This is a genomic window from Halorubrum trapanicum (assembly GCF_017873555.1).
GTDB classification, from domain to species: Archaea; Halobacteriota; Halobacteria; order Halobacteriales; family Haloferacaceae; genus Halorubrum; species Halorubrum trapanicum.
Genome location: NZ_JAGGKE010000001.1, coordinates 333606 through 391276 on the forward strand (window position 1 = coordinate 333606; position 57671 = coordinate 391276).

General features: G+C 70.1%; 50 protein-coding genes and 2 pseudogenes (2 of these 52 cut by a window edge). 29 read left to right on the forward strand and 23 right to left on the reverse strand.

Annotated features, from left to right (window positions below; translation table 11 throughout):
- From J2744_RS01640 to J2744_RS01655, 4 genes are all read left to right on the forward strand, one after another.
- On the forward strand, positions 1-959 hold the 3' portion of the coding sequence (locus tag J2744_RS01640; protein ID WP_209543592.1) for a UbiA prenyltransferase family protein. Its footprint begins 7 nt before the window's first position; 959 of the gene's 966 nt are visible here — the last part of the coding sequence; its start codon lies beyond the left edge, outside the window; it ends in the stop codon at positions 957-959.
- A gap of 96 nt (positions 960-1055) precedes the next feature.
- Entirely contained in the window at positions 1056-2834 is a 1779-nt protein-coding gene (locus J2744_RS01645) for a histidine kinase N-terminal 7TM domain-containing protein (RefSeq protein WP_209543594.1), read from the forward strand.
- A 30-nt stretch (positions 2835-2864) separates the two neighbouring features.
- Positions 2865-3305: an EamA family transporter gene (locus tag J2744_RS01650; RefSeq protein ID WP_209543597.1), complete on the forward strand. Its 441-nt coding sequence runs from the start codon at positions 2865-2867 to the stop codon at positions 3303-3305.
- Between the two features lie 119 nt (positions 3306-3424).
- Entirely contained in the window at positions 3425-5038 is a 1614-nt protein-coding gene (locus J2744_RS01655) for an MATE family efflux transporter (protein ID WP_209543599.1), read from the forward strand.
- A 72-nt stretch (positions 5039-5110) separates the two neighbouring features.
- Here J2744_RS01655 and J2744_RS01660 read toward each other — a convergent pair whose 3' ends face one another.
- On the reverse strand, positions 5111-5752 hold the full coding sequence (locus J2744_RS01660; RefSeq protein WP_209543601.1) for a type 1 glutamine amidotransferase: 642 nt from the start codon (positions 5750-5752) through the stop codon (positions 5111-5113).
- Between the two features lie 40 nt (positions 5753-5792).
- Between J2744_RS01660 and J2744_RS01665 the strand changes: the two genes are divergently transcribed.
- Positions 5793-7403, forward strand: a complete 1611-nt coding sequence (locus J2744_RS01665) for a SufS family cysteine desulfurase (RefSeq protein WP_209543604.1) — start codon at positions 5793-5795, stop codon at positions 7401-7403.
- Between the two features lie 122 nt (positions 7404-7525).
- On the opposite strand, the gene arcS is transcribed toward J2744_RS01665, so the two are convergent.
- Positions 7526-9322, reverse strand: a complete 1797-nt coding sequence (gene arcS, locus J2744_RS01670) for an archaeosine synthase subunit alpha (protein WP_209543606.1) — start codon at positions 9320-9322, stop codon at positions 7526-7528.
- Positions 9323-9511: 189 nt separating this feature from the next.
- On the opposite strand from arcS, the gene J2744_RS01675 reads away from it, so the two are divergent.
- From J2744_RS01675 to J2744_RS01690, 4 genes are all read left to right on the forward strand, one after another.
- Entirely contained in the window at positions 9512-10687 is a 1176-nt protein-coding gene (locus J2744_RS01675) for a sensor histidine kinase (protein ID WP_209543608.1), read from the forward strand.
- An 83-nt stretch (positions 10688-10770) separates the two neighbouring features.
- A complete protein-coding gene (locus tag J2744_RS01680) occupies positions 10771-11268 on the forward strand; it encodes a pyridoxamine 5'-phosphate oxidase family protein (RefSeq protein WP_209543610.1) in 498 nt (165 codons plus the stop codon).
- 85 nt (positions 11269-11353) lie between these two features.
- The gene (locus J2744_RS01685; RefSeq protein WP_209543612.1) at positions 11354-12634 is read left to right on the forward strand and encodes an amidohydrolase; all 1281 of its coding nucleotides are present in this window, start codon (positions 11354-11356) and stop codon (positions 12632-12634) included.
- A gap of 617 nt (positions 12635-13251) precedes the next feature.
- The gene (locus tag J2744_RS01690; RefSeq protein ID WP_209543614.1) at positions 13252-13470 is read left to right on the forward strand and encodes a hypothetical protein; all 219 of its coding nucleotides are present in this window, start codon (positions 13252-13254) and stop codon (positions 13468-13470) included.
- Positions 13471-13679: 209 nt separating this feature from the next.
- Here J2744_RS01690 and J2744_RS01695 read toward each other — a convergent pair whose 3' ends face one another.
- The 7 genes from J2744_RS01695 to J2744_RS01725 all read right to left on the reverse strand — a co-directional run bounded on the left by J2744_RS01695 (position 13680) and on the right by J2744_RS01725 (position 22745).
- Positions 13680-14159 carry a Rieske (2Fe-2S) protein gene (locus tag J2744_RS01695; protein WP_209543621.1) on the reverse strand — a complete coding sequence of 160 codons (480 nt, stop codon included), beginning with the start codon at positions 14157-14159 and terminating at the stop codon, positions 13680-13682.
- Between the two features lie 4 nt (positions 14160-14163).
- Entirely contained in the window at positions 14164-15534 is a 1371-nt protein-coding gene (locus J2744_RS01700) for a geranylgeranyl reductase family protein (RefSeq protein ID WP_209543623.1), read from the reverse strand.
- A 240-nt stretch (positions 15535-15774) separates the two neighbouring features.
- The gene (locus J2744_RS01705) at positions 15775-16773 is read right to left on the reverse strand and encodes an ABC transporter permease (RefSeq protein WP_209543625.1); all 999 of its coding nucleotides are present in this window, start codon (positions 16771-16773) and stop codon (positions 15775-15777) included.
- Positions 16766-18067, reverse strand: a complete 1302-nt coding sequence (locus J2744_RS01710; RefSeq protein WP_209543626.1) for an ABC transporter permease — start codon at positions 18065-18067, stop codon at positions 16766-16768. Before J2744_RS01710 ends, J2744_RS01705 begins: the two co-directional genes overlap by 8 nt.
- On the reverse strand, positions 18064-19725 hold the full coding sequence (locus tag J2744_RS01715; protein WP_209543628.1) for an ABC transporter ATP-binding protein: 1662 nt from the start codon (positions 19723-19725) through the stop codon (positions 18064-18066). Before J2744_RS01715 ends, J2744_RS01710 begins: the two co-directional genes overlap by 4 nt.
- A gap of 170 nt (positions 19726-19895) precedes the next feature.
- A complete protein-coding gene (locus tag J2744_RS01720) occupies positions 19896-20981 on the reverse strand; it encodes a BMP family lipoprotein (RefSeq protein WP_209543630.1) in 1086 nt (361 codons plus the stop codon).
- 231 nt (positions 20982-21212) lie between these two features.
- Positions 21213-22745: a phosphohexomutase domain-containing protein gene (locus J2744_RS01725; RefSeq protein WP_209543632.1), complete on the reverse strand. Its 1533-nt coding sequence runs from the start codon at positions 22743-22745 to the stop codon at positions 21213-21215.
- 83 nt (positions 22746-22828) lie between these two features.
- On the opposite strand from J2744_RS01725, the gene J2744_RS01730 reads away from it, so the two are divergent.
- Positions 22829-23107 (forward strand): acylphosphatase, encoded by a 279-nt coding sequence (locus J2744_RS01730; protein WP_209543640.1) that lies wholly within the window; start codon positions 22829-22831, stop codon positions 23105-23107.
- 10 nt (positions 23108-23117) lie between these two features.
- On the opposite strand, the pseudogene J2744_RS01735 reads toward J2744_RS01730, so the two are convergent.
- Together J2744_RS01735 and J2744_RS01740 are read right to left on the reverse strand one after the other, a co-directional pair.
- Positions 23118-23604, reverse strand: a pseudogene (locus tag J2744_RS01735) (hypothetical protein).
- 514 nt (positions 23605-24118) lie between these two features.
- Positions 24119-24529 carry a winged helix-turn-helix transcriptional regulator gene (locus J2744_RS01740; RefSeq protein ID WP_209543642.1) on the reverse strand — a complete coding sequence of 137 codons (411 nt, stop codon included), beginning with the start codon at positions 24527-24529 and terminating at the stop codon, positions 24119-24121.
- Positions 24530-24598: 69 nt separating this feature from the next.
- On the opposite strand from J2744_RS01740, the gene J2744_RS01745 reads away from it, so the two are divergent.
- Complete coding sequence (locus tag J2744_RS01745) at positions 24599-25048, forward strand: DoxX family protein (protein ID WP_209543644.1); 450 nt, start codon at positions 24599-24601, stop codon at positions 25046-25048.
- A gap of 95 nt (positions 25049-25143) precedes the next feature.
- Positions 25144-25626, forward strand: a complete 483-nt coding sequence (locus J2744_RS01750; RefSeq protein ID WP_209543646.1) for a VOC family protein — start codon at positions 25144-25146, stop codon at positions 25624-25626.
- 58 nt (positions 25627-25684) lie between these two features.
- Here J2744_RS01750 and J2744_RS01755 read toward each other — a convergent pair.
- Positions 25685-26146 (reverse strand): annotated as a pseudogene (locus J2744_RS01755) (SRPBCC family protein).
- A gap of 427 nt (positions 26147-26573) precedes the next feature.
- Positions 26574-27572: a hypothetical protein gene (locus J2744_RS01760; RefSeq protein WP_209543648.1), complete on the reverse strand. Its 999-nt coding sequence runs from the start codon at positions 27570-27572 to the stop codon at positions 26574-26576.
- A 139-nt stretch (positions 27573-27711) separates the two neighbouring features.
- Here J2744_RS01760 and J2744_RS01765 point away from each other — a divergent pair, with 139 nt between their 5' ends.
- Genes J2744_RS01765 through J2744_RS01775 form a run of 3 tightly spaced genes read left to right on the forward strand, consistent with a single transcriptional unit; the run spans position 27712 to position 31950 of the window.
- A complete protein-coding gene (locus J2744_RS01765; protein WP_209543650.1) occupies positions 27712-28722 on the forward strand; it encodes an ABC transporter ATP-binding protein in 1011 nt (336 codons plus the stop codon).
- Positions 28719-30911, forward strand: a complete 2193-nt coding sequence (locus J2744_RS01770; protein WP_394357707.1) for an ABC transporter permease family protein — start codon at positions 28719-28721, stop codon at positions 30909-30911. The genes J2744_RS01765 and J2744_RS01770 overlap by 4 nt, the downstream gene beginning before the upstream one ends.
- Entirely contained in the window at positions 30904-31950 is a 1047-nt protein-coding gene (locus J2744_RS01775; RefSeq protein ID WP_209543652.1) for an ABC transporter permease, read from the forward strand. The genes J2744_RS01770 and J2744_RS01775 overlap by 8 nt, the downstream gene beginning before the upstream one ends.
- Before the next feature lie 4 nt (positions 31951-31954).
- Here the strand turns inward: J2744_RS01775 and J2744_RS01780 are convergent, their stop codons facing one another.
- Positions 31955-32782 carry a DUF2797 domain-containing protein gene (locus J2744_RS01780; protein ID WP_209543654.1) on the reverse strand — a complete coding sequence of 276 codons (828 nt, stop codon included), beginning with the start codon at positions 32780-32782 and terminating at the stop codon, positions 31955-31957.
- Positions 32783-32903: 121 nt separating this feature from the next.
- On the opposite strand from J2744_RS01780, the gene J2744_RS01785 reads away from it, so the two are divergent.
- Both J2744_RS01785 and J2744_RS01790 read left to right on the forward strand, forming a co-directional pair.
- On the forward strand, positions 32904-33269 hold the full coding sequence (locus J2744_RS01785) for a BsuPI-related putative proteinase inhibitor (RefSeq protein ID WP_209543656.1): 366 nt from the start codon (positions 32904-32906) through the stop codon (positions 33267-33269).
- A gap of 55 nt (positions 33270-33324) precedes the next feature.
- Positions 33325-33774 carry a hypothetical protein gene (locus tag J2744_RS01790; RefSeq protein ID WP_209543658.1) on the forward strand — a complete coding sequence of 150 codons (450 nt, stop codon included), beginning with the start codon at positions 33325-33327 and terminating at the stop codon, positions 33772-33774.
- On the opposite strand, the gene menD is transcribed toward J2744_RS01790, so the two are convergent.
- Together menD and J2744_RS01800 are read right to left on the reverse strand one after the other, a co-directional pair.
- The gene (gene menD, locus J2744_RS01795) at positions 33775-35754 is read right to left on the reverse strand and encodes a 2-succinyl-5-enolpyruvyl-6-hydroxy-3-cyclohexene-1-carboxylic-acid synthase (RefSeq protein WP_209543660.1); all 1980 of its coding nucleotides are present in this window, start codon (positions 35752-35754) and stop codon (positions 33775-33777) included.
- 51 nt (positions 35755-35805) lie between these two features.
- A complete protein-coding gene (locus J2744_RS01800) occupies positions 35806-36192 on the reverse strand; it encodes a DUF5830 family protein (RefSeq protein WP_209543661.1) in 387 nt (128 codons plus the stop codon).
- Positions 36193-36318: 126 nt separating this feature from the next.
- Between J2744_RS01800 and J2744_RS01805 the strand changes: the two genes are divergently transcribed.
- The 10 genes from J2744_RS01805 (at position 36319) to J2744_RS01850 (ending at position 46067) form a co-directional block, all read left to right on the forward strand.
- The gene (locus J2744_RS01805) at positions 36319-36684 is read left to right on the forward strand and encodes a hypothetical protein (RefSeq protein ID WP_209543663.1); all 366 of its coding nucleotides are present in this window, start codon (positions 36319-36321) and stop codon (positions 36682-36684) included.
- Positions 36685-36776: 92 nt separating this feature from the next.
- On the forward strand, positions 36777-37901 hold the full coding sequence (locus J2744_RS01810) for a VOC family protein (protein ID WP_245203117.1): 1125 nt from the start codon (positions 36777-36779) through the stop codon (positions 37899-37901).
- Positions 37865-38455, forward strand: a complete 591-nt coding sequence (locus tag J2744_RS01815; RefSeq protein WP_245203118.1) for an alpha/beta hydrolase — start codon at positions 37865-37867, stop codon at positions 38453-38455. The genes J2744_RS01810 and J2744_RS01815 overlap by 37 nt, the downstream gene beginning before the upstream one ends.
- Before the next feature lie 93 nt (positions 38456-38548).
- A complete protein-coding gene (locus tag J2744_RS01820) occupies positions 38549-39091 on the forward strand; it encodes a DUF2249 domain-containing protein (RefSeq protein WP_209543668.1) in 543 nt (180 codons plus the stop codon).
- Between the two features lie 133 nt (positions 39092-39224).
- On the forward strand, positions 39225-39803 hold the full coding sequence (locus J2744_RS01825) for a halocyanin domain-containing protein (RefSeq protein ID WP_209543670.1): 579 nt from the start codon (positions 39225-39227) through the stop codon (positions 39801-39803).
- 243 nt (positions 39804-40046) lie between these two features.
- The gene (nosZ, locus tag J2744_RS01830; RefSeq protein ID WP_209543672.1) at positions 40047-41969 is read left to right on the forward strand and encodes a TAT-dependent nitrous-oxide reductase; all 1923 of its coding nucleotides are present in this window, start codon (positions 40047-40049) and stop codon (positions 41967-41969) included.
- 4 nt (positions 41970-41973) lie between these two features.
- Positions 41974-42771, forward strand: a complete 798-nt coding sequence (locus J2744_RS01835) for a hypothetical protein (protein ID WP_209543674.1) — start codon at positions 41974-41976, stop codon at positions 42769-42771.
- Complete coding sequence (gene nosD, locus J2744_RS01840; RefSeq protein ID WP_209543675.1) at positions 42761-44266, forward strand: nitrous oxide reductase family maturation protein NosD; 1506 nt, start codon at positions 42761-42763, stop codon at positions 44264-44266. Before J2744_RS01835 ends, nosD begins: the two co-directional genes overlap by 11 nt.
- Positions 44263-45081, forward strand: coding sequence for an ABC transporter ATP-binding protein (locus J2744_RS01845; protein ID WP_209543677.1), 819 nt, complete (start codon positions 44263-44265; stop codon positions 45079-45081). Before nosD ends, J2744_RS01845 begins: the two co-directional genes overlap by 4 nt.
- Positions 45078-46067, forward strand: a complete 990-nt coding sequence (locus tag J2744_RS01850; protein WP_209543679.1) for an ABC transporter permease — start codon at positions 45078-45080, stop codon at positions 46065-46067. The genes J2744_RS01845 and J2744_RS01850 overlap by 4 nt, the downstream gene beginning before the upstream one ends.
- 73 nt (positions 46068-46140) lie before the next feature.
- On the opposite strand, the gene J2744_RS01855 is transcribed toward J2744_RS01850, so the two are convergent.
- Positions 46141-46881, reverse strand: coding sequence for a helix-turn-helix domain-containing protein (locus J2744_RS01855; protein ID WP_209543688.1), 741 nt, complete (start codon positions 46879-46881; stop codon positions 46141-46143).
- Between J2744_RS01855 and J2744_RS01860 the strand changes: the two genes are divergently transcribed.
- Positions 46880-47338, forward strand: coding sequence for a DUF2249 domain-containing protein (locus tag J2744_RS01860; RefSeq protein WP_209543690.1), 459 nt, complete (start codon positions 46880-46882; stop codon positions 47336-47338). The genes J2744_RS01855 and J2744_RS01860 overlap by 2 nt on opposite strands.
- 90 nt (positions 47339-47428) lie before the next feature.
- Positions 47429-48535, forward strand: a complete 1107-nt coding sequence (locus J2744_RS01865) for a radical SAM protein (protein WP_209543691.1) — start codon at positions 47429-47431, stop codon at positions 48533-48535.
- Between the two features lie 14 nt (positions 48536-48549).
- Here the strand turns inward: J2744_RS01865 and J2744_RS01870 are convergent, their stop codons facing one another.
- The 6 genes from J2744_RS01870 to J2744_RS01895 all read right to left on the reverse strand — a co-directional run.
- Positions 48550-49920 (reverse strand): MFS transporter, encoded by a 1371-nt coding sequence (locus J2744_RS01870; protein ID WP_209543694.1) that lies wholly within the window; start codon positions 49918-49920, stop codon positions 48550-48552.
- Positions 49921-50049: 129 nt separating this feature from the next.
- Entirely contained in the window at positions 50050-52941 is a 2892-nt protein-coding gene (locus tag J2744_RS01875) for a UvrD-helicase domain-containing protein (RefSeq protein WP_209543695.1), read from the reverse strand.
- Positions 52938-55553 (reverse strand): PD-(D/E)XK nuclease family protein, encoded by a 2616-nt coding sequence (locus tag J2744_RS01880; RefSeq protein ID WP_209543697.1) that lies wholly within the window; start codon positions 55551-55553, stop codon positions 52938-52940. The genes J2744_RS01875 and J2744_RS01880 overlap by 4 nt, the downstream gene beginning before the upstream one ends.
- A gap of 60 nt (positions 55554-55613) precedes the next feature.
- On the reverse strand, positions 55614-56144 hold the full coding sequence (locus J2744_RS01885; RefSeq protein ID WP_209543699.1) for a hypothetical protein: 531 nt from the start codon (positions 56142-56144) through the stop codon (positions 55614-55616).
- 11 nt (positions 56145-56155) lie between these two features.
- Positions 56156-56740, reverse strand: a complete 585-nt coding sequence (locus tag J2744_RS01890; RefSeq protein WP_209543701.1) for a DUF7437 domain-containing protein — start codon at positions 56738-56740, stop codon at positions 56156-56158.
- Between the two features lie 67 nt (positions 56741-56807).
- Positions 56808-57671 carry the 3' portion of a hypothetical protein gene (locus J2744_RS01895; RefSeq protein WP_209543703.1) on the reverse strand. 378 nt of this gene lie beyond the right edge of the window, so 864 of the gene's 1242 nt are visible here — the last part of the coding sequence; its start codon lies beyond the right edge, outside the window; its stop codon occupies positions 56808-56810.

The following is a 57671-nucleotide window of genomic DNA, read 5'->3' on the forward strand; positions in this document are numbered from 1 at the left end:
ACGAACCGACCAGCCCGTCGACGACAGACGGCACGGCAGAGCAGTCTCGTTCACGACTAACGATCCCCAACGCGAGCGCGCTCCGGGGGATCGCCGCGTTCGCCGCGGGGGCACCGTTCACGGCGTTCGTCGCCGCCGTCGAGGTCGCGATCGCGACGGCGGCGCTCGGCGTCCCGCGGTCGACCGCGCCGGTCGCGGTGGGACTCGTGGCGTTCGCGGTGTACGCCGCGGACCACGTCGCCGACGCCGAGGGCGACATGGGGTCGACGCCCGCGCGGGCGCGGATCGCCTTACGCTACGGCGATCAGCTGATGACGGCCGCCGCGGTGAGCTACGGGGCGGCGGTCGCGCTCGCGGTCGTCGCCGGTCCCTCCGCACTCGCGCTCGTCCTCGTCCCGGGGGCGGTGTGGATAGGGTACGCCTCCGACTGGCTCCCGACGGTCGGCGACCTGGCCGCGCCGCTCGCCGCGGTCTCCGTCCCGCGGCTGAAGGACGTGTTCCTCCTCAACTCCGCGGCGGTCGCGCTCGCGTGGGCGGTCGCCGTCGTCGCCGCCCCCCTCGCGTTCGGCGTCGTCGCCGTCGACGCCGTCGGGACGCCGACGGTCGCGCTCCTCTTCGCGTACGTCGCCCTCCGCTCGTTCGTCGACGTCGAGGTCCCGAACGTCAGAGACGTCGCCGCGGACGCCGCGCGGGGTGTTTCGACGCTCCCGGTCGCGTACGGCGTCGGCGGAACGCGCCGAGTGCTGCTCGGCGTCGACGCGCTCGCGGCCGGACTGCTGGCGGTCGTCGCCGCGACCGGCGCCGCGCCGCGACCGGTCCTCGTCGCGCTCGCCGCGGGCCTCGCCTTCTCCGTGGCCGTCACCGCGCTGGCCGACCGGCTCGGCGGCGCTGCGCTCGGCGTCGCGCCGGACTGTAGCTACCTCGTCGCGGGCGCTGTTCTCCTCGCGCTCGGTTGGTAGGGCGGCGACGTTCGCCGCCGAGGGGCCGCGCCGACGATTTTTACATGAAATTTACCGACCCGATAAGTTATAACGCCAATAACCGTAAAAAACGCCATGGCCGCGCTGAGTCCGCTATCCGTCGCGCTCCTCGTCGCCGTGACGGTCGGGTTGGCGGCGGCGATTCTCGCGTGGCGGGAGCGTCCGGAGCCGGGCGCGACGTGGCTCGCCGTCCTCCTCACGGGGCAGGTCTGGTGGGCGACGTTCCTCGTCTTCGAACTCGAGGCGGCGACGCTGCCGGCGAAGGCGCTGTGGTACGACGTCCAGTGGGTCGGCGTCGTCGCGATTCCCGTGGGGTGGCTCTTCTTCGCGCTGGAGTACACGGGCCGGGACCGCTACGTGACCCCCTTCTCGATCGCGCTGGTGTCGATCGTTCCCGTCGCCACCGTCGCGGTCGCCGCCGCCGGCGACCCCGGGAACCTCCTCGCGGTCGACCGCGTCGTGCGCGAGACCGCGGTCGGGACGTTCCTCGATGTCGCTCCCGGACCGCTGTACTACATCATCGCGGGCTACACCTACCTCCTCGGCGCGGTCGGGTCGATCCCCCTGCTTCAGCTGATCCGCGACGACGCCCGTCCGTTCCGCGGACAGAGCGCCGCCCTGCTCGTCGGGACCGCCGCGCCGTGGGGCGGCAGCGTCGCGTATCTCACCGGCGCGATCCCGATCCCCGGACTCGACCCCACGCCGCTGGTGTTCGCGGTCTCCGGGGTGGCGTACCTCTTCGCGCTCTCGCGGTTCCGGCTGTTGACGCTCGCGCCGGCCCCGCGTCGCCGCGCGCGCCAGCTCGTCTTCGAGCAGCTCCACGACCCGGTGTTCGTCGTCGGCACCGAGGGGCTCCTCGTCGACTTGAACGAGAGCGCGGCCGAGACGTTCGGCATCGACCGCCGCGACGCGATCGGTGAAGCCGCCGCGGCGGTCGTTCCGAAGTACGACTCGGTCCGCGAACTCGCCGCCGGCGAGGCCGACAAGCCGCGGGCGATCCCGATCGTCGGACGCGACGGACAGCGACCGTACGAGGCGACGGTCCGGGAGGTGGTGGACGACCACGGGCGCACCACCGCCCGGGTGATCGCCTTCCACGACGTGGGCGCGTACCTCGGCCAGCAGCAGCGCCTCAACGTGCTCAACCGAGTGTTCCGGCACGACGTTCGGACGGAGACGAACCTCATACGGGGGTACGCCGAGCAGCTGCGGGCGGACCCGACCGACGAACGCGCCCTCTCCGTCATCGAGGAGAGCGCCGGACGCATGCTCGAACTCAGCGAGCGCACCCGGACCGCCGGCGAGCTGTTCGATCCGACCGAGGAAGCGAAGTCGGCGCCGCTCCCGGAGGTCGTCGACGAGGTCGTCGCGGGCGTTCGGGGCGTCGATCCCGACGCCCGTATCGAGGTCGGCTCGGTGCCCGACGTTCGGGTGCCGGTCGTGTTGCGGGTCGTCCTGGAGAACCTCTGTTCGAACGCGGTCCGCCACAACGACGCGGAGTCGCCGTGGGTCCGGATCGACGCGGCGGTCGCGGACGGGTGGGTCGAGGTCACCGTCGCGGACGACGGCCCGGGAATCGACCCCGCCGAGTACGACGTGTTGGACCGCGGCACGGAGACGCCGCTGCGACACGGCAGCGGGATCGGCCTGTGGATCGTCAAGTGGGGCGTCGACCATCTCGGCGGGCGGATCTCGTTCGACGAGCGCGACCCGCGGGGAACGGCGGTGACGGTCTGTGTCCCGGTCGACCGGTCGGAATCGACCGGGGGCGGCCGCGGGGCATCGACACTCGGCGACGGGTCGGTCGACGACGAGTGGGGGACGCTCGGATCGCTGCCCAACGCGGGTCGATAGGCACTTGTCGCCGGGAGGCGTCCCCGGGATATGGACGCTACGGCCACGACATATCTCCCGTACGCGCTGCTCGCGATGGGCGCGTACGCGCTCGTCTCGCCGCTGATGCGCGTCGCCACGACCGGTCCGAACGCGATCCCGAGCGACGTCGCCGTCGTCGTCTCGAACACCCTGCTCGTCGCCATGGCGGTCGGCGTGATCGCGTACACCGGGCAGGGGTTCACGACGCACCTCGCGTCGCCGAAGCTGGCGCACGTGCTCGCGGCCGGGCTCTTCCTCGGGATCGGCATCCTCGCGCTGTACCGGTCGCTGTCGCTCGGTCCGGTGAGCGTCGTGACGCCCATCTTCGCGATGTTCCTCGTCTTCTCGTCGGTGATCGGCTTCCTGTTCCTCGGCGAGTCGTTCACCGCCCGCAAGGGGCTCGGAATCGTCTTCGCCGCCGCGGCCGTCTACCTGGTCTCCGGGGCCTGACCGCGGGTCGATCCGGAGACCTCGATCCCGCAATCCGGAGACCTCGACCCCGCGATCCGGAACCGTCTGCCGCGTGACGAAACCCCTTTAATCGCCAGCGGAAAAGGAGCGCATCTGCCGTGTCTCGCCTTCCGAAATCCCTCCGTGCGCTGATCTCATACGTCGCTGGCCTTCCGAACCCGTTCCGCCTGCTAATCCTCTACATCGGCTTCGCCCTCGCGAAGGCCGGGCTGATCGACCGCCACCGCGTGGTCCGGACCACCGACCTCGCGTGGCCGCGGATCGTCACGGGGATCGCCCGGATGTCGAAGAACGCGGTCGACGTCGCGATGGTCGGCGTCGCCGTCGGCACGAGCGCCGTCGCCGGCGTCGGCTTCGCGGGTCCCTACTGGGGGCTCGCGTTCGCGCTCGGCGGGGGCGTCGCCGGCGGCACCATCGCCCTGGTCTCCCAGCGCTACAGCGCCGAGGCGTTCGTCGAGCTCGGCGACGCGGTCCGGTCGAGCGTCCTCCTCGTGATCGCGATCAGCGTCCCGGTCAGCGGGGCCTTCTGGCTGTACGCGCCCGCCTTCATCGACGTCCTGAGCAGCAACGAGGCGGCGATCGCCTACGGCGCCGACTACCTCCGCGTGGTCGGTCTCGGCGTCCCGTTCGCCGCGCTCAACCTCGTCGGCAGCCGCGTGCTGGTCGGCTGCGACGACGCCTACACCGCGATGCAGGTCCGGGCGGGCGGCGCGGTCGCGAACATCGTCCTCAGCGCGCTGTTCATCTTCGGCTTCGGCTGGGGCGTCGAGGGCGCCGCGGTCGGCACCGTCCTCTCGAACGTGCTCGCGGTCGCAGGCTTCACCGTCGGTCTCGTCCGCGGGAGCGCCCCGCTCGTCGGCGAGTTCCCGGTCGCGATCGACCCGGCCGGCTCCTACCTCAACCCCGACATGCTCCGCGACCTCGTCGAGATCGGGGTGCCCGTCGGCGCGCGCAACCTCGTCTGGACGGCCGCGGAGTTCCCCATGCTCGCCATCCTCGACGTGTTCGGCCAGAACACCGTGGCCGCGTTCGTCATCGCGCGCCGCATCTGGGGGATCATGAACACCCCCGGCTGGGGGTTCGGTCTCGCCTCCTCCAGCCTCGTCGGCCAGGAGCTCGGCGTCGAGCGCCCCGACGAGGCCGAGGCGTACGCCCGCGACATCATCCGCTTCTCGGTGGCGACGTACGCCGTCTCGGCGGTGCTGATAGCGGTCTTCGCGACGGACATCGTCTCGCTGTTCGCCGAGTCGCCAACCAGCCCCGAGATCCCGATCGCGAGGGACCTCGTGTACGCGGCCTGCTGTGCGGTGATCTTCCAGGGCGTCTCCGGCGGGGCGGCCGGTCCCCTCGACGCCGCCGGCGACACCAAGATCCCCTTCGCGAGCCAGTTCCTCGGGATGTTCTGCGTGTCGATCCCGCTCGCGTACATTGGCGCACACGACGCGACGCCGGCGATAACGGTCCCCGAAATCCTCACGATCCCGGCGGTAGAGGTCCCGCTCGTCGGCTTTGCGACCCCGCTCATAGAGATCCCGTTCGTCGGGTTCACGCTCCCGCAGGTCGCGCTCCCCGCGATCGGGATCTGGGGGCTGTACCTCGCGTTCATGGCGGAGACGACGATCCCCGCCGCGATCAACTACCTCCGATTCCGCTCCGGCAAGTGGAAGAAGATAAGCGAGGCGTACCGGCCCGAGGCGACCGCGAACGACTGAGCCGTTGACTCGTCGCACCGTCGTTTTGCGAGCGAGTCATCTGCGGATGCCGCACCGAAGAAGGATTGTACACTACGGGTCGCTCCGGGACGACTCGACGAGGTCCGCGAAGTTGGCGAGCGTTCGGGTGGCGGTGGAGTCCTCGAAGGAGCTGTCGGCGGCCTCCCAGCCGTCGTACTCGTCGGCGATCCGAGGGGTGAATTCGGGGTGATACTGGACCGACCAGACCGGCCGGTCACGGTGTCGGGTGGCGAAGTACTCGTAGTAGTCCGCACGCCCGATGACCTCCATTCCGTCGCCGAGCTCCGTCACCACGTCGGAGTGAAGGACGGGCACGCTCGGTTCGACGCCCTCGAACAGCGGCTCGTCGGCGTCGAGATCGGCGTCGTGGAGCCGGAGGCGGGACGTCCCGCTGTCCACGACATCGCCGCCGAGGGCGGCGTTCAGAATCTGATGGCCGAAACAGATACCGAGCGTCGGGACGCCCTCCTCGACGAGTCGGCGCGCGAACCGCTTCTGGGCCGTGATCCACGGCTGGTCGGGCTCGTCGTACACGCCGACCTCGCTTCCGCCGATAACGACGCCGCCCACGTCTTCGAGGCTCGGGTCGCCGTCCTCGTGCGGGTAGTGGTACGCGCGGGCGTCGGGGAGGAAGCGGACGATCTCGTCGGTCATGTAGCCGCCGTCGACCGCGTTATTGAGTACCAATATCATCTGGGATTTATTTAAGCCAAACTGATCTCTTGGTAGTAACATGAGTTTCGATGCCGAAGCGATACGTGCGGATTTCCCCGTGCTCGACCGACGGGTAAACGGGCACCCACTCACCTACCTCGACAACGCCGCGACAACGCACACGCCCCGGCAAGTGTACGACGTCTTCGAGGAGTTCTACGCGGGGTACAACGCGAACGTCCACCGGGGGATCCACGAGCTCAGCCACGAGGCCTCGCTCGCCTACGAACGGGCACACGACCGCGTCGCCGACTTCCTCGGCGCGGACGGCCGCGAGGAGATCGTCTTCACCAAGAACACCACCGAGAGCATCAACCTCGTCGCGTACGGTCTCGGCCGGCACCTGGGCGAGGGCGACGATATCGTCGCGACGGAGATGGACCACCACGCCTCGCTGGTCACCTGGCAGCAGATCGCCAAGCGCACGGGCGCGACCGTCCGCCACGTCCCCGTCACGGCCGACGGCCACCTCGACATGGACGCCGCCCGCGACCTCGTCACCGACGACGCCGCGGTCGTCTGCGCACCCCACGTCTCGAACGTGCTCGGGACGGTCAACCCCGTCGCGGACCTCGTGGCCCTCGCACACGACCACGACGCGTACGCGGTCGTCGACGGCGCCCAGTCCGCCCCGACGCGGCCCGTCGACGTGGAGGCGATGGACGCTGACTTCTTCGCGTTCAGCGGCCACAAGCTCGCCGGTCCCACCGGCATCGGCGGGTTGTACGGGAAACGGGAGATCCTGAAGGAGCTCGATCCGTTCCTGTTCGGCGGAGAGATGATCCGGAACGTCACGCTTACCGACTCGACGTGGAACGAACTCCCCTGGAAGTTCGAGGCCGGCACGCCGCCCATCGCGGAGGGCATCGCGCTCGGCGCCGCCGTCGACTATCTCGCGGAGCTGGGGATGGACGCCGTCCGCGACCACGAGAACGACCTCGCGCAGTACCTGCTCCGGGAACTCGGCGACCGAGAGTTCGTCCAGACGTACGGTCCCGGCGTCGGCGAGGAGCGCACCGGCCTCGTCTCGTTCAACGTCGAGGGGGTCCACGGCCACGACCTCTCCAGCCTCCTCAACGATCGGGGTATCGCCATCCGCGCCGGCGACCACTGTACGCAGCCGCTCCACGACCGACTCGACGTCCCCGGCTCCGCTCGCGCGTCGTTCTACGTGTACAACACCCGTGCGGACGTCGATCGCCTCCTCGACGTCGTCGACACCGCCCGCGACGACATCGACGCGTATCTCGCCTCCGACCGCTACCACGACCTCATCAGCGAACACTACCACCGCCCCCGCAACTCGGGCGCCCTCACCGACCCGACGTTCGTGAAGTCCTCCGAGGAGACGACCTGCGGCGACGACGGCGAGTTCCACGTCGCCGTCGCTGACGGGCACATCGAGGAAATCGCCTTCGAGAGCCAGAGCTGCGCGGTCAGCCGCGCCGTCGCCAGCCTCCTCTCGGAGAAACTCGACGGGATGCCGGTCGAGGCGGTCGCCGACCTCGACGGGTACGTCACTCGCGAGCTCGACGGACAGTACCCCGACCTCCGACGCGAGTGCGTCGAAGGCCCCGAGGACGTCATCCGAGAGGCGGCCCGCGAGTACGTCGCGGAGAACCGCGCGTAGGACCGTCACCGCGTCGTCCGGCGTCCCTCTCGGACGAGACGGTAGACCGTCTCAAGAGGTCGATCCATCGGAGTCGGAGACTCGTTCAGACGATCGGTCGATCTCCCTCTCTCGGGGCTCGGTCACTTCTCGTCGGCGTGCCGGACCTCGACCGCGACCCCCCGCGTCGCCCCCGCCATCTCCGGGCCGGACATCGCCGCGCGGCCGACCGCGAACGCCTTCGGTCCCTCGATCACGACCTCGTCGCCCACCCGAATCTCGTCGGCGGCGTCGACGACGCCGGGCGCGAGGACGGAGCCGTGCGGGACGAACGAGTCGATCTCGACCCGCTTCGTCGGCGCGTCGCCCTCGACCCAGCGGCGCGCGCCGGCGAGGGTGAAGGATAGGGTGCCGTACTGCGGGACCATCGTCGCCAGCTGCTCGCCCGGCTCGCCCTCGCGGCCGGCGTCGGGGTCGTCGCCCCACACCTGAAGCTTGGGGTAGCGCCCGGTGGTGCGGACGTCGGACTCCCCTGGTCCGCCGAACAGGTCGTCGCCCGCGCCGTCGCCGAGCAGGTAGTCGGCGAGCGCGCGGACCGTGTTGTGCTCGCGCTCGCGCTTGCTGTAGGCGGGTTCGCCCTGTAAGGCGGCGTTCAGTTCGCCGAGCGACTCGTCGGTCGTCGGGTGGTCGACGCAGGTGTACTCGAAGGGGACGTCGACCGCGCCCTCGACGCGCTCGCAGATCTCGCGGTAGCCGTCCTCGGGGACGTGCGCGACGACGCGCGAGTAGTCGTTGCGTTCCAGGTACCGTCGAAGCACCTCCGCGACGAACTCGATCTCGTCTTCGCTCCAGTCGCCGGTGACGACCGAGTCGTAGTGCTGAGCGGGGTAGGTCGTCTCCAGCTCCTGTGGCACCACGCCGATGGGCGAGGTCATCGAGACGGTGTGGCCGCGCCACTTGATCGCGTCGTGGAACTGGCGGTGGCTCTGGGAGTCGCTGTACGGCTTCGTCGCCGAACAGGGGACCAACACGAGCGGCTGGTCGGAAAATCGGTTGCGGTAGCGGCTCGTGACGCGGTCGGCGAACCGCCGGATCTCGACGCGGTCGAGCGTCTCAGCGGAGGCCGCCGTCACCTCGGCGTCGCGCATGAGCGGGGTCCGCTCCTCCAGGTACCCCCACTGGTCGTCGAACTCGCGGAACGCGGCCGTGAGCCACCCCTCGTGGCGGGCCTGCCCCTCGACGTAGTCCCGGAGGCGACCGCTCCGGATCCGCTCGCGGACGCGGCGGAGTTCGGCGCGCAGGGCGTTGACGTTGTGATCGGCGCAGTCGGCGCGCGTGAACTCGTCTCGGGGTTTCGCGCAGGCGGGGCAGGCGCAGGGGAGTTCGTCGAGGTCCTCGAGGAAGTGCTCCGCGTCGGCGGTGAGGTACATCCCCTGAGTCCCCTTCGTCCGCGCGAGCGTCGCGTCGACGAGGTCGACCCCGGCGTACGCGAGGACCGCGACGTTCCGGGGCGTCGCGACGCCGGAGAGCCCGAGCGCGGCGTCCGGGGGGAGGGTCTCCTTCGCGCGGACGACCGCGTCGCGGAACGCCTCGCCGTGGCCGACGAACCCCTGCGCGTCGGAGAGGAGGTAGGCGTCGGCGCCGAGGTCGCGGGCGCTCCGGCTGTCGACGACCGCGGCCGAGGGGAAGTCGGCGTCGGGGTGCTCGACCGCGAACGACTCGCGCACCTCGTCGCGGGTCCCGGCCGGGAACGACCGGTGCGGCAGCACCGTCAGCGCGTCCTCGTCGCCGTCGGGCACCTCGCGGTCGCCGGCCCAGAGGCTGCCGGCGTCGTCGAGGAACGGGTCCGCGAGCGCCGGCGTCGTGACGGGGTCGGCGAGGCGGACCTCCCCGAGGCGAGCGGCGCCGTCGCGCTCGTGGACCTCGAAGTAGTCGGTCATACCACCACTCGCACGGGGACGGTCAATTCTCTTGTGTTCCGCGGTCGGCGGGACTCCGCGGTCCGGACGGTCGCCGCGGGCCGGACGGTTGCCGCGGCTCGGACGGTCGCGGTCGACCGTCGAGGTCGATTCCACCGATTGATAGCCGCGCGCCAACGGTTTTGTGTCGCCGCTTCGTCTCTCCGTCCAATGAGTCGTCGGTTCGACACGCGTGACGCGAGCAGGAATCGCCTCCAAGAGCTACTGGTGACCCTCGGAATCGCCGATCCGGACTACGCCGAGGGCCGCCCGGAGGGCGGACTCACCCGGGCGGCCGCCGCGGCGTTCGTCTCGCTCACCGGATTCGCGCTCCTGGTCCCGAACGTGACGCCGCTCGCGTCGGGCGGGGAACCCCCGATCGGCGTCGCGCTCTCGGTCCTCGGAACGGTCCTCTCGGTCGCGCTCATCGCCGTCGGCGGGCTGCTGTTCCGGAGTTCCTTCTCCACGCAGAACGCGGTCCGGATCGCGGTCTGGAACCTGTTCGGGATCACGGTCCTCGGCGGGATCATGCTCGGCATCCTCCAGTACCAGGCGGCGCTCGGCTCGCCGCTCGTCGCGCCCACCTTCTCGGTCGCGAAGGTGCTCTCGATCGGCGCCGTCGCGCACGTGATCATCGGCGTCTACGACGCCCGACGGGTTCGGGCACAACAGCTGGCGAAGGAACAGCGCAAGCTCTCGGTGCTCAACCGCGTGATCAGACACAACCTCCGCAACGAGACGACGGTGCTCGGCGGACACGCGTCGCTCGTCGCCGAGGGGGTCGACGACCCCGACCTCCGCGAGTCCGCCGAGACGGTCGCGCGCAGCGCGTCGGTGATCGGCGGGCTGGCGGAGGACGCGAAGCGGCTCCAGGCCGCGTTCGAGCGGCGCCCCGACAAGCGCGGTCCCGTCGACGCCGAGTCGATCGTCGAAGACGCCGCCGACGCGGCCCGGGAGGCGGGCGCGGAGACGGTCGAGGTCGACGCCGACCCCGTCGCCGCGCTGGCCGACGACCGGCTGGCGACGGCGGTCGAGGAGCTGGCGACGAACGCGGTCGAACACGGGGCGAGCGAGGTCTCGCTGTCGGCCCGCGAGCGCGACGGCGACGTGGAGATCGCCGTCGGCGACGACGGGCCGGGCATCCACGAGTCGGAGAGCCGGGTGATCACCGGACGGGACCCGGAGACGCAGCTGGAACACGCGAGCGGGCTGGGGCTGTGGATCGTGCGCGCGACCGCCGACGCGTTCGACGGGTGGCTCTCGATCGAGACGGTTCGCGAGGACGACGAGGGCGCGAGCGCGGCGGAGACGGGGACGACGATCACGCTCGGCGTGCCGGCGGCGTAAGCACCGACGTCTCGACGTTCCGATCGATGCGCTCCGCCGGAGACCGCCGCAACTGTTAGGCGGAACGCGACCGAGGGACCGGTATGGACCCGACCGGCCCGTGGGACCGCGACCGCGTCGACGAGTTCCTCGCCGCCTCGCGCGTTCCGGTCCGCCTCGGCTGCCGCACGGCGAGCGACCGACCGTGGATCGTCTCGCTGTGGTTCGCGTGGGACCCCGACGCCGGAGTCGGGGGCGACGCGGAAGCGGAATCGGACGGCCCCGCGGGCGCGATCCGCTGTGCGACGAGCGCGAGCGCCGACCTCGTCGAGTTCGTCGACCACGACGATCACGTCTCCTTCGACGTGTCGACCAACGATCCCCCGTACAAGGGCGTCCGCGGTCGCGGCCGCGCGACCGTGGTGCCCGACGACGACAAGCGACTCCTGCGGTCGCTGCTGACGAAGTACCTCGGCGGGACCGACAACGCGACCGGCGACCGGCTTCTGCGACCCGACCGTGAGGAGGTCGAGATCCGGATCGCGCCGGAGCGGCTCCACTCGTGGGACTACACGGAGCGCATGGGATCGACGGACGAGTGAGCCGACCGCAGTCGGACGAGTTTCGGCGGTCCCCGTCGCTGGCCGGCAGGCGATCGTTTAAGCGGTCCCCGGGCCACCCACGGGTATGAGCGCTCTCGACAACGACGAGTACCGCGCGTTCCGCCGCGACCTCCACCGCCACCCCGAGCCGGCGTGGCGCGAGTTCTACACCACCGCCCGCATCGTCGAGGAACTCCGCGAGCGGGATCTGACGGAGCTCCACGTCGGACGCGACGCGCTGGCGACCGACGAGCGACTGAACGTCCCCGACGACGACGAGCTGGCCGAGTGGGAAGGGCAGGCCCGCGACGCGGGCGCCGACCCCGAGATACTCGAACAGCTCTCCGGCGGCTACACCGGCTGCGTCGCGGTCGTCGAGCGCGGCGACGGCCCGGTAGTCGGCCTGCGCGTCGACATCGACGGCCTCCCGATCACGGAGTCGGAGTCGGACGACCACGTCCCGGCCGGGGAGGGGTTCCGCTCCGAACACGAGGGGTTCATGCACGCCTGCGGCCACGACGCCCACGCGACGATGGGACTCGGCGCGCTCGACGCGGTCCTCGACTCCGACTTCTCGGGCACGCTGAAGGTGTTCTTCCAGCCGGGCGAAGAGCAGGTCGCAGGCGGCAAGCCGATGGCCGAGTCGGGCCACCTCGACGATGTCGACTACCTCTACGCGGTCCACGTCGGCCTCGACCACCCCTCCGGGGAGGTCGTCTGCGGCGTCGAGGGGTTCCTCGCGGTGCGACACCTGCTCGCGGAGTTCGAGGGCGAACCCGCCCACGCCGGCGCACGCCCCGAGCAGGGCCGGAACGCGGTCCAGGCGATGGCCGCGGCGGTCCAGAACCTCTACGCAATTCCCCGGCACGCCGACGGCCCGACGCGGGTGAACGCCGGGCTCGTCGGCGGCGGCACCGCGACGAACATCATCCCCGAGGAGTCGCATATCGAGGGCGAGCTGCGGGGACAGACGACGGAGCTGGCCGAGTACATGTCCGACCACGCCGACCGCATCCTTGAGTCGGCCGCCGAGATGCACGACTGCGAGGTCGAGGTGTCGACACTCGGCGAGGCGCCCAGCGCGACGAGCGACGACGCGCTCGCCGGTCTCGTCCGCGAGTCCGCGGGCGACGTGGCGGGCGTCACGAGCATCGTCGACAGCGACGACCTCGGCGGCTCCGAGGACGCAACGTACCTGATGAACCGCGTCCAAGAGCAGGACGGGCTCGCCTGCTACCTCGGCGTCGGCACCGACCACCCGGGCGGCCACCACACGAGCGACTTCGACGTGGTCGAAGGCGACATCGGAATCGGTATCGACGTGATCGCCGGCGCGATCCGGCGGGTCGCCGAGACGCGGCCGTAGGGATCTGGAGCGCTTTTCGGATCGGGCTTAAAAACGTCTGCGACTGGTTTTATAAACGAATGCGGTGGCGCGTGCCTGCGAGGCCGCTACGCGGCCGAGCAGCACCGCGCGAGGGAGTCAGTCGCCCGGAGCGAAGCGACGGGCGACTGACGAGGCTGGGGAGGTGTGAGGTGCTGTGCGGTGCGGGGCGGGATTCGAAGGGGCAGCCGTGAGGCGGGCGCAGGCGACGGAAGCACTGGAGGGAGCGAGCAACGCGAGCGACCGAAGCGCGCAGCGAGCGTGCGCCCGCCTCACGGCTGGGGCTTCGGTGGTGTCTGTGTCGATCGGTCATTTATAAGAACCATCGTCGTACAGCCGAGCGGCTGAGGCTTCGGAGACCTTCACCGGAGATCTACTGGCAACGATTTATAAGCGAGCGGCTTGGGCTTCGACGGACATCGTTGCGAGGCGGTCATTGATAATATGGGCCCTGCTGTAATCCTCTTTTTCAGACACACTATCGACTGAAACAGCGGGTCGACGAAGAGTGCGTATTGTTCAATTCTTCCTGACATACCGGACTATCTTGTCTTAGCTCGACACCGAGTTTTATATTGAATGGTTGAAAACTCACAGATATGAATAAAGAAGGTAGTGGAAACCAAGTGACTGCTATTGTGGCCGGTCTCATCGGGGTGGGGATGGTCGGTTATCCACTTGTATTTGCCTCCGACGAAATGTGGTCAATTTATTCAATCATCATCGGAGTGTTATTGATCATCGCATCAGCGGTTGTGTTCTTTTCCGACTCTACGCCGCAAGAAGACCACGTCTACAATCGTGGTGGCGGGGTCTGATCACTCAATGTGAACGTCTAGTTTCCAGTGGCAAGGTTCTCACACAGTAGCCACACAGTGCCGTTGATCTGTGAATTCTTGTACTGAGTGATTTGTGAGTCCCCTGTACTGACCGTACCGAGGTAGAATATATCACTTCCCGCTGATTTCAGCGAAGCCATAACGTAGAAACGCCCGACCACGGGCTCGCCTTCCGGACCGTCCTCGACTCAGAACGTCAGGTGCGAACTCGACGACGGTCCCTCGTCGTCGCCGTTGTCGTCCGGTAACCCCCCGTAGAGGTACGTGAGATCCTCGTCGACGAGGAACACCGCGCCGTCGCGCACGTCGACGTCGATCGAGCGGAGCGTCGTCCCCGCGGCCTCGCCGTTGTCGCAGGAGCCTTCACACGTGTCGAACGCCGACCCGTGCTTCGGACAGACGACCGAGCCGCCCCGCGTCACGGCCCCGACCCCCTCGCGGTGGAGCCGCTGGTCCTCGTGGGTACAGCGGTTGATCCACGCGCGGACGGGCTGGCCGTCGTCGTCGCCGTTCGTCTCCCCGTCCACGTCGTTCCCCGCGTCCCCGTCCGACTCGTCCGCGCACGGGACGAGGAACACCTCGCGGTCGGCGTCGCCCTCGCGGGCCGTGAACGCCCACGACCCCTGCTCGCGCACGGTCTCGACGGTGGTGAGTCGGTAGCCGCTCACGGTCTCAGTACTTCGCGTCGGCGCCGGTCGTCTCGTAGACGCGGTCCATGATGGCGTCGCGCTCGCGGGTCCAGTTGGCCATCGCGGCGGGGCTCGTCGGGTACTCGTCGTAGTGACCGATCAGCTCGTCGGCGAGCGACTTCGTCTGGTAGAAGTTCCGGATCGTCCCCCAGTAGCCGAAGCTCTTGATCGCCGCTTTCACTTTCAGCCCGAAGGACATCGAGGTCGACCCCTCGTATAACGCCTCCGCGAGCTTCTCGCCCGGCAGCGACGCGAGCAGGCCCATCAGGTCGTCGACGTCGACCGCGGTCGAGAGGACGTTGTACACGTCGAGACCGGCGTAGCGCCCGCCGAAGTGGTCCATCACGCGGGTGTTGTACCGCCAGAGGTTCTCCTCGCTCACGTCGCCGTCCGAGATCGCCTTCACCGCCTGCTCGCCGGCGTACTTGCCCGCGTACGCCGCGCCGGCGATGCCGCCGCCGGTGGTCGGGTTCACGTGGCCCGCGGCGTCGCCGACCGCCATGTACCCCGGCGCGACCGCCGAGTCGTAGGGGCGTCGCGTGGGGAGCGCGGCGCCGAGCTTGTCGCGGACCTCCGCGCCCTCGAACTCGGGGCGGTCCCGGAGGTCCTTCTTCAGCGACTCGACCAGCTGCATCGGCTCCTCGGTCATCTGGAAGCCCAGCCCGGCGTTGATCTCCGTCGCCGTCCGCGGGAAGTACCAGAGGTAGCCCGCGGCGCGGTCGGTCGCCTTGAACACGAGGGCGTCGTCCCACTCCACCGGTTCCGGCACCTCGACGATCTCGCGGTACGCCGAGCAGAACTGCGAGTACCGGACGTTGGTGTCGAACGTCGTCCCCTCGAAGTCGGCCTTGTCCTGGAGCAGCGAGAGCGACCCGGCGCCGTCGATCACGACGTCGGCCGCGTACGTGACGGGATCGCCTTTTCGCACCGCGCGAAGCCCGGTGACGCGCCCCGTCTCGTCCTGTACCACGTCGTTGATGACCGTGTCGTAGTGGAAGTCGACGCCCGCGTCCTCGGCGCCGGCGATGATCTGGCGGCCGTACTCCCAACGGTCGATGACGGCGAGCTCGCCGGGGACCGGGATCTCCAGGATGGTGTCCTCTTGGGGGATCTCGAAGCGACCGTGGTCGACGCCGGTGTTCGTGAACGCCGGCTCCAGCCGGTCTTTCGGGATCGCCTCCGGGAAGGCGTCCGCGCCCTTCAGGGCGTCGCCGCAGGCGATGTGGCCGGCCTCCTCAGCGTCCTTCCGCTCGACGATGACGACGTCGAGCCCCTCGTTCGCGATCGTCGCGGCGGCGTAGCAGCCGGCGGTGCCGGCGCCCGCCACGACGACGTCGTACTCGTCGATATCCATTACCGGAGCGTGTCGTGCCCCCGGCAAAACTCTTTGCTCCCGTTTCGGTCGGCTCAGAGGCGACGCATTTCCCGTCCCGACGGGAGATCGCCGGTCACGGGACCGGAGCCTAACCGCTCAGGCTCGCCGCTTACCGGCGTGGAGACGTTTTTCAAGGCACGGGCCGACTCGCTCAGCGCCGCGGGGGCGTCAGACCGGGTCGGGGCGCCCCCGCCGGGCCCGCCGGTTTCCCGGCGCGACCTACTCCTCCGTCTCGTAGTGCTCGCCCGCGGCCTCGGGGATCTGGGTCCGGCCGACGAACGCCAGAACCACGATCACGGCCACGTACGGGATGGTCTCGACCAGCGAGCTCGGAATCCCGTAGCCGAGCTGCTGGAGTCGGGTCTGGAGCGCCTGTAGCCCCGCGAACAGCGTCCCCGCCCCCAGCGCGCCGATCGGGTTGTAGTTACCGAACAGGTAGACGACGATGGCGATGAACCCCTTCCCCTGTACCATCGTCTCGCCCGAGCCGACGAACTGACCGATAGACAGCGCCAGCGCCGAGCCGCCGACCCCGGAGAGGACGCCCGAGAGCAGGACGCCGGCGTAGCGCACCTTCGACACCGAGACGCCGACCGTGTCGAGCGCCTTCGGGTTCTCCCCGGCCGCCCGGAGGTGTTTCCCGAAGGCGGTCTGGTTCAGCAGCCACCACGAGCCGACGGTCGCGAGGAGCACCAGGGCCGCGGAGTACCGCCACCCGACGCTCGCCCCGAGGTTCGGCGTGTTGACGCCGCCGAAGAACACGGTCGACATGAACGGCGCGAGCCCCAACGCGATGAGCCAGATGGCGAGTCCGGCGATGATCTGATCGGCCTTGAACTCGATACAGACGACAGCGAACACCGCCGACAGGAGCGTCGACGCGGCGATACCGGCGAGGAACCCGACCGCGAGGGCCGGGACGCCGAAGACGGTGCTGCCGATTTCGACGACCGACGCGGCGTACACCGACACGAACGCCGAGATGATTAACAGTCCCTCCAGCCCGATGTTGATGACGCCCGACTTCTCGGCGAAGATACCGCCCAGCCCGGCGAGCACGATGGGCGCCGCGAGCCGCGCCGTCGACGTCGCGGTGCTCGTCGAGAAGACGATTCCGGCGAGGTCGCCCGCGACCGACTCGGGGAACGCGAGGCCGAGTATCCCAAGTAGCGCGAGCACCCCGACCGTGCCGACGATCAGCGAAAGCGGATTACGCATCGGTCTCACCTCCGTCGCCGCCGGTCTCGTCCGGCTCCGTCGACGCCGCGACGCCGCCACCACCGACGCCCGCGTACCGGCCGATCATCCGGAAGAACTCCGGCATCGCCACGAACAGGATGATGAGCCCGCGCAACACGGCGACGAGTTCGGTGGGGACGTCCGTCCGGAACCCGATCTCCAGGGCGCCGCCCTTCAGGATCCCGAAGAGGAACGCCGCCGGCAACACGCCGATCGGGTTGTTCCCGGCGAGGATCGAGACGGTGATACCGTCGAAGCCGAGGTCCGGGATCGAGGCCATCCACCGACCCTCGGACATCAGCACCCACACCGCGCCGCCGACGCCCCCGAGCGCGCCCGACAGCGTCATCGCTCGGACGGTCGTGAGCTTCGCGTTCACGCCCCCGTACTCGGCCGCGGCGGCCTGAACCCCGCTCGTCCGGAGGTCGTACCCGAGCGACGTGTGTTCGACGAAGTAGTAGAGCGCGCCGATGAAGCCGACGCCGACGAGCAGCGCGATCAGCGCGAAGTCGCTGGAGGCGGGGAACAGCCACGGCCGGAGCTGCGCGTACTCGGGGACGTACCCGGTTGCGACCACGGAGGAGCCCTCGGCGCGGAACACCTCCAGCACGAGCACGTACGCGACGTTCGCGGCGACGAAGTTGAGCATGATCGTCGTGATCACCTCGTTGGCGTCGGCGTACGCCTTGAGCGCGCCGGGTATCGCTCCCCACAGTCCGCCGGCGACGGCGCCGGCAACGGTCCCGACGACGATCAGCACGACCCCGGCGACCCGGCCCGCGGGGAGCAGGGGCACGAGCGCCAGGACCGAGAGCGCGGTCGCGAGCGCCCCGACGACGAGCTGTCCCTGCGTCCCGATGTTGAACAGGCCGGCGCGGAAGGCGACGGCGACTGAGAGCCCGGTGAAGATCAGCAGCGTCGTCTCCGAGAGCGTCAGGCCGAACGAGAGGTTAAACGGCGACCACCCGGGGTTGAACAGGCCGGGGTCGCCGACCGCGAACGGGTAGCCGAGCGCCCCGTTGAACAGCACGACGTACACCTCGACCGGGTCGTAACAGAACCCGATCCCCGTGAACGGCAACGTCCAGGCCGCGGTCGAACACTCGGCGATCCGGCCGGAGACGAGCACGATCGCGAACCCGACGAGGATCGAAAGGAAGATCGCGGCGACGCTGATGACGAGGCGCTCCGCGACGCTCCGGTCGACGAACGGCGCGACCAGCCGGGCGAGGACGGACGGGGAGCGGTCGGTGTCGGGATCGGAGTCGCTCACGCGTCCACCCCCTCGCCACCGCCGGCCGATCCGTCGATCTCGTCGCCCGGCGAGTCGTCCGCGCCGTCGCCGTCCCCCGCGTCGCCGGTCCCCGCGCCGTCGCCCGCGTCGTCGTGGAGCGCCGCCCCTTCGACCGATTCGTCGTCGAGCGACTCGCCGGCCATCAGCAGGCCGATCTCCTCTTCCGTCACGGTCGCGGGGTCGACGATCCCGGTGAACTCCCCCTCGTGCATCACCGCGAGCCGGTCGGAGAGGCCCTGTACCTCGTCGAGCTTCGAGGACACCAGCAGGACGGCCTTCCCCTCGGCGCGCAGTTCGAGCAGCCGGTCGTGGAGGAACTCCGTCGAGCCGATGTCGACGCCGCGGGTCGGGTGGGTCGCGACGACGAGGTCCGGATCGCGCTCGAACTCCCGGCCGACGATGAACTTCTGCTGGTTCCCGCCCGACAGCGACTCGGCCTCGGCGCCCGCGTCGGGCGGTCGGACGTCGTACTGCTCGATGACGGACTCCGCGTGGTCCCGCGAGGCGCGCCAGTCGAGCCGCCCGCCGCGAGCGAACGGCGGATCGTGTTGGCTCCCGAGAATGGCGTTCTCTGTGAGGTCGTACGACATCACCAGCCCGCGCTCCTGTCGGTCCTCGGGGATGAACGCCATTCCGCGCTCGATCCGGTCGCGGCGCGTCTTCCCCGCCATCGGCTCGCCGCGGTAGCGGACGTCCCCGGACGACGACTCGCGCAGTCCCGTGATCGCCTCGGCGAGCTGCGACTGGCCGTTGCCGTCGACGCCCGCGACGCCCAATATTTCCCCGGCGCGAAGCTCGAAGGAGAGGTCGGAGACCGCCTCGACGCCACGGTCGTCCTCGACGCTGAGACCGGTCACCTCAAGCACCCGGTCGCCCGTCTCTTGGGGCGGCGTCGCGGGGTCCATCAACACCTCTCGGCCGACCATCATCTCCGCGAGCTCCTCGCGGGTCACGTCCGCGGCCGCGACCGTCCCGACGTTGACGCCGTCGCGGAGGACGGTGATGTCGTCGGCCGCCGACAGCGCCTCGCCGAGCTTGTGCGAGATGAAGATGATCGTCTTCCCCTGCTCGGTCAGCTCCTCGAAGACGCCGTACAGCTCCTCGACCTCCTGGGGAGTCAACACCGCGGTCGGCTCGTCCATGATGAGCACGTCGGCGCCGCGGTACAGCGCCTTCAGGATCTCGACGCGCTGCTGTTCGCCGACCGAGACGTCCGCGACCGTCGCGTCCGGATCGACGTCGAACCCGTACCGCTCGCTCAGTTCGACGACGGCCTCGCGGGCCGCCGCCCTGTCGACGCGCAGGCCGCCCCACGTCTTCGGCTCGTTGCCCAAGACGACGTTCTCCCACACCGTCATCGGGTCGACGAGCATGAAGTGCTGGTGGATCATGCCGACGCCGGCGTCGATCGCGTCCCGCGGCGAGTCGAACGACTGCGGCTCGCCGTCGAGGCGGACGATCCCCTCGGTCGGCTGGTAGAGACCGTACAGCACGTTCATCAGCGTGGTCTTGCCGGCCCCGTTCTCGCCGAGTAGGGCGTGGACGCTCCCGCGCTCCACCTCGAGATCGACGTCGTCGTTCGCGACGACCCCGGGGAATCGCTTCGTGATGCCGTCCAAGTGGACCGCCGGGTTCATTCACCCGTAACTCCGCACCGCAGCCTAAAAACTCGCGGATTTCGGTCTGACGACCCCTGTACTGTCGGTCGGCCGACCAAACCGTCGAAAAGGTCGCGTCGGCTACGGTCGCCGCGAAGACGCCGCGATCCGCCGCCGTCCCGCGGTTGAGTCGGCCGACGCCGCGCCGCTCAGTTGCTCGTGGTTTCCGGCACGTCGATGTTGCCGGCGATGATCTCGTCGCGCGCGTCCGAGACCGCGGTCGTGATCTCGTCGGGCACCTGGTCGCCGATCTGCTGCCCGTAGACGCACTCCACGCCGTTGGACTCCAGGCCGAGCGCCGTCGTCGACCCGCCCTGATGCTCGTCGTCGATGACGTTCGAGATCGACTCGTACACCGCGGTGTCGACGCGTTTCACCATCGACGCCAGGATCACGTCCGCGAACGACTCGTCGGAAACCGACTGGTCCTGGTCGACGCCGAACGCGAACCGCCCCTCCGACTGCGCGGCCTGGAACACGCCGACGCCCGTCGCGCCCGAGGCGTGGTAGACGATGTCTGCGCCGCTCTGGTACATCGACAGCGCCGCCTCCCGTCCGCCCGTGGGGTCGCTGTAGCTGCCGACGTAGCTCGTGGTGACGTCGACGTCGTCGGACGCGTAGTCGACGCCCGCCTCGAAGCCGGCCTGGAACCGGCGAATCACGGGGCTGTCCAAACCGCCGACGAACCCGACGTTCGTCGAGTCCGGGTCCGTCTCGCCGGCGCCCGCGGAGAACTCGGTCTCGGTCAGGCGCGCGGCGAGGACGCCCATCAGGAACGAACCCTCGTGCTCGCGGAACAGGTAGCTCGCGACGTTCGGCTCGTCGACCGTGGTGTCGACGATCATGAAGTCCTGATCGGGGTACTCGGGCGCGGTCTGCGTGAGCGCGTCGCCCTGATTGAACCCGATGGTACAGACCAGGTCGTACGCCGGGTCCGTCGATCCGGCGTACTGCTGCTGGAACTGCTCGAACTCGCCGGCGCCGTCCGGCTCCGACTCGTCGTACTCGATGCCGAACTCCTCTTCGGCCTGGAAGATACCCTGTTGGGCCGCGTCGTTGAACGAGTTGTCGCCCAGCCCCCCGTCGGAGTAGACGATGCCGACCCGCGCCGGCACGTCGCCGTCGCCCCCGTCGCCCCCGTCGCCGCTCGGGCCGCCGCTACACCCGGCGAGGCCGACGAGACCCGCTGCGCTTGCCGCCTTGATGAACCGCCGCCGATCGAAGTCGGATGCCATCTCGTCCGTACCACCGTCGGAACACGGCATAAATTCGTCGTTCCCGCAGCACAGAGGTGACACGTTCGTGAAGAGAAGCGGCTTTTTTCGGGGAGATCTTCCGCTGACTACGATATTTTGATCCACGAAGTCGGATTTCTCACGGTTGTGAACGGGTCGCCGTGCGGGTCGCCGCGCGGGCCACCGGGATCGATACCCCGTCGATGATCTCGGGGGCGGATCGGTCGTCGGCTACGCCGCCGCGACCGCGTCCTCGACCACGTCCTCGACCTCGGCGACGAGCCGATCGACGTCGTCGCTTTCGGCGTACACGCGGACGTACGGCTCCGTGCCGGAGGGACGCACCAGCGTCCACGAGGCGTCGTCGAACTCCAGCCGCACGCCGTGGTCGGTGTCGACCGCGGCGTCGGGGAACGCCCCGGGGAGCGCCGTCTCCAGCCGGTCCATGGCCGACTCCTTCGCGTCGTCGGGGCAGGAGACGCTCACCTTCCGGTACGGCCGCTCGGTGACCGGCTCGCGGAGCGCGTCGAGTCCCTCGTCGGCGACGAGCCGCGCGAGCACCGCCGCCGAGGCGACGCCGTCGATCCACCCGCCGAAGCCGACGTGGACGTGCTTCCACGGCTCGGCCGCGAAGACGACGCGGGTGTCGTCATCGCCCGCTCCGTCCGGGTCCGCGGCCGCCTCCCGAACCGCGGCGATCCCCTCGTGGAGCGCGCCGAGGCGCACGCGCTCGACGCGGCCGCCCGCCTCGCGGACGCGCTCGTCGATCCGACCCGAGGCGTTCGGCGTCGTCACGACGACCGGGTCGGCGGCGTCGCTCTCGCGGGTGTACCGCTCCGCGAGCACCGCGAGCACCGTGTCCTCGTGGACGACCTCGCCGTCGGCGTCGACGATCACGATCCGGTCGGCGTCGCCGTCGTGCCCGATGGCGAAGGCGAACCCCTCCGCCTCGTCCGCTCCGCCGTCGTCGCCATCACCGCGTTCGCCGTCGCTCCCGTCGCTCGTCGGACGGCCCGGACGCTCCACACCCTCGTTGGCGTCGGCGACGAACGCGCGGAGATCCGCGAGCGTCTCCGGCGTCGGCTTGCTCCCGCGGCCGGGGAAGTGACCGTCGACGTTGCCGTTGAGCGTGACCACGTCGGCGCCGAGCTCGCGGAGGACGGTCGGCGTCGCGGGCGCGCTCATTCCGTTGCCGCAGTCGACCGCGACGCGGAGGCCGTCGAGGTCAGCGCCGAACTCCGCGGCGTACTCGCGCACGTCGGCGAGGTAGTCGCCGAGCGGGTCGGTCCGGGTCGCCTCGGTCCACTCGTCCCACCGGGCGACCGACTCCTCGTCGGCGACCCGCGACTCGACGGCGCGCTCCGCGTCGCGGTCGAACTCGGTGCCGTCGCGGAACAGCTTGATCCCGTTGTCGGTCGGCGGGTTGTGCGAGGCGGTGAGCATCACGCCGTAGCGACCCTGCGAGGCGTGTGCGAGCGCCGGCGTCGGGAGCCGGCCGGCGCGGCGAACGGCGACGCCGCCGGCGGCCAGCCCGGCCTCCATCGCGGCCGCGAGCGCCGGGCCGGTCACCCGCCCGTCGCGGGCGAGTACGACCGTCGGCTCGGGGGGTGACTCGGAAGTCGATCCGGATGTCGGTTCGTCGGCCGACTCGTCGGCTCGGCTTCGGATCTCGGCGCCCACGGCTCGCCCGACTGCGAGCGCGAGCGCCGGCGTGACGCGGTCCCCGACGCCGCCGCGGATCCCGGCGGTTCCGAACAGGTCCATGTCGACCACCTCGGCGCCCGGGAGTTAGTAGGCGTCGGTTGCGGGCGGGGCGTTTAAGCGGGCCGCGGTCCCACCGTCGGGCGATGACCGACCGCGTTCGCGCACACGTGTTCGTCTCGGGTCGCGTTCAGGGCGTCTACTACCGGGCGACGACCCGCGACACGGCCCGCGAGAAGAGCGTCGACGGCTGGGTGCGGAACCTCGACGACGGGCGGGTCGAGGCCGTCTTCGAAGGTCCCGAGGGGGACGTCCGCGACATGGTCGCGTGGTGTAAAACCGGCAGCGAGGCCGCCGACGTCGACGACGTGGACGCCGAGTACGGCGCGCCGGAGGGCGCCGAGGGGTTCGAGGTCCGGTGGTGAGGCGGATCGATCAGTCGTCGTCCGCGGGCGTCGACTCCCCGGGGTCCGCGGCGCCGCCGGGACCGTCTCGCACGCCGAGCTCCTCCAGCGCGCGCAACACGACGACCGCCTCGACCACGTCGCGCTCCTCGGTGTAGGGGTCGTCGACCGCGTCGAGGGTCGCCTCGGCCTCGCGCGACAGCCGCGCCTCCAGTTCCGTTTGGTCCGTCTCGGCCTTCGTCGCCGACAGCAGCGCCTCGTGGTCCTCGCGGAGGTCTAAGGAGACGTGAGCCGCGTTACACCGCGAGAGAGGATGCGCGTCCATCTCGATCGCGAGGTCGCTCACGAGGTCCCAGTCGTCGGCGCAGAAGCGGAGCGTCACCGTGCCGACCACGTCGCGCCACGCGATCGGCCCGCCGTTCTCCATGAGCCGGAGCGCGCGGCGGCACGGCGATCAGGGTGTGAGTGTCGTCCCGGCCGCACAGACAACAGGGGGTGTTCTTCAGTCCGGCGTACACGGTCAACCATATGGGCCGGAAGAGGGTGTGTGTTTTGTCGCGGAGAGGCGGTTTCCGGCGGCACGATATATAAATAGACACGAACCGCGATGTCAGTTACTTATAAATGAATGACGCGGTGGCGCGTGCCTGCGAGCGGCCGGTAGGCCGCGAGCAGCACGCGCGAGGTCGCCGGCGCTACGCGCCGGCTGCCAGAGGGACCTTCGGTCCCTCGCTGGAGTCGGTCGGCCGGAGCGAAGCGGAGGCCGGCCGACGAGGTTGGGGAGGTATGAGGTGCGGTTGCGGTGCTGTGCGGGGCAGGACTCAAAGGGGCAGCCGCGAGGACGGCGCAGGCGATGTAAGCACCGCAGGGAGCGAGTGAAACGAGCGACCGAGGAGCGCAGCGAGCGTGCGCCGTCCTCGCGGCTGGGGCTTTGGCGGTGTTCGCGATCGATCCGCCAGCAACAATTCATAAACAGACAGCCACGAGGTCGAGGCTCACTTATAAACTGTCAGCATTACCGTTGACCAGATATTACGCGTCACACTCGGCCAGCCATTCGTGGGCCCAGTCGTCGATCTCTTCGAAGACAGGGGCGAGCGACTCGCCTTTAGCAGTCAAACTGTAGTACGTCGCCACCGGCGAGTCCTCTTCGAGCCGCCGATCCACGAAGCCGGTCTCCTGGAGGTCGTCGAGCACGCGCGAGAGGGTGCGGGCGTTCGCGTCGGTCTCGCGTTTGAGCTCGTTGAACCGCGCCTCGCCGTTCAACAACTCGTGGAGGACGACGAGCCGCCAGCGCGATCCGATCTGTTCGAGCGAGTCGACGACCGGGCAGGGAGTTTCCGGCGTGGTCGCCTCGGTCGCGTCGGTCCCCGTCTCCCCCGTCGCGGCCGCCTCCGAGTCCGCATCCGCCGACTCCACCGCCGAAAGGTCCTGTGATGACATCGGTGTTACCTACTAACCGTATTGTCCGGGAAGCGATAAATAGGTTACGTCCGTATAGCAGGTTACACGATGTTAGCTGAAATCACGACGCTACCGCTACAGTTCGACACCCCGTTCGCGGGCGAGCTCTTCCTGCTCGGCCGGATCCTGTTCGGCGCCACGCTCGCGTTCATGGGTCTCAACCACTTCATGGACCTCGAAACGATGACCGGCTACGCCGAGTTCAAGGGGCTGCCGGCCCCGCAGTTCTCGGTGATCGCGTCCGGCGCCGTCCTCGTCCTCGGCGGTCTCGGCGTCGCGGCGGGCGCGTACCCCGTCGTCTCCGCCGGCGCGCTCGCCGTCTTCCTCCTCGTCTCCGCCGTGACGATGCACGACTTCTGGTCGCTTGACGACCCCGAGGAGAAGCAGAACGAGATGACGAGCTTCCTGAAGAACCTCTACGGCGCGGGCGCCGCGCTCGCCCTGCTCGCGGTTGGCGGCACCGCGTGGCCGTACGCGGTCGGCATCGGCCTGTTCTGAGGCGACGCTAACGGGGAGTCCGCCGGACCGCGGCCGACGGCGCTGAACGCTTGACCGCCGGAACGGCTAACCGTCTCGGCGGCGACGCCGAGCACATGAGCGACGTGCCGCCGACGACCGGACTCCACCACGTCACGAACATCTGTACCGATATCGAGGAGACCGCGGCGTTCTACGAGGACGTCCTCGGCTGGCATACGGTCAAGCGGACTCAGAACTACGACGACCCCGGGACGCCGCACTACTACTTCTCGTCGACGCCCGAGGGCGAGCCGGGGACAAACGTCACCTACTTCGAGTACCCGGACTCGCAGGGGACCCCCGGCCCGGGCGCGAGTCACCACTTCGCGTTCGGTGTCGAAGACGAGGAGACCCTCCGCGAGTGGCAGGAGCACCTGCGCGAGAACGACGTCCGCGTCTCCGAGGTGAAAGACCGCACCTACTTCAAAAGCGTCTACTTCACCGACCCGGACGGGCTGGTCTTCGAACTGGCGACGCAGGGACCCGGCTTCACTCGCGACGAGGACGACCCCGGCAGCGAGGTCATCGACCCGTTCGAGGAGGGGTACGAGAACTGAGCGCCGAGCGTCCCGTATCGCGGTACTGCCCGGCGAGGACCCCACGGCCCGAAGCGATTCAGCGGTCCACCGCGACGAGCGCCGCAAATCGATCCAGCGCACGCCGACAGATCGGGACGTACGGCGCCGCGAGCAGCGGGACTCCGATCACTACCCGACACCGATCCGGCGCTCCGGGATACCGATCCACTCGGTGACCGGTCGCGGGGAGGCGGCCGACCCGCCAGTCCCAGCGGAGCCGCGTCGCGGCCGTCACCCGGAACGGGACCCAGACGCCGTCAATCCGGACCCGCCCCGTCGTTCCCGTCTCGACGTATCGGTCCGCACTCTCGACGCCGCGGACGGACGGACTCCAATCTGACTACCGCCGCGTGTCGCGGAGCAGTTTCGCGGTCGGCTCGGGCGGCGCGGCGACGTCGCGACCGACCGCGAGCGTCGTCCCCTCCCTGACCACCGCGGTCCGATCGTCGCGGTCGGGATCCCCTGACACGTTTCGCGTTCCGGCGGGGCGGCGCTTCATCGTCGCGGCTCACCAATTATTTCCGCACGCTCGTCCGGTTTCCGCCGCTCGAATCGAGAACAATTCGCGATCCGTTCACCGATCGAACCGCGGCCGCACCGTTCTGTATTAATTCCTAATATGATATCAAGACTCATTATCTCTTTCCACGAAGGGTTAATACGGAGGTCCGAGGTATCGGGAGTCAATATGGCAAGCGATCGCGACACCATGAAAGACGTCTCGCACACAGCGCCGAACGACACCTCCGCGGACGCCGTCTGGGAACGAGGACGGGGACCGGTCGAGGAAGAGGAAGAAGAGAAGTAACGCGCCGACTCTCGCGGCTTTCTCTCCGGTTTCGCGGCCCGCGTAGCGGCGAGTTCGGCGTGTTTGTGGGCCCTCGTCGGTCCCGTCCACCGGTCCCATTCGCCGGCGTTCGACCGTCTCACCGACCAGAATCTTCGCCGTCGCGGCTCCCTTCTCGCTCGGTCTCTGACTCGGCCGTCGCGATGCCGAGTTCCTCCGCCTCCGTGGGCGCTCGGCCGAGCATCGCCCGCAGCGACGACCACGCCTGCCGCCTGTCGCCGCCCTTCGAGAGCGGGATCCCCGCGAACGACGCCGCCGGGTGAGTGGTCTCGGGACCGAGGTGGTCCATGTGGGCGGCGACCCACGTGAACGCGGCCGAGAAGGCCGTGAGGACGACGAAGGAGGACCACGACTCGACGGCCGTGAGTCCCGCCGCGCCCACGACGACCCCGGCGGTCACGTAGACGAAGGCGACGAAGATCAGCAGCACCGTCACCGTCGCCAGCAGGTCGTTGACCGCGGTGACGCGGGCGTTGTAGTCGATCCACTCGGCGTAGCTCCGGAGCAGTCGCTCGTCGAACTCGGCGTCGACCTCGGGACGGGAGGCCGCGTCGGGGTCGGCGTGGGCCGCGGACCGGGACCCGTCGTCCCGCTCTGCGGCGATCACCCTATCGACGGCCTTGAGATCGAGCCCCCCGCGGAGGTCGGAGGCGGTGTAGGTGACCGCGGCCAGCCCGGTCGACGCGAGCAGGAGGAGGCCGCCGACCACTGTGAAGGGGTTGAGGAAGGCGGCCAGGTCCACCGTCGTCTGGACCACGATCGACCCGCCGGTGACGACGATCCCGATGAGGAGCAGGTTCGCCTTCAGAATCTCGATCGCCTTGTTGTCGATCTCGCGGAGCCGCTCGACCTGGTAGTCGAACGTGGTGTGAAGCTCCTCGCGGGTCGTCGCCGCGACCGCCGGATCGATCGCGGCGTCGCCGTCCGGACCCTCGGACCCGGCGTCCGCGACGCGGTCGCTCCGATCCGCGGACCCGGCGTCCTCGGTCCGCTCGCCCGGGTGATCGGACGCGGCGGCCCCGCCGGCGTCGTCCGGCGCGTCGTCGCGCCCGCCGCTGACTCCCCGTCGATCGCTCATACCGAGCGTGTTCTCGAAGCGCCGCCGTAAGGCTACCGGCGGTGAAACCCGACGGGGCGACTCGGCGGCGACGAGCGTCGTTCTCGCCGCCGATAACCACGGGCGTGGGTTTAACCCGGCCGCCGGCGGAGCCGCACGCATGATCGAGGTGTCGGGCCTGCGGAAGACCTACGGCGACTTCGCGGCCGTGGTCGACAGCGACTTTTCAGTCGACGACGGCGAGGTGTTCGGGATCGTCGGCCCGAACGGGGCCGGGAAGACGACGACGCTCAAGATACTCGCCGGACTCGTCGAGCCGACCGACGGCGAGGTGACCGTCGCCGGGTTCGACGCCTCGGACCCCGAGATGCGCCGCCACCTCGGGTTCCTACCTGAGGAGTCCCCGCTGTACGAGGAGATGACCGCGCTGTCGTACCTCCGCTTCTTCGCCGACCTCTACGACGTGCCCCGGGAGGTCGCCGACGAGCGGATCGAGGCCGCGCTCGACCGCCTCGAACTGGACCACCGCGAGCGCCGCCTCGGTGACGTCTCGAAGGGGATGAAACGCAAGGTCGCCATCGCGCGCTCGCTCGTCAACGACCCGGACGTGCTGGTGTACGACGAGCCGGCCTCCGGACTCGACCCGGTGACGACGAACTCCGTGCTGGCGTTCACCCGCGAGCTCCGCGAGACGGGCAAGACCGTCGTCTTCTCGGCGCACAACCTCTACCACGTCGAGTCGGTCTGCGACCGCGTCGTGGTGATGAACGAGGGCCGGATCGTCGCCCGCGGGAGCGTCGACGGGATCCGCGAGCGACACGGCGAGACGACCTACCGCGTGTTCACGGACGCCGAGCCGACCGCGACGCCGGCGCTCGCCGACCTCGACGCGACCACCGAGGAGGTCGGCGACCGCTTCCGAATGGCGGTCCCGAGCATGGACGCGGTCGCGGCCGTCCGCGAGGCCGTCGCCGACGCCGGCGGCGAGGTCGTCGACATCCGGAGCCGCGAGCCGAGCCTCGAGGACGTGTTCCTCGACATCGTCGGCCGGCCGATGCCCGGCCGGTACACCGGCGACCTCGGCGGTGACTCCGGGAAATCCGCGAACGACGAGGACGCCGGAGAGAGCGGAGGGACGAAGGCCGCGTCGACGACGGAGGCGACCGAGTGACCGATCGGATCCGCCGCGTCGCCCGGCGGTGCGCGACCGGCGTTCGCCGCGTTCTCCGACGGCTCGCGGTCGGCGTCCGCCGCGTTCTCCGGGTCGCCAGGTGGGAGTCGGCCCGCGCGTCCGGCGGCGTCGACCGTCGAACCCTCGCCGCCGGAATCGCGCTCCTCCTCGTCGCCGGCGGCGTCGTCGGCGTCGGCGTGGCGACCGGCGTCGCCGGGCTGGACGTCGACCGCGACGTCTACCGAGTCGGCGTCGATCCCGGGTCGCCGTACGCGGAGGCGATCGACGAGGAGGCGTCGCTTCGGCCCGTTTCGCCCGAAACGGCGTCGATCGGCGACTCCGCGGACGCGGTCGTGGTAACGGTGATCCGCCCAGGCTCCGGCGACGACGGGACGATCGACGGCGCGGACGTCGAGGAGGTCGTCGTCCGCGCGACCGACACGCAGAAGGGTGAGGCGGCGGCAGCGTCGGTCCGCGAGGCGGTCGAGTCGCACAACGAGCGCCTGATGCGCGCCGAACCGAATCAGACGGCCGCCTTCCCCGTCACCGTCACGCTCCGGTACGTCGGCCGGACGACCGGGTTCGACGACGGCGCGACGCTCGGCGGCGGCGGGAGCGACGACGGGACCGGCGGCGAGAGCGATAGCGGCAGCGACGCGACAGACGGAAAAATAGACAGTAGAGGCTCTGAAACCGGAGATGCCAGTTCCGGTGGAAACTCCACTAGTCGTACAGATGATACCGAGACGGGTGACGGTCCGTCAGGAGGCGGATCGGCCGACGGCGGACCGGACGGCTCTGATTCCGGTGTGGACGGTAGCGACACGAGTATCGGCGACACCGACTCCGGCGACGCGGACGCGGACTCGAGCGACGACGGCGGCTTCGCGGTGCCGTCGATCGGCGGCGGCACCTTCGGCGCCGACACGGTCGGCTCGCCGGGTTCAATCACGCCCCCGTTCCCGTTCACCTCGCTGCTGTTGGCGTTCGCCTTCCTCGTCCCGATGAACTTCCTGATCCAGGCGTACGGCTCGTCTATCCTCGACGAGCGAACGAACCGCCGGGGGGAGCCGCTGCTCGTCACGCCGCTGTCGCCGGCCGAGATCGTCGCCGGCAAGACGCTGCCGTACGCCGCGGCCGCCGCGGTCGTCACGTCCCTCATCGCGCTCGCGGTCGGCGGCGGAGCGCTCTCGGTGGTCGCCGTGGCGCCGATAGCGGCGGCGTTCCTCGGGGCCACCTTCGTCGGCGCGATGTTCGCGCGCTCGTTCAAGGAGCTGACCTTCGTCACGGTCGGCGTGAGCGTCCTGTTGACCACCTACGCGTTCGTCCCGGCTATCTTCACGAACGTGACGCCCGTGGCGCTCGTCTCGCCGCTGACGCTCGTCGTCTTCGACCTCCAGGGCGAGGCCGTCTCGGCCGGCGAGGCGCTCTTCTCGACCGCGCCGATGGCGGTCGGGGCGGCGCTGCTGTTCGGTCTCGGTCTCGGCGTCTACCGCGAGGAGGACATGTTCTCGCAAAAGCCCGTGACGCGGAAGTTCCTCGACGCGCTCGCGGTGCGGCTCTTCGCGATGCCCGCCGGCGCCGGGGCGGTCGGGGGCGGAGTCCTCGACCGCGACCGGCTCCGCGCGCTCGGCTCGGTCGCGCTCCTCACCGCCTGTACGATCCCCTTCGTATTCGTCGCGGAGCTTTTGGCCGTCGCGGTGCTGTTCGCGCTGCCGGTCACGGTGTCGATCCCGGTGTTGCTCGTGACCATCGCGTTCGTCGAGGAGGTCGCGAAGAGCGTCGGACTCTACGCCGGGTTCGAGCGCGGCGTCTTCGCGCGGACCGACGGCGTCGGAGACGGTGACGGCGTCGGCGACGGTGACGGAAGGCTCCGCGTCGCGCTCGCGGTCGGACTCGCCTCGGGGACCGGGTTCTTCCTCGCGGAGAAGGTCACCGCGGTCGTCCAGGCGGTCGGACTCACCGACCTGTTCCTGGGTCGCGCCGCCTTCGGCGACGTGACCGGACTCTCCGGGCTGCCGCCGCTCGCGCTGGCGGCGCTGTTCTTCGCGCCGCTCGTCCTCCACGTCGCGACGACGAGCGTCGCGAGCGTCGGGGCGAGCCGCGGGCGGACCGCGTACGCCGTGGCGCTGACCCTGGCGACGCTGGGGCACGCCGCGTACAACGCCGGGGTGGTGAGCCTTGGATAGCCGCCTGACGATCGCTGGGCGGGAGCTGGCGGGGCTGCGCGCCGAGAAGACGATCCTGCTGGCGATCGGGATCCAGCTGTTCATCGCGGCGTTGTCGTCGTTCCTCGTCGTCGGACTCGTCTCGATGTACGACCCGGGCGCGCTCGACGGGGCGGAGATCGAGGTCGCGGCCGCGGGCGACGCCGTCGGCGACTTAGAGCGCGCCGCGAGCGAGGTCCCCGGTGCCTCCGTCACGCCCTACGCGGACGCTGGCGCGGCCAGGAGCGCCTTCGAGCGGAACGCGGCCGACGCGGTGGTGGTCGCGACCCACACGGAGTCGGGGCGGGTGTCGACCGCCGTCACCGCCCCGGACGCCACCGTGGAGACGACGGTGATCGTGGTACAGCTGCGCGACCTGTTGCGGACCTACGAGCTGAACGAGCGCGAGCAACGGGTCTCGTTCCTCGAGGAGTCGCCGCTGCCGCTCCCGGACCGGGGCGAGACCAGCCCGTACTTCTCGTTCACCTACACCGTGTTGATCCCGGTACTGGTGTTCCTCCCGGTGTTCATCTCGGGGTCGCTCGTCGTCGACTCGATCACGGAGGAGCTGGACCGGGGCACGATGGAGCTGCTCCGCGTCGCGCCCGTCACGCTCGCCGAGATCGTCGACGGGAAGGCGGCCGCGGCGGTCGGGATCGCCCCCGGACAGGCCCTGCTGTGGCTCCTCCTGCTGGAGGCGAACGGCACGTCGGTCGCGAACGTCGGCCCGATCCTCGCGCTGATGACCGCGCTGACGACGCTGGTCGTCGCCGTCGCGGTCGGCATCTCGGCGGTCGCGCCCGACCGGCGCGCGGCGCAGCTGCTCTACTCGGTCGCGGTCCTCGTCCTGTTCGGCGGGGCGACGGCGATGGCGGGCGGTCCCGCGAACGCGGTGGCGAGACTCGCCATCGACAGCGCGGACGCGACGACGGGCGTCCTCGTGGTCGCGTACGCCGTCATCGCCGCGGCCGCGTACCTCGGCGTCCGCCGGGTCGTCGCCGTCGAGGGCTTCGGTCAGTAGTCGCTCACCCGCCGAACGCGCCGAGGCTCGACTGGAGTTCCCGCTCGGGCACCGCGTCGGTCAGCTCGTAGCCGACGAGGTCGCGCGCGTCGACCGCGTACGTCGAGCCGCCGCGGTCGAGAACGATCACCCGGCCCTTCCAGCCGCGGACGGTCCCCGCGGCCATCGTCTCGGCGACGGGGCGGTCGTCGAGTTCGAGACCGTAGTCGAAGTCGAACCGCGCGATCGGGTCGAACCGGTCGAGGAGCGCCTCCCACGCGGCGTCGTCGACCGCGCGACCGAACCCGTCGAGCTTCGTCGGGACGCGGACGCGGTCGACGAGGTCGTCGCCGGCGGCCAGTTCCGCCTCCACCTCGCGAGCGATTCGACCGTTCGGGAACGTCCGGATATGCGCCGCGCGGTCGGCGCCCTGCTCGCGGAGGCGGGTCCCGAGGCGCCACTCGCGGGTGACGCCGACCTTCAACACGTCGGGCGCGAACGCGGCGAGGTACATCGCGTGCGTCTCGTGACAGTCCATCTCGTCTTTCAGGCACGTCCCGGTACACCGGGCGCACACCCAGACGTGCGAGTGGTCGTCGCAGTAGGGCGCGTCTCCGGCGTCGCAGGCGATGTGGGCGCCGTCGTGGACGGTCCCCGCGCAGCGGCGCTCGCCGAGTCCGAAGGCGAGTTCGGTACCCGGACTCGCGTCCACGTAGTCGACGCTCCCGCCGCTCGCGACGTAGAGTCCGCCGCCGACCGGCCCGTCCGCTTCGGGGATCGGATCCCGTTCCGGGTCGCCGTCCGCGTCCGGCGAGTCGCTCGCGACGTCCGTCTCGTAGCCGACGACCTGCACGCCGAGCGGTAGGGGGAGCCGAGGCTTATAGGCGTCGTCGGCCGCCTCACTCGCGGAGTCGCAAGCGAGACGGGACCCCGACCGCCGAGGAGTTTTATTCGCGGGCGTCGCAGACGCGGCCATGCTCGACGCGACGCTCGCGGCGACCGCGACCGACGACGGGATCGCGCTCTCGCTGCGGATCGAAAATCCGGGTCCGGAACCCGTCACGCTCGACTTTCGGACCGGGCAACGGGCGGAGTTCACCGCGTACCCGGCCGCCGAGGAGGGCGAGGGGTCGGACGCGGATCGGACGGATCCCGTCTGGCGGGACGGTGCGGGACGGATGTTCACGCAGGCGCTCGGCAGCGAGACAGTCGCCTCCGGCGAGTCGGTCGGTTACGAGGGGAAATGGCGGGACCCGCCCCCGGGAACGTACCGGATCGTCGGCGAGGTGACGGCGACCGACCGCGACGTCCGCGCGGAGACGGTCGTCGATCTGGGGTGAGGGCGACACCGTCCGGATCGTATTTTATAAGTGAATCCGGATTCGGGTCTCGGACATGCGCACGGCAGCCCTCCCGCCGGTCGTCGCCGCGGTCGTCGCGCTCGCGGTCAGCGGAATCAGACGGCTCTCGCCGATCATCCTCCAGTCGCCCGTCTCGCTCCCCTCGACCGAGACGCTCTCGGTGTACCTCATGAGCGCTCAGTTCGCCGCGTTCGTCCTGATATACGGCCTGTTGTTCGGCGTCGCGCTCGCGTCGGGGGCGCGGGACGCGGACGTCTCCGCGACGTCGACGGCGCTGGCGACGGGCGCGAGCGCGACCGTCGCGTTCCTCGTCGGTTCGGCCGCGGTCCTCTCGTACCTCGGTCCGGACCGCAGCCCGGTCGTCACCGCCGTCTTCGCGCTCGGCGCGAGCCTCGGCATCGGGATCCAGTTCGCGGTCGTCGCCTACGCGGGGGTCACCCTCGGCGCCAGCCGCCGCGAGGGACCGAACCCGACCCCGCCCTGATCAGGCCGAGTCCGTCGCGTCCCCGTGGACCGCGCGCTCGACCGCTTCCGCCAGCCGCTCGCGCGTGCGGTGGCTCGCCTCGGCGTCGGTCTCGACCTCGATCAGGTGCGAGCCGGCCGCCTCGTGAGCCTCCGAAACGGCGGCGGCGAGGTCGTCGGCGACCGCCGCCGCGCGTTCCGCCGGACTCTCGCCGCGGTCGGCGAGCGCGTCGGGGCGCGCGTCGATCCGCGCGTATTCCAGCCCGTGAAGCTCCGAGAGCGGCTCGAAATCCAGCCCGTGCGGCGTCACGAACGACTCGGTGAACGGCGGTTCGAACGCCGCTATCGGGAGCTTGTGGAAGATGCCGCCGCCGTCGTTGTTGAGCGCGACGACGGTGACGTCGACGTCGCAGCGGCCGATCGCGAGCAGGCCGTTCGAGTCGTGGTATAAGCCGAGGTCGCCGACGACGAGCGTGAGGTCGTCGGTCGTCCCGGCGCCCGCGCCGAGCGCGCTGGAGACGATACCGTCGATGCCGGAGACGCCCCGGTTGCCGAGGGCGGTGACGTTCGCGGTCGTCGGCCCGACGAACCGGTCGAGGTCGCGGACGGGCATCGAGTTGGAGACGAACAGCGTCGCCGGGTCCGGGAGCGCCCCCGCGACCGCGCGCAGCGCGTCGCCCTCGTGGAATCCCGCCTCGGTCCCGCGGTCGCCGGCGGTCGGCTCGTCGTCCGCGGTCTCGTCGGCCGTCGCGTCCGAGTCAGCCTCGCCGGCCGCGTCCGCCTCGCGGGCGTGAACCGCCTCGGCGGCGCGGTCGGCTTCCTCCCACTGGGCGCGCCAGTCGGGGTCTCCGCTTCCGCCCGCGACGAGCCGCGAGAGGCGGGCGCAGAGCCGGCTCGGCTCGGCGACGACGAGGTCGGTCGCGGCGAACTCCGCCTCCCGCCAGCGCCCGGCGGGGTCGACCTGATACTGGTCGGCGCCCGTCCCGGCGAGGTACTTCCGGAGCCGCTTCGAGGTCGGGGAGGCGCCGAGCCGGAGGACGAGGTCGGGGTCGGCCCACGTCTCGCCCGTCTCGCCGGTTCGGGCCGCGTCGCCGGTCTCCTCACCGTCGCCCGCCTCGTCCCCGCCGCCAGCGAGGTCGGCAGAGAGGTACGCGTCGTAGCTCCCGATCACGGGCGCGACGCGCGTGTGTCCGCCGTACCGCAGTCCGGAAAGCGGGTCGGCCAGCACGGGGAACCCGGTCGCGTGCGCGAGCGCCGTGACCGACTCCGGATCGATACCCGGCGGATCGGCCGGCCCCGCGACGATCAGCCCGCGGTCCGCCCCGCTCAGTTCGGTCGCGAGCGCGCGCAGCTCGTCGTCGCCCGGCTCGGGCGCGCCCGGGGTCACGTCGACGTAGGAGCCGTCGCGTCCGCGCTCGGCCGCCTCCGGCAGGTCCTCGGGCACGTCGCCCGGGACCGGCGTCGGCTCCAGCGGCTTTTTAAACGGAACGTTGAGGTGGACCGGTCCCTGATCGGCGCCCTCGGCGGCCGCGACGGCGCGGGCGACGGTAGTGCGCAGCGACCGGAGCGCCCGGTCGTTCGCGGCCGGCTCCGGGAGGTCCTTGTAGAACCGGACGGCGTCGCCGTACAGCTTCTCCTGGTCCGCGGTCTGGTTCGCGCCGGAGTCGCGCAGTTCGGGCGGCCGGTCTGCGGTGAGCGCGAGGAGGGGAACCCGGGCCTCGCTCGCCTCCATCACGGCCGGGTGGTAGTTGGCGGCGGCGGTGCCGGAGGTACAGATCAGCGGCGTCACGCGGCCGGTCCTGCGGGCGCGTCCGAGCGCGAAGTACGCGGCGGAGCGCTCGTCGAGCTGCGAGAACACGCTGATCTCGTCGTGGCCGGCGGCGGCCACGGTCAGCGGCGTCGAGCGGCTGCCGGGCGAGGCGACGACGGCGTCGACGCCCGCGGCGACGAGCTCGTCGACGAGCGCGTCCGCCCACAGGACGTTCCGGTTCGGCGCGGTCATTACCGCCGCTTCGGTCTCCGGCGTAAATACTCCGGCGGGTTCGACCGAACGTCACTCCGACTCGGACTCTCGCCCCGTCACCTTCCGGATACACGAGGAGCCGAACGGCCCGAGTTCGCCGGCGTCCAACTGGATGAAGTGGCCCGTCGAGATCGACGTGCCACAGCGCCGGCACTCGAACTCGCCCTCGCGGGCGACGACCTGGCTGTCGTACTCGACGTAGGTCCCGTTTCGCCGGACCCGCAATCGGGCGCCCTCGCGGTCGATGACCCCGCGCTTCTCGGCGGCGTCGAGGATGTCGCGGGTGAGCGCCGGGCTGGTCGTGATCGTCTCGATCCGGTCGACCGCCGCGGCGAGGTCCAGCTCCTCGCGTTCGAGGTGGGCCAGCAGCTCGACGCCGAGATCCAGCTTCTCGTCGCGGGTCGGCGGCTCCGTCACGGCCGGCGAGACGGCGCGATCCCTCTTAAGTCGGCTGGATGGCGGCCGGGGTTTGAGCCGCCGCGCCGGTCGGGTCGCGCCGCCGCGGACCGGCAGTTTCACGTCGTTCGGCCGACACTTCTGGCCGTGGTCCGATCCCGCGACCGGTCCCGTCGCCGCCCCGCCTACCGCCGTCGGCCCGGCGAGTTCTACTGGCTGTGGATCGCGGCGACCGCGACGTACGGCGTCGGCGACGTCGTCTCCACGATCGCCTTCCTCCGATACGTCCCGGCGATCGATGAGGCGAACCCGGTCGTGCGGGTCGCGCTGGAGTCGTTCGGGCTTTCGGGACTCGTCGCGCTGAAGATAGCCGTCTACCTCGTGATGCTCTGGATCAGCGTCGAGGGGGCGCGCGAGGGCGACCGCCTGCTGTACTACTTCCCGCCGGTGCTGCTCACGGCGACGGGCGCGTACCTCACCGCGAGCAACGTGCGCCTGCTCTGGCTCTCCTGACGCGCGGACCGGGACGCTCGGGCGGTCTCGCGCCCCCGTCCGGAATCGCCCCCACCGACACCGACTTTCCCGCGCGGCGCGGATCTCCGGCCATGCTCTCTGACACCCCCGGATTCCACCACGTCTCGGGGATCGTCGGCGACCCCGAGTCGCACGCCGCCTTCTACGGCGAGACGCTCGGGCTCCGCCTGCTCCGGCGGACGGTGAACTACGAGGACGTCCTCAGGTACCACCTCTACTTCGGCGACGCGACCGGCTCGTCGGGGTCCGTGTTCACCGTCTTCCCGGACCCGAACGCCGATCCCGGTCGAACCGGGAAACCCGGCTACGAGACCGTCGCCTTCGCGGTACCCCCGGACTCCATCAGCTACTGGCGCGACCGCCTCGCCGACCGCGGCATGGAGGCGGGACCGCTCGACCCCGACGCGCGCTTCGGGGACCGCGGGCTGACGCTCGCGGACCCCTCCGGGACGAAGATCGAACTGGTCGGAACCGAGCGCAGCGGGTCGAACCCGTGGATCGACGGTCCGGTGCCCGCCAAGCACGCGATCCGCGGACTCCGCGGGGTGACCGCGCTCCCCGCGGACCCGTACGGGACCGCGAGCGTGCTGGAGACCCTCGGCTTCGAGTACGAGGCCGAATCGGGCGACCGGGTGCGGTACCGCGCGCCCGGCGACCGCGCGACGGTCGTCGACTTACTCGACCGCGACGCCGCGTACCTCCGGGAAGGGCCGGGGACGCTCCACCACGCCGCGGTGCGCGTCGCCGACCGCGAGGCGCTGCTGGAGTGGCACGGGCTGTTCCGCGACCGCGGGTACGAGGTCTCGCGCGTGAAGGACCGGCACTTCTTCCACTCGCTGTACGTCCGCGGTCCCGGCGGTCTCCTCGTCGAGCTCGCGACCGAGGCGCCGACCGCCGACGGGCCGCCCGGCCCGGGACTCGCCGACCCGGACGCGACCGGACACGCGACGGATCTCTACCTCCCGCCGCGGTTCGAGGACGACCGCGAGCTGATCGAGTCGCAGCTACCGACGTTCGAGATACCGGGACCGGAGCAAGGGAACTCAGGCGCGGATTCGTCGCGATGTGCCGCCGGATCCCCGGCGTCTCCGGGCCGCACGCGGACGCGACGCTCGTCACCGGCGGCGCCCCGGTCGCGGCCGCCGAGGTCGCGGTTGTGTTGGTCCACGGCCGCGGCGGCACGGCGGAGGGGCTGATCCGGCTCGCCGACGAGTTCTACCGCTCCGGCGCGACCCTGCTCGCGCCCGGCGCGGTCCGGTCGACGTGGTTCCCGGCCCCGCACGAGGCGCCGCTGTCGGCCAACGAGCCATCGCTGACTTCGGCGGTCGACTGCGTCGATAGCGCGGTCGGCGTCGCGCGCGACGCCGGCGTCCCGCCCGAGCGCGTCGTCCTCGTCGGCGTCTCGCAGGGCGGCGCGGTGGTGGCCGAGTTCCTGCGACGCCGCCCCCGACGGTTCGGCGGCGCGTTCGTCGTCTCGGCCGCCCTGCCGGGCGAGGATCTCGATTCGGGCGGTGTCGAAGGGGCAGAACGCGACGAGGGCGGCCCCCTCGCCGAGACGCCGGTCGCGCTCGACAGCAGCGAGGACGACCCGTACGTCCCCGCCGAACGCGTCCGGGCGACCGCGGGTGTCTTCGAGCGCGCCGGCGCCGCGGTCGAACTCCGGATCGACGCGGGCGACGGCCACGGGCTCTCGGACGCGACGATGGGGCGGATCGGCGAGCGGATCGCGGAACTGCTCGACGACGGCTGACGCGCGGCCCTCTTCGGTAGCGCCCCGGCCGTGCCGATCCCGAACGTGTTCGCGCCGTCCGACATGCGGCTGCGGCGTGGACGGTGAGACACGATGCCGGAACTCGACGTCAGGGAGATTCCGCCGAACGAGCGACACGACCGGATCCACGACGCGTTCGACGACCTGGAGCCGGGCGAGTCGCTCACGATAGTCAACGACCACGACCCGAAGCCGCTCTACTACGAGCTGTCGGCGGAGGTCCCCGCGTTCGACGACGAGGCGTACGCGGTCGAGCGCGAGGGACCCGAGCGGTTCGTCGCCGAGCTACCGAAGGCGGCGTCGACGGGCGATCCGGAGACGGTACGGATCGACGATATCGACGGCGAGCCGGCCGCACAGGTGCTCCCCGGTAGCGAGCCGAAGACCGTCCGGCTCTCGCTGCCGGCGGGGGAGGGCGTCGCGGAACACGACCACCCCGACAGGGACGTGCTGTTCCACGCGCTGGAGGGCGCCTTCGACGTCGCCCTCGACGGCGAGGACCACCGCGTCGAGGCGGGCGAGCTGCTCCGGTTCGCCGGCGAGCGGAGCGTCCAGCCCACCGCGCGCGAGGACGCCACCGCGCTGATCGTGTTGGCGCCGCGGGGTGACGCGTAGGCGCCGCGGCGCTCGCGCCCCCGCCCGCTGACCGGTAACGGGGGCGACGCCGAACATGTTCACCTCCGTTCCAGCCGAACGAAGCGACGCACGACTCGTTACAACCACACGCGACCAACCGACGACCGAACACATGACCGACGACACCACACTCGATCGACGGCGATTCGTACAGGCGACGACCGCGGCGGGCGCGACGCTCCTGCTCGCCGGCTGTTCCGGCGACGGGTCTGACGGCGGAGACGGCGGAGACGGCGGTGACAGCTCCGACGGCGGAGACGGCGGAGACGGCGGTGACAGCTCCGACGGCGGAGACGGCTCCGACGGCGGCGACGGCGGGTCCGACGGCGGCGACACCCAGTACCTCGGCGAGGAGCCGGACTACGGCGGCTGGTTCGACGACGCCAACAACTACGAGCAGACCGTCGACGCCACCGGCCAGGACGAGGTCACCGTCGACGTCGGCGCGGGGAGCGGCCTCGCGTTCGGTCCGGCCGCGGTGGCGGTGAGCACCGGGACCACCGTCGTCTGGGAGTGGACCGGCCAGGGCGGCGGCCACAACGTCGCGGCCGAGTCGGGCGACTTCGAGAGCGAGACGGTCACCGAGGAGGGCCACACCTTCGAGTACACCTTCGAGGAGACGGGGATCCACGAGTACGTCTGTACTCCCCACAGCTCGGTCGGGATGAAGGGCGCTGTCGTCGTTCAGTGAACGCCGGCCGCGGCTGAGCCGCGAGCCGGTCACGAACGCTACGCAGTCGCTTCTTTCCGGTCGATATTCGCGAGCAGCGGGCCGTCCGCGCTCGGACCGCGTTCTCACGATCCCGAAACGCGGACGCCGATCTCCGAACGTGTTCGCGCGCTTCCTACCGCACAGCAAGCCGCTTGACGAGCTATATACCGGAGTCCGCAACGTCCGCCTGTCGCGAGGGAATCGCCGCTCGCGGATTCACCCATGTCGAACGACACACAGCGGCCCACGGACGCGGAAGAATCGAGCGACCAGACGACCGGCTCGGCCGACGGGTTCGACTCGATGCTTCCGGGCGTCCGTCGCCGCGACTTCATGAAGGCCGGCGCTGCGACCGGCGCGCTCGGCGGGCTGGCGGGCTGTACCAGCCTGCTGAGCGAGGACGACGGCGTCGACGGGACGGCCTCGGCGAGCGGGGTCGACAACTCCGTGCCGCCGGGCGAACACGACGAGTACTACGCGATCCTCTCCGGCGGGCAGGCCGGCGACGTCCGCGTGTACGGACTGCCGTCGATGCGCGAACTCATCCGGATCCCGGTGTTCAACCCGGACGCCTCGCGCGGCTACGGCTTCGACGACGAGAGCAAGCAGATGCTCGAAGACGCCGGCGGCTACACGTGGGGGGACACCCACCACCCGCGTATCAGCCAGACCGACGGCGACTACGACGGCCGGTTCGCGTACGTCAACGACAAGGCGAACGGACGAATGGCCCGGATCGACCTGACGTACTTCGAGACGGACGCCATCGTCGACATCCCGAACCAGCAGGGGACCCACGGCGCCTGCGCGCAGCTGCCCGACACCGACCTCATCTTCGGCGTCGGCGAGTTCCGGACGCCGATCCCCAACGACGGGAGCGGCGACCTCGAAGACCCGGACTCGTACGGCTCCGTGCTCGCCGCCATCAACCCCGAGTCGATGAACGTCGAGTGGGAGGTCCTCATCGACGGTAACATGGACAACGGCGACGGGAGCAAGGAGGGTCGGTACTTCTTCACGAGCGCCTACAACTCCGAGGAGGCGGCCACGGAGTCGGGGATGACCCGCGCCGACCGCGACGACGTGAAGGCGTTCGACATCCCGCGGATCGAGGCGGCCGTCGAGGCCGGGGAGTACGAGACGATAAACGAGGTGCCGGTCGTCGACGGGCGGAAGGACAGCCCGCTCAACCAGGGCGACGAGCCGATCGTTCACTACATCCCGACGCCGAAGAGTCCCCACGGAGTCAGCGTCACCCCGGACAACAACTACGCTATCGTCAGCGGAAAGCTCGACCCGACCGCGTCGGTCATCGACATCGACGCCATCGCCGAGGTCGACGACCCGGCCGACGCGATCGTCGGCCAGCCGAAGCTCGGGCTGGGTCCGCTCCACACGGCCTACGACGGGCGCGGCCACGCGTACACGACGCTGTTCATCGACTCGCAGGTCGTCAAGTGGGACATCGAGGAGGCCGTGAACGCCGAGGCGCGCTCCGAGAGCCCGGTGATCGAGAAGATCGACGTCCACTACAACCCCGGCCACCTCATCGCCGCGGAGTCGTACACCGAGGACCCGGCCGGCGACTGGCTGGTCTCGCTGAACAAGCTCTCGAAGGACCGGTTCCTTCCGGTCGGGCCGCAACACCCCGAGAACGACCAGCTGATCTACATCGGCGACGACGAGAACGGGATGGAACTGGTGAAGGACTCGCCGGCGCAGGCCGAGCCGCACGACGCGTCGATCGCCCACAAGTCGAAGATAAACCCGAAGGCCGTCTACGACCCCGAGGACCTCGAACTCAGCCACACCGCCGAGGGCGAGTCGACGATGGAGCGGGTCGAGGAGGACCGCGTCGAGATCGAGATGTACTCGACGCGGAACCACTACGGGTTCCAGGAGATGGTCGTCCAAGAGGGCGACGAGGTCGAGATGCAGGTGACGAACATCGAGACCACGAGCGACATGCTTCACTCGGTGGCGATCCCCGACCACGACGTCCACATGCGGATCGCGCCGCAGGAGACGCGGAAGGCGACGTTCACCGCGGACGAACCGGGCGTCTACTGGGTCTACTGCGCGCACTTCTGTAGCGCGCTACACTTGGAGATGCGCTCGCGGCTCATCGTCAAACCGGAGGAGTAAATCCATGACCTCGTCGCTCGCGCGGCTGACCGAAATCCGACGCGCGCTCCCGCTGGCAGCGGCGGCGCTGCTCGTCGGCGCGCTGCTGGTCCCGGTGTGGCAGATCACGCTCACGGCGCCGCAGTACCCCGGTCAGGAGCTGCTCATCGAGCTGTACGCCTACCCGCGTCTGGGCGGCGACTTCGCCGAGGTACAGGGGCTGAACAAGTACGCGGGCTTTTACTACCCCGACCCGGTGTTCATCGACCCGAACTACCCCGTCAACGAGGCGGCGATAGACGTCCCCGAGTGGCTGCTCGGACCGGTCGTGTTCGTCGGTCTCGCCCTGACGGGCGCGTTCGTCGCGCTCGCGCCGACGGTCCGCAAGCTGAAGGCCGGACTCACCGCGCAGCTCGTCGGGACGATCACCGTCTTCGTCGGCATGTTCGCGTTCATCCAGTACCGGCTCTACCAGGCCGGCCACTCGCTGGACCCGGACGCGCCCCTGCGCGGCATCGACTCGTTCACGCCGCCGCTTCTGGGCTCCTACGAGGTGGCCAACATCAGCGGCTTCGCGTGGTTCGGCCCGGGCGGGTACATGACCGTCCTCGCGGTCCTGCTGCTGGCGACCGCGTACCTCGCGCGGGACATCGAGGCGACCGTGAGCGAACTTCCGGCGCTCGCCCGCGCGCTCCCCGGCGCGATCCGCGAACGCCTTACGGGAGATGAGAGCACAGACAGGGAGCGCGACCGCGACGACGCCGAGTCGACCCGAGACACCGACCGAGACCGCGACGTCGGCGGTGGTGACCATGTCGGATGACCGCCTGGAAGCCGGATTCCTCGCGGCGGCCGTCGTCGTCGCGGTGCTCGGCGTCGCGGCCGCGGTCGCGCTCCCGGTCGCCGGCGCGGCCGGCGGTGCGGGCGTCGGCGCGGACGCGAGCGACGCGGCCGCCCCGAACGCCTCCGGCGCTCCCGGTCTCGCCGTCACGACGGACTTCGCCGCGACGGGCGTGACCGCGCCCGACCGCGACGGGACCGCCACTGTCGACGGCGAGTCGTTCGCGTCGGCGAGGGCGGCGGTCGACGCCGCCGAGCCGGGCGACACGGTCGTCCTCGACGGCCGGTTCGACGAGCGCGTGAACGCGAGCGTCGACGACCTTCGGATCGTCGCGAGCGAGTCGGGCGCCGTGATCGACGGCGGCGGCGAGGGGCGCGTGCTCACGGTCTCCGGCGAGAACGTCACCGTCTCCGGCGTCTGGGTCCGCGGCTCCGGCAGCGACCTCGGCAGCGAGGACGCCGGCGTCTTCGTCGCGGGCGACCGCGCCCGGATCGAGTCGGTCCGGATCACCGACACGGCGTACGGGATCTGGATCGACGGCGCCGACGAGGCCGCCGTCGAGGACGTGCGGATCGACGGCCGCGAGGACGTTTACCCGGTCACCGACCGCGGCAACGGGATTCACCTGTTCGAGACGAGCGGGACCGTCGTCCGCGACAGCGAGATCACGGACACCCGCGACGGGATCTACTTCTCGTGGGCGACGGACGTGCTCGCCGAGAACAACACGATCCGCCACACGCGGTACGGGGTCCACTACATGTACTCGGACGACAACCGCCTCGTCGACAACGTCGCGGCCGACAACGGCGTCGGCTACGCGCTGATGGTGAGCGAGGGGCTGACCGTCCGGAACAACACCGCCCTGCGCAACGACGGCAGCAGCGGACACGGGATCATGGCCAAGGACATCGAGGACTCGACTGTCGCCGACAACCACCTCGTCGCGAACCGGAACGGGCTCTACCGCTACAACGCGCAGGGGAACCGGCTCGTGGACAACCTGGTGTACCGCAACGGGGTCGGGATCCACAGCGCCGCCGAGAGTGGGAGCGAGGTCGTCGCGGGCAACAGCTTCGTCCGCAACGAGCGCGCCGTCCGCACGGCGCGGAACTCGCTCGTCGCGTGGAACGGCACCGACCGCGGCAACTACTGGTCGGGCGCCCGGGTCGCCGACCGCGACGGCGACGGGGTCAGCGAGGTGCGTCACCGGCCGATCGGGATCGTCGAGAACCTCATTGACGACCACCCGCAGGCCGCGGCGTTCGCGAACAGCCCGGCGTTCGAGGCGGTGCGGCTGGCCGAGAGCTCCTTCCCGGTGGTCGAGACCCCCGGGGTGGTCGACCGCCGGCCGCTCGTCGAGCCGAACCACGACTGGCGGGCGTACGAGCCGGACGCCGCGAGCGGCGGCGAGGCCGCCGGCGGGGACGGGACCCGCGCCGCGAACCGAACCGCGGACACGGAGGACACACCATGAGAATCGACGCGACCGACGTGCGGAAGACGTACGGGGACGTGACCGCCCTCGACGGGCTCTCGCTTTCGGTCCCGAGCGGCTCGACGTACGGGATCATCGGCACCAACGGGGCCGGGAAGTCCACGCTGTTCCGGCTGCTCGTCGGCCACGACCGGCCGGACGCCGGGACGGTCAGCGTCGGCGGCACCGACGTGACCGAGGCCGGGCGGCGGGTCCGCGAGCGCGTCGGCTACCTCCCCGAACACGTCGGATTCCCCGACGGACTCTCCGGGCGAGAGGTGCTGGGGGTCCACAGAGCGATCCGCGGACTCCCGAAGGACGGGCGGACCGCCGACGCGATCGAGCGGGTCGGGCTGACCCAAGAGGAGGCCGACCGCCGCGTCTCGGGCTACTCGAACGGCATGCAGCGGCGGCTCGGGCTGGCGACCGTACTCTTGCCCGACCCCGACGTGCTCATCCTCGACGAGCCGACCGCGGGGCTGGACCCCCGCGGCGTCGACGAGTTCCACGCCATCGTCGGAGAGATAACGGCGGAGACCGACGCGACGGTGGTGTTCTGCTCGCACGTGCTGGGGGAGGTCGAGCGGCTCTGCGACCGCGCCGCCGTCCTCCACGACGGCCGAGTGCGCGCGGCGGGGTCGGTCGACGAACTCGCCGCGGACGCTGAAACGGGGAACGGCGTCGCGGGCGACGGCGACGAACCGACGACCGCCTCCGGCCGCGACCGCGGCGGTCTCCGGGCCGCGTTCCGCGAGGCGATCGGAGGCGACGCGACACACGACTCACAGGCGGACTCCGAGGAGGTGGCGCCATGAGCGACCCGACCGATCGGCCGGTCGAGGAGCCGGAGGGCGAAACCCGTCCCGACGGCGGCCACCCGGACGCGGCGGCCACGGTCGGCGCCCTCGACGGCGGGACGGACGTCGACACCGGTGAGTCGGGAGCGACGGCGACGGCCGAAGCGGCCGAGACCGAGACGAGCGAGGGGACCCGCGGTACGCTCCGGCACGTCTTCGTCGTCGCGGTCACGGAGTACCGGCTCGCGGTCCGGAGCCGGTGGGCGCTCGCGCTCACCGGGCTGTTCGTATTCTTCGGCGCCGTACTCATGACGTTCAGCGGCTCCGCGGTCGGGCCGGCGGGCGCGGAGCGCGTCGTCGCGTCGCTGACGAGCCTCGCCGCCTATCTCGTCCCGCTGGCGGCGCTCGCCTTGGGCTACGACGCGATCGTCGGCCGCGAGGACGAGGGGTGGCTCGCGGTCGTGTTCTCGCTGCCGGTTCGCCGGAGCGAGGTCGTCGCCGGGACGTACCTCGGGCGGCTGGCGGTGCTGGCGGGCGCGACGGTTCTCGGGTTCGCCTTCAGCGGCGCCCTGATCGTCCGCGAGTTCGGGGTCGGCGCGCTGCCCGGGTTCCTCGGGTTCCTCGGGGGGGCCGTCGCCGTGGGGGCCGCGTTCCTCGCAGTCGCGCTGTTGCTGTCGACCGTCGCCCGCGAGAAGACCCACGCGCTCGGCGCGGCGCTGCTCGTGTGGGTCTGGTTCGTGCTGGGCCACGACCTGCTCGCGCTCGGGATCGTCGCGGCCGCCGACCTGCCGGACGCGGCGCTGTCGGCGCTGGTGCTGTCGAACCCGGTGAGCGCGTTCCGCGTGCTCGCCTTGAGCGGACTCGGCACCACCGCGGGCGGCGGGTTCACCGCCGTCCTCGCCGGGAGCGGACTGTCGACGGTCGCGCTCGCGGCGTCGCTCGTCGCGTGGTGCGTGATTCCGGTCGCGCTCGCGGCGCGGCTGGTCCGTCGCCGTCGACTCTGAGTACTGAATCCGGCCGCGTCGGGCGGCCGCTACCGGCCGTTGTCTGACCGTTCTGCCGAGTCCACACCGACCCTTACTGAATCCGCTCGATCCCGTCGTCATCCGGCGACTCGAAGTCGATCGGGCGGCGCGGGAGGTCGTCGACGAACTCGCGAACGATGGTGCGCTCGACGCGTTGAAGCACCTCGCTACAGGTGGACTTGGCGATGCCGACGTGCTCGGCCACCTCGGTGAGCGTGCACTCTCGGGGGACGTCGTAGTAGCCGCGGTCGACGGCCTCGAAGAGGACCTCGCGCTGGCGCTCCGTGAGCGACCCGCCGGGGTTCACGCGCTGTTGGACGTACTCGACCTCGAAGTCGGCGCCGACGTCGCGGAGGGCGTCACCGAACTCCGCGACGCGCTCGTGGTCGCCGGTGATGTCGATGCGGGCGACCCCGTCGCGGATCTCGACCGGCATCTCGATCGGGACGCCGGCCCGTCGCGCGACCGTCTGTAACAGCGGGACGAGCGCCTCGACCTGAACGGTGACCATCCCGTCGTCCTCGGCCATCACCGAGCAGTGAGTGACGACGTCGTGCTCCTCCACCGCGCCGAGGATCGGGTCCAGCTCGTCCGCGGTGATCCGGACCAGCGCGAACCCGGCGCCGTCGTCCGGCGTCGCGGTCAGAACCTGAAACCGCGCGTCCGGGTACTCCCGCGAGACGTCGCCGACCCACGGGCCGTCCGGAATGGTCACGCGGAGGCGTGCCTGTGCCATGTTCGTAGTTCGGCGCCCGGCGTGGAAGTACCTTCGGCTCCGCGGCGGCCGGAACATGTTCGTCACAAACCACCCGGGGGTCGGGTCCGTACCGTCGACCATGAACTCCGAACCCGGCGATCCGGCGGCGGTCGAGCGGGCGGTGACCGAGCGGACGGACGCGCCGACGGGCGGGGAGACCGTCTCCCTCGACGTCCGCGAACTGGGGCCGCCGAAACCCCTTCGCGAGACGCTCGAACGCGTGGAGACGCTCGGCGACGACGACGTCTTGGTCCAGTACAACGACCGCACGCCGCAGTTCCTCTTCCCGCGACTCGACGACCGCGGGTTCGCGTACGCCGCGGTCGAGACCGACGCGACCGACGCGGTCGTCACCGCGATCTGGCCGGCGGACGGCGAGAGGGGCGTTTCGGACGAGCGGGCAAGCGAGGGTGACGCGGCCGCGAGCGACGGGTCGCTCCCCGGCGGTCCGGGAGCGACCGATCAGGTCCCCGGAAGCGCGTCGAACTCCTGATCCGGTCGGTCGAGTCTCGCGCTTTGAGAGCCGAGGGAACACGTTCGGGGATGCCCCCAAACGGATCCGGATCGTAGCCGACAGTAACCGATGTTCGACGACCTCGACACCGACCGGCGGCCGCTGGTCCTCGTCTGGGAGGTCACGCAGGCCTGCGGGTTAGCGTGTCGGCACTGTCGGGCCGACGCGCAGCCGCGGCGGCATCCCGACGAGCTGACGACCGCGGAGGGGAAGCGACTGCTGGCGGACGCCGCCGAGTTCGGCGACGGCCAGCTGGTCGTCCTCTCCGGGGGCGACCCGCTCGCGCGCGACGACCTCACGGAGCTGGTCGCGCACGGCGACGACCTGGGTCTCCGGATGACGATCACGCCGAGCGGGACGCGGTCGCTCACGCCCGAGCGCGTCCGCGACCTCGGCGACGCCGGAATCGCGCGGATGGCGCTCAGCCTCGACGGCTCGACCCGCGAGCGCCACGACGCGTTCCGCGGCGAGGAGAGCTTCGACGACACGGTCGCGGCCGCGCGCGCCGCCCGCGACGCCGGGATCCCGCTCCAGGTCAACACCACCGTCTGCGCCGACACGGTCGAGGACCTCCCCGCGATCCGCGACCGCGTCCGCGACCTCGGCGCCGTCCTCTGGAGCGTCTTCTTCCTCGTCCCCGTGGGTCGCGGCCGCGTCCTCGACCCCGTCTCGCCCGAGCGCGCCGAGGGTGCGATGGCGTGGCTCCACGAGGTGTCCGACGAGGAGCGCTTCGGCGTCAAGACAACCGAGGCGCCGTTCTACCGCCGCGTCGGAATCCAGCGGGCGGAGGCGGGCGAGACGGACGGCGCCGCGCAGCGGCGGGGCGGGATCACGGCCGGGCGCGGCTTCGCCTTCGTCAGCCACACCGGCGAGGTGTTCCCGTCCGGCTTCCTGCCCGAGTCCGCCGGCGACGTGCGCGAGCGGTCGGTCGTCGACGTCTACCGGAACTCGGACCTCTTCGAGTCCCTCCGCGACCCCGACGGCTTCTCGGGGAAGTGCGGCGCCTGCGAGTTTCGCCACGTCTGCGGCGGGAGCCGCTCGCGGGCGTACGCCGCCACGGGCGACCCGACCGGCAGCGACCCGCTCTGTCCGTACGTCCCCGAGGGGTACGACGGGCCGCTTCCGGAGCGACAGCAAGCCACCGAGGGAAGCGAACGCTCCGAACCGGCGGACTGAGGCCGGAAAACGGGTCAGGCGTACGCCTCGAACTCCTCGCCGAACGCGAGGAAGTAGCCCGTGCCGACGACGCCGATAACGGCCGCGACGGTGAACGCGACTTCGGGGCTGACGAAGTCCCACAGGTACCCGCCGACGGCCGCGCTCGGGATCACGATCGTGTTCCGGAGCAGGTAGTACGTCCCGGTGACGCGGCCGCCGGCTCCTCGCTCCGCCGGGCCGACGATCAGCGCCTTGTGCGACGGCAGCCCGGCGAACCGCAGCCCGGAGAACGCGAAGACGGCGACCATCACGGCCCAGAGCGGCAGCGCCGACCCCGCGAGCGCCGGCGCGTAGATCAGCACGACGGGGAAGAGGGCGTACACCGCGAAGCCGACCGCGACGACCGGCTTGAGTCCGACCCGCTCCGCGAGCTTCGAGGCGGGGACCATGATCAGTAAGGCGACGAGCATCTCGACGCCGAGGAGGTACCCGAAGAACGCCTGCGGCGAGAGGCTCACGTCGTAGGCGAACCCGCCGAGCGCGACGGTCGCGTCCAGCCCGACCTCGAAGAACTGCGTGACCACCAGCACGAAGAACACGTATACCATCCCGTTCGCGAACCGCACGAGCGTGTCGCCGACGAGCAGCGGGCGGAGCGGTTCGGGCATCTCGCGGAGGTCCCGCCGGATCTCGTCGAGTCCCGCGAACGAGTCGCCGAAGGAGTCGTCGCTCGCGTCGTAGAGCGCGTGCTGGACGAGCGTCCCGAGGACGCCGAAGACGACCGCGACCGCGAGGACGAACCGGAAGCTCACGGTGAACTCCGACCGGAGACCGATGAGGACGGCCGCCAATACCGGCCCGACGAGGAACGCCGTCCGCCGGAACGTCTCTGTGCTGGCGAACCCCGCGGCCAGCCGCGAGGGGTCGGTCGCCTGCTTGACCACCGCGAACGTCGCGCCCAATCCGAACGACTTCCACGCCTGCGCGAGGACCAGCCCGACGAATATCCAGACCCACGGCTCGACGGTGACGCCGCCGACGGTGATCGTGCCGACGCCGGGCGCGACAAGCCAGACGAGGAAGCCGAGGGTCGACAGCAGTCCGAAGACGGCCAGGGCGTACCGCGACCCGATCCGGTCCGAGACGGCGCCGCCCGGATACGGATAGATCGCCGAGATGACGTTGCCGAACGTGCCGAACAGTCCGACGACGAACCCGGACGCTCCGAGCGCGACCATGTACTCCGGGAGGAAGCGGTTCGTCATCTGGAAGCCGAGGCTGAACGCGAACATCGCGGCCGAGAGGACGAGCACGTCGCGCTCCAGCGCGAAGAACCGACGGAACGCGTCCAGCGGTCCGGATTCCTCCGCCTCGGCGTCGACACCCCCCCGGTCGTCCGTCACGGGTCGTCCCCCGCGGTCGCGGAAGGGTCGTGGTCGTCGACTCCGACGCGGCCACGCGGTGCGGGGACGGGAGCCATACGCGTCGTCCGGTTCGCGTCGTCAAAAATCCACGCGGTCGGGCGGGGTGCCTCAGTCGTCCCGCGCCTCGGTCTCTCGAACGAGCGCGCGCAGCTCCTCGATCGAGTACGGGTCGATCCGTTTGCGCGTCCCGTCGGTCGTGTAAAACAGGCTCGCCGTGACCGCCTTGTCGCCGAACCACTCGTCGAGGACGTGGTAGTAGACGCTGAGCTGCTTTCGGTACTCCGACTGCGCGCGCCGCGTCGAGTCCGTCTTGTAATCGATTATCTCGACCCGATCGGCCGTCACGTGAACGAGGTCAACGATTCCCGAGACGGTGACGCGGCGGCCGTCGACGTCGATCGGGAGCGTGACCGGCTCCTCGACGTGTCGCTCGCCGGGCAGGTCGTCGAGGAACGCGACGATCCGTCGCTCGTGGTCGTTCGACGGCGTCACGTCGTCACCGAGCGCGTACGCCTCGGCGAAGTCGTGGACGCGCGAGCCGAAGTCCATCCCCCGCGTCTCCGGTTCCGGTTCGGACTCGGGGGCGGTCTCCATCCGTTCGCCGGCCTCCTCGAACACCGACTCGTCCATCAGCGAGTGGGGAGTGTGGCCGATCGGGCCGTCCGGCGCCGTCACCGCGAACGGTAGCTCCGCGTCGGCCGGCTCGCCCCGATCGACCGGCTCGACGCTGGCGTCGGTCTCCTCGGTTGCGACCGGCAGCGCGTCGAGGAACGCGTTCGGCTCCTCGCCGGCCGCGAACACGACGTGGTTCTCCGCGCGAGAGACCGCGACGTAGAGCAGCCGGCGCTCCTCGTCGTACTCCCGGGGCAGACAGCGCCGGAGGACGTCGTGCCGCCAGTTGTCGTACACGTGGGGGTAGTCCCGCACCTCGGAGTAGCGCTTTCGCAGCCTGAGTCCGACCGGGTCCCGGTACTCGATGACGCTCGATCCGCCGGCCCGCGGCGGGAACCGCCCCTCGTTCATGTTCGCCATCACGACGACCGGGTACTCCAGCCCCTTCGCCGTGTGAATCGTCTGGACGGTCACCGCGTCGTCGCCCGCGTTCGCGCTGAGATCGACCGTGGTCCCCGTCTCGACGCCGCGCTCGACGAACCGGATCAGCTCGCCGCGAGTGGCGGTCGTCGAGTCGTACATCGACTGGATCGTGTGGAGGAGGAGGTCCGCGGTGTCGCCCGTGAACCCGTAGCGGTCGAGGACGCGGCGCGCGACTGCCCCGACCGACTCCAGCTCGCGGAGCGCGTCGCGGAACGCGACCGAGTCGTCGGGGTACGACTCCGTCTCCAGCGCGCGGGCTATCTCGTCGAACGCGTACCCGGCCCGTTCGAGGACGACCGCCCAGCCTCGGTCGGCGTCCGATTCGAGGATCCGGAGCCACGCGAGCAGCAGCTTCGCCGGATCGGTACGGAACAGCTCGATCCCCCCGTCGTAGGCCATCGGGAAGCCGTACTCGTCGGCGACGTCGAGCAGTTCCCGGCCGTAGTCCCGCGTCCGCGTGAACACCGCGATGTCACCGTGCTCCGGCGGCCGGGGCTCGCCGTCCTCGCCCTCGACGGCGTAGTCGTCGTCGCCGACGATGTCCTGAATCTTCGAGAGGACGGCCTCGTGCTCGTCCTCGTGTCGGATCCCCTCGACGACGGTGTTGTCGAAGGCGGCGTTCGAGGAGAGTTCGACGACCTCGTCGAGCGGGGCGTCGACCTCCTCGCCGCTCGCGGCCGGCGTCGCGATGGCCCGCTCGGAGAGGTCGATGACCGACGCCGTCGACCGGTAGTTCTCGCGGAGCTCGATCCGGGTCGGGTCGGTCCCCGCGAGCGAGACCCGGTCGGCGTCGTCGTTGAGGTCCGCGGCGAACCCCTCGATCCGCTCCTCGAAGTCGAGGATGTTGCGCACGTCGGCGTACTGGAACGAGTAGATGCTCTGTTTCCAGTCGCCGACGGCACAGAAGTTGTCCGTCCCGGAGAGCAGCAGGGCGAGCTTGAACTGGATCTCGCTCGTGTCCTGGAACTCGTCGACCATGACGTACTCGAACTGCGCGGCCTCCCGCACGCGCGGGTCCTCGCGCAGGAGCACGAACGCGAACAGCTGGAGGAAGCCGAAGGTGAGGTAGTTGCGGCGCAGCGCGAACCGGACGTACTCGACGTAAACGTCGTGGACGAACGCCTTGAGGTCCTCGCGGTCCTCGTGGAAGACTTCCCCCGCGACGTCGTCGTCGAGCCGCTTCGTCCCGCGGCCGCCGCGCAGCTCCGACTTCGACGGCGCGTCCGGGAGGTACGCCTTGTCCCGCCCGAAGCCGCTCAGGTCCTCGCGCAACGCCGACTGCTTCCGGCCGTCGTTGCGGGGGCGGTTCGCGGCGTCGAACCGCTCTTTGAACGCCTCGAAGTCGCCGTCGAGGTGCGCCTCGCCGTCTCGATACCACCCGTCGGTCGTGGGGACGATACCCTTCGAGGCGAGCTCCCGTATCAGGTCGAGCAGCTCGCCCGGCTCGGAGAGAACCCGATAGAACTCGGCGTGCTCCGGGTGGTCGTCGCGGAAGCCGCCGAAGAACTCGCGGAACCGCTCGGACTCGATCAGCTCGTCGTCCACGACCCGCGTCGAGCCGGTGATCCGCTCGTCGAGTCCGAGGTGCGTCGGCGCGGCGTAGCCGTGCTCCCGCAGGACGTCGTGACAGTGCGAGTGGAAGGTCCGGATCGGCGCGTCGGCCAGCTCCCGCAGCCCGTACGCGCTGCGGTCGACGATCCGCTCTTTCATCTCCGTCGCGGCGCTCCGCGTGAACGTCGCCAGCAGCACGTCTTCCGGTTCGACGTCGGGGCGGTCGACGATCCGCCCGTAGCGACGGGCGATGGCGAACGTCTTCCCCGTCCCCGGACCGGCGTCGACGAGGTACACTCCCTCGGTGCTCTCGATCAGCTCTCGCTGTCGGTCGTTCGGCGTCGGGTCGGTCATCGGTCTCCCTCCAACAGTAGGTCGCGGTTGTCCACGCGCCGGTAGTTCGGCTCGCCCGTCAGCCCCTCGACCGGGAAGCGCTCCTCCCCGGCCCGCCGGCGGTTCAGCTCGTCGAGGCGCTCGTCGACGAACGATTCGAACGCGTCCAAGTCCTCGCGGAAGAACGCCCGCTTGCGGACGCCGTTGAGCGCCCGGATCGCCTGGTCAGCGCCCTTCTCGGCGTCGACGCCGTCGGACGTTCCGGCGTCGACGGCGGCCGTGAACCGCTCGGCGAACGCCGAGTCGCGCAGCTCGTCTCGGTCCGTCGTCTCGGGGAAGGACAGATCCGTCACGGCGTCGACGTAGCCCTGATAGCCGAGGTCGTCGAACGTCTCTCGGCAGTCCGTGTAGCCGTCGAGCAGCGTCTCGTAGGCGTCCCGAGAGCCGACGTACTCGTCGAACGAGACCGGGTGGTACGAGACGGTCGTGAGCGCGTCGTCGAGGTCGGCGTCGCCCGCGACCACGTCGTCAATCGGTTCGAGGAAGTGGAAGAACGTGAACTCCAGCCGCTCGTCCGGGCGGAGCATCCGGTAGTAGGTCAGGTACAACGCCGCCTGGAAGTTCGGCGCGTCCGCCGGCGGATCGGTCGCCGCGCCCCTGACGACCTGCGTGGGTCGCTTCTTGCGGCCGCTCTTGTAGTCGAGGAGCTGGGTGGGTGAGCGCACGAGGTCTATCTTGCCCTTGACACCGAGGGAGTCGTCCTCGAACCAGCGCTCGGTGAGCGGGGAGTCGACCGGCTCGTCGAAGTGGTCCGCGAAGAAGTTGGTCCCCCTCCCCGATGCCGGCGTGAGGAAGTCGTCCGACTCCGGCGCGTTGTCGTCAAGGTACTCCGCGATCAGCTCCAGCCCGATGCGGTACGTTCGCCGGCGGAGGGTCTCGTCCGAGACCGTGAAGAACGCCTCGGTCTCGCCGAGCATGGCGTCGACGAGGTCGTCGATGTCGGCGTCGGCGACGACGCCGGGATGGTTCACGTAGAACTCCGCGAAGTCGTGGAAGAGGTTCCCCTCGACGAACCGCTCCCGATCCGGCGCGTCGAGGAGCCGCCCGAAGAGGTAGTCCCGCGGGCTGTTGACGTAGCTGTTGAGCGCGGACTGGCTGACCGTCTCGACCGTCTCGGCGTCGACGCCGAGCGGTCGGCGGTCGAAGCCGACGCCGTTCGAGCGCGGTCGCCGTCGATGCTCGACCGAGTCGAGGTCGCTGAACCGCTCGAACTCCTCGTCGAGGAGGTCGCCGAAGTACAGGCAGGGCGTGACCGGCTCCCCGCCGGCCGCGTCCCGGACGAGGTAGTACTGCCGGTCGCCGCTCTGAAGCAGGCGCTGGAAGTCACCGACGTAGCGCTCGAACTGCGTCTCGGTGTCCACCCACGGCCGCTGCGGGGCCGAGTGCGTCCACTCCTCGCCCATCCCGAGGTGGAAGACCACGGGTCGGTCCACGTAGGCGGAGGACTTCGCGTCGGCGAGGAGGACGCCCTCGTTGTCCCTGTCGACCGGGACCTCGTAGGTCTGGAGGTAGTAGGCGAGGCGGTCGACTCCACCGGCGGTCACGGGTTCGTCGGCGAGTCCGAGCTCCCGTAGCTCCGCGTCGAAGCGTTCCAGTTCGACGCCGGCCTCGCTCGCGTACGCGTCGAGCGCGTCCGCGAACGTCCGGTCTTCGATACCGCCACAGAACGTCCGCAGCCACTCGACGCCCGGATCGTCGACCGCCGACAGCCGCCTGTCGCGGTCGGCCGTCGGAACGTCGACGTCCAGCTGCGCGAGCAGCGGGCGGACGTCGCCGACGGTCGTCTCGGAACCCCCGAAGCCGAGCCGGAGGAGGTGAACGAACGCCCTGTGGTGCGGGTCGTCGACGAATCCCGGACCGCCGTAAAACGGAATGTCAGCCGCTTCGAGCGCGGACTCGACGAGCGAGGAGTACTGTCCCCCGCCGTCGAGGACGACAGCGACGCGGTCGGCGTTGCGCGTCGAAACCGCGTCGAGCAGCGCCGTGACGATGTCGGTCGCCGACTCGAACACGTGGAACGGCGGGTAGTCGAACGCCTCGTCGGTGAACAGATCGACGCGGTCGAACGCGTCCGGGAGAACGCTACGCTCCAAGGCGGTCAGCTGATCGTAGCCGACGACGGCGACCGATCGATCGTCGGCCATTCGATCCCCGTCGGTCGTTCGATCCCCGTCGATCGCGTACTCGCTGAGCCGCTTCGACGTCGTTCGGAGGGTCCGCATGACCTCGACGACTTCGCGGGTCGCGTCGTCGACGTAGGCGTCGTACTCTAAGATCGCGTCGAGACGGCCTTGGTGTTCCCAACACTGGAGCACGTTCCCGATGGCGTACGCGATCGCCTTCCAGTCGTGGTCGGTCTCCGCGACCAGTTTGAGGAACGCGTGGCGGTCCTCCGCCTGTTCGCGCCGACCGGCCGCGAGGCGGCGCGGCGTGGTCGCGAACGTTCCGAAGTGAGGGCGGTCGAGGCGGCGGTTGATCGCGCTCGCGAGCGGGGCGTCGGGAGTGATAACGAGGTCGTACTCCGCGACCTCCGCGTAGAGTGACTCCGCACGTTTCGCTCTCCGGATAGGCACGACTACCGGGAACCGGACGAGTCACAAAAAGATAGCGGGGATACCGCTTTGGTCGTCTTACTAGGTGATCTCCTCGATCAACTCGAATCCATTCTTGAACTGAACGCGATCGTCGAACCCGTTTCGTGAGAGTACAGAGACGATCCCCTCACCAGCGTCGATATCGGTTGTCACGATACACGCGAACTCTACGTCGCCCGTGTCGAGACGTTCCGCCGCAACTGCCGCGAGTGCGGTATCTGCCTTCTCAATCTGATCCTCCCGTCGGTTCGACGACCGTGCGATAAACGTCCGCACGTCGTCCATCACCTGCGACACGGTACTGTTCGTGTAGTCCGGTTCTTCAGCGACCGCCACCCACCCCGCGTCGATCGCGCTGTTGATCGGGGTCTGGCCCGGTGTACTCCGCTCCGGTGCGCCGCCGAGTTCATCGTACACGCGCTGTGGAATCACCAACGTGATGTCGTTCCGTCGGGCGAACTGCTCCAGCGCGGTGTACTTGTTGTTCTGCTGGCGGCCACAGGCGACGAACAACCCGGTATCCGCGACCCAGAGGACGTCCGCCCGATTCGGAGCGAATTCTTCACTCATCGCTGCTGCCGTCAGTCCGCTGTCTCGGGCGGTCGCTCGCGGGCACTCCGGATGTCCTCGAAGTACGGGTCGACCGACTCCATGTCGAGGACGACCTCTCGGAGGGCCTGTAAGACAGCGATAGCGAACGCGGGCTGTAGTTTGAGTTCACGGGCGGCGACCCGCTCTGACATCTCGCCTTCGGCGTAGGGGATCGCGTACGTTAGTGCGGCCGCGAGCTTTCCCAGGCCGTGCTTTTCGAGCAGGAGATCGAGATCCCGATCGCGGGGTGCGCGTCCGATCGCTTCGATGAGGGTCGGAGTGACCGTGTATTCGTCCCCGTCGAGGTCGGCGGTGAGGGTGATCGGGACCGCCGAATAGACGTGCGTCTTCTGCTCTTCGTCTCGCGTCAATACCCCGAGCTCAACGAGCGTGCCCGTGTCCGAGTACGCGGTCGTCCGCGGCATCTCCAACGCGTCAACGACGCCGTCGATCGTGACGCCTCCCTCACGGAGGACGAACGTGTACAGCCGCGCCAGCCGTGGCTCCTCCAACAGCTGGGCCACCGACAGGAGGCCGTTAACGGCGCGCTCAGGCCCCTCGGCCGTTTTTGACATACAATTCATAATTCGTGTGTTGTGTAATAACGCTTGGGGGAGAGTTCTGGAACGAGACTGAATCGAATCACACCGACTCGCGTAACGCCCACACGTCGGCCGCCGGGTCCAGGTTCGACGGTTCCGCACCCCGTGAAGTCAGGATTCCGGCGTGGTACAGCATGGCCTTCAGCTGGAACACGGTGGAGGAATGGTAGACGTTCCCGTCGGTAAGGAGCTCGCGCTGTAACTCCCCGTCGGCGTTCAGGACGCGACTCCGGACGTCGTCGTCCCCGCGGACGAACAGTTCGACTGTGAGCGACGGGTACAACTCGTGGAGGTACTCGACGACCTCGGGGAGGCTCGGTTCGCTGATCCCGTCCTCGTGTATGTGCTGGAGTTCCTCGACGAGCAGCTGCGTCGCCGGATAGGCGTAGACGACGCGCCTGGTGAGCATGCCCCACTTCGGCGCCAGGTCACAGAAGCGCTCCCGCGAGCGCTTCCAGTCGTCGAATTTCGCTATCGCGGCCTCGACCGATCCGTACTCCCGCAGCGCGAACCTGACGACCTCCCGGCCGAGGGGTGTCAGCCGAGCAGCGGCGGGTTGGTCGTCGATGAGGTTCAGGAAGGCCGCCCCCATCCGGGCGTCATCGGTGGCGCGCACGACGTGCTCCGCGAGGACCTGCTCCGTGTCACGCTCGTGGGAGGCCGCGAGGGGGTACGCGAGGTAGTTCTTCGGGTGGTTGAGGCCGAACGACTTGCCGGCGACGCCCTGCGCGCTGGCCTGAAATCGGATGGCCGTCGTCTCGGTCGTCGTTCGGTTCCCGACCACGCGAGGGGTTTCGACCGGATCCACGGTGCCGTCGGGGGCCACGCCGAGGACGCCGACGTTCAGCTCCCGGGCCAGGGTCCGCGCGGACTGCGAGACCGTATTCGCCGGGGCCGCGACGTA

Coding starts and splice junctions, on each gene's coding strand:
- J2744_RS01645 (WP_209543594.1), top strand. CDS start 1,056: ATGGCCGCGCTGAGTCCGCTATCCGTCGCGCTCCTCGTCGCCGTGACG.
- J2744_RS01650 (WP_209543597.1), top strand. CDS start 2,865: ATGGACGCTACGGCCACGACATATCTCCCGTACGCGCTGCTCGCGATG.
- J2744_RS01660 (WP_209543601.1), bottom strand. CDS start 5,752: ATGATATTGGTACTCAATAACGCGGTCGACGGCGGCTACATGACCGAC.
- J2744_RS01665 (WP_209543604.1), top strand. CDS start 5,793: ATGAGTTTCGATGCCGAAGCGATACGTGCGGATTTCCCCGTGCTCGAC.
- arcS (WP_209543606.1), bottom strand. CDS start 9,322: ATGACCGACTACTTCGAGGTCCACGAGCGCGACGGCGCCGCTCGCCTC.
- J2744_RS01675 (WP_209543608.1), top strand. CDS start 9,512: ATGAGTCGTCGGTTCGACACGCGTGACGCGAGCAGGAATCGCCTCCAA.
- J2744_RS01680 (WP_209543610.1), top strand. CDS start 10,771: ATGGACCCGACCGGCCCGTGGGACCGCGACCGCGTCGACGAGTTCCTC.
- J2744_RS01685 (WP_209543612.1), top strand. CDS start 11,354: ATGAGCGCTCTCGACAACGACGAGTACCGCGCGTTCCGCCGCGACCTC.
- J2744_RS01690 (WP_209543614.1), top strand. CDS start 13,252: ATGAATAAAGAAGGTAGTGGAAACCAAGTGACTGCTATTGTGGCCGGT.
- J2744_RS01700 (WP_209543623.1), bottom strand. CDS start 15,534: ATGGATATCGACGAGTACGACGTCGTCGTGGCGGGCGCCGGCACCGCC.
- J2744_RS01705 (WP_209543625.1), bottom strand. CDS start 16,773: ATGCGTAATCCGCTTTCGCTGATCGTCGGCACGGTCGGGGTGCTCGCG.
- J2744_RS01715 (WP_209543628.1), bottom strand. CDS start 19,725: ATGAACCCGGCGGTCCACTTGGACGGCATCACGAAGCGATTCCCCGGG.
- J2744_RS01720 (WP_209543630.1), bottom strand. CDS start 20,981: ATGGCATCCGACTTCGATCGGCGGCGGTTCATCAAGGCGGCAAGCGCA.
- J2744_RS01725 (WP_209543632.1), bottom strand. CDS start 22,745: ATGGACCTGTTCGGAACCGCCGGGATCCGCGGCGGCGTCGGGGACCGC.
- J2744_RS01730 (WP_209543640.1), top strand. CDS start 22,829: ATGACCGACCGCGTTCGCGCACACGTGTTCGTCTCGGGTCGCGTTCAG.
- J2744_RS01740 (WP_209543642.1), bottom strand. CDS start 24,529: ATGTCATCACAGGACCTTTCGGCGGTGGAGTCGGCGGATGCGGACTCG.
- J2744_RS01745 (WP_209543644.1), top strand. CDS start 24,599: ATGTTAGCTGAAATCACGACGCTACCGCTACAGTTCGACACCCCGTTC.
- J2744_RS01750 (WP_209543646.1), top strand. CDS start 25,144: ATGAGCGACGTGCCGCCGACGACCGGACTCCACCACGTCACGAACATC.
- J2744_RS01760 (WP_209543648.1), bottom strand. CDS start 27,572: ATGAGCGATCGACGGGGAGTCAGCGGCGGGCGCGACGACGCGCCGGAC.
- J2744_RS01765 (WP_209543650.1), top strand. CDS start 27,712: ATGATCGAGGTGTCGGGCCTGCGGAAGACCTACGGCGACTTCGCGGCC.
- J2744_RS01785 (WP_209543656.1), top strand. CDS start 32,904: ATGCTCGACGCGACGCTCGCGGCGACCGCGACCGACGACGGGATCGCG.
- J2744_RS01790 (WP_209543658.1), top strand. CDS start 33,325: ATGCGCACGGCAGCCCTCCCGCCGGTCGTCGCCGCGGTCGTCGCGCTC.
- menD (WP_209543660.1), bottom strand. CDS start 35,754: ATGACCGCGCCGAACCGGAACGTCCTGTGGGCGGACGCGCTCGTCGAC.
- J2744_RS01810 (WP_245203117.1), top strand. CDS start 36,777: ATGCTCTCTGACACCCCCGGATTCCACCACGTCTCGGGGATCGTCGGC.
- J2744_RS01820 (WP_209543668.1), top strand. CDS start 38,549: ATGCCGGAACTCGACGTCAGGGAGATTCCGCCGAACGAGCGACACGAC.
- J2744_RS01825 (WP_209543670.1), top strand. CDS start 39,225: ATGACCGACGACACCACACTCGATCGACGGCGATTCGTACAGGCGACG.
- nosZ (WP_209543672.1), top strand. CDS start 40,047: ATGTCGAACGACACACAGCGGCCCACGGACGCGGAAGAATCGAGCGAC.
- J2744_RS01835 (WP_209543674.1), top strand. CDS start 41,974: ATGACCTCGTCGCTCGCGCGGCTGACCGAAATCCGACGCGCGCTCCCG.
- nosD (WP_209543675.1), top strand. CDS start 42,761: ATGTCGGATGACCGCCTGGAAGCCGGATTCCTCGCGGCGGCCGTCGTC.
- J2744_RS01845 (WP_209543677.1), top strand. CDS start 44,263: ATGAGAATCGACGCGACCGACGTGCGGAAGACGTACGGGGACGTGACC.
- J2744_RS01850 (WP_209543679.1), top strand. CDS start 45,078: ATGAGCGACCCGACCGATCGGCCGGTCGAGGAGCCGGAGGGCGAAACC.
- J2744_RS01860 (WP_209543690.1), top strand. CDS start 46,880: ATGTTCGTCACAAACCACCCGGGGGTCGGGTCCGTACCGTCGACCATG.
- J2744_RS01855 (WP_209543688.1), bottom strand. CDS start 46,881: ATGTTCCGGCCGCCGCGGAGCCGAAGGTACTTCCACGCCGGGCGCCGA.
- J2744_RS01865 (WP_209543691.1), top strand. CDS start 47,429: ATGTTCGACGACCTCGACACCGACCGGCGGCCGCTGGTCCTCGTCTGG.
- J2744_RS01875 (WP_209543695.1), bottom strand. CDS start 52,941: ATGACCGACCCGACGCCGAACGACCGACAGCGAGAGCTGATCGAGAGC.
- J2744_RS01885 (WP_209543699.1), bottom strand. CDS start 56,144: ATGAGTGAAGAATTCGCTCCGAATCGGGCGGACGTCCTCTGGGTCGCG.
- J2744_RS01890 (WP_209543701.1), bottom strand. CDS start 56,740: ATGTCAAAAACGGCCGAGGGGCCTGAGCGCGCCGTTAACGGCCTCCTG.